Annotated in this window: 60 protein-coding genes and 2 pseudogenes (1 of these 62 running past the window's edge); 40 read left to right on the forward strand and 22 right to left on the reverse strand. The window is 49.7% G+C overall.

Going from position 1 to position 57,671, the window contains the following annotated elements; translation table 11 throughout:
* From INF29_RS01195 to INF29_RS01250, 12 genes and pseudogenes are all read right to left on the reverse strand, one after another.
* The coding region (locus tag INF29_RS01195; RefSeq protein ID WP_193484118.1) for a recombinase family protein at positions 1 to 302 on the reverse strand (302 nt) is incomplete at its 3' end.
* A gap of 3 nt (positions 303 to 305) precedes the next feature.
* Entirely contained in the window at positions 306 to 1,886 is a 1,581-nt protein-coding gene (locus tag INF29_RS01200; protein WP_193484119.1) for a recombinase family protein, read from the reverse strand.
* 57 nt (positions 1,887 to 1,943) lie between these two features.
* A complete protein-coding gene (locus INF29_RS01205; RefSeq protein ID WP_193484120.1) occupies positions 1,944 to 2,105 on the reverse strand; it encodes an SHOCT domain-containing protein in 162 nt (53 codons plus the stop codon).
* Positions 2,106 to 2,960: 855 nt separating this feature from the next.
* A complete protein-coding gene (locus INF29_RS01210) occupies positions 2,961 to 6,332 on the reverse strand; it encodes a DEAD/DEAH box helicase family protein (protein WP_193484121.1) in 3,372 nt (1,123 codons plus the stop codon).
* A complete protein-coding gene (locus INF29_RS01215) occupies positions 6,329 to 7,183 on the reverse strand; it encodes a hypothetical protein (protein ID WP_193484122.1) in 855 nt (284 codons plus the stop codon). The genes INF29_RS01210 and INF29_RS01215 overlap by 4 nt, the downstream gene beginning before the upstream one ends.
* Before the next feature lie 368 nt (positions 7,184 to 7,551).
* Positions 7,552 to 8,121, reverse strand: a complete 570-nt coding sequence (locus tag INF29_RS01220) for a hypothetical protein (protein ID WP_193484123.1) — start codon at positions 8,119 to 8,121, stop codon at positions 7,552 to 7,554.
* Positions 8,114 to 8,917, reverse strand: coding sequence for an exonuclease/endonuclease/phosphatase family protein (locus INF29_RS01225; protein WP_193484124.1), 804 nt, complete (start codon positions 8,915 to 8,917; stop codon positions 8,114 to 8,116). The genes INF29_RS01220 and INF29_RS01225 overlap by 8 nt, the downstream gene beginning before the upstream one ends.
* 371 nt (positions 8,918 to 9,288) lie before the next feature.
* On the reverse strand, positions 9,289 to 9,930 hold the full coding sequence (locus INF29_RS01230) for a hypothetical protein (protein ID WP_193484125.1): 642 nt from the start codon (positions 9,928 to 9,930) through the stop codon (positions 9,289 to 9,291).
* A gap of 666 nt (positions 9,931 to 10,596) precedes the next feature.
* Complete coding sequence (locus INF29_RS01235; protein ID WP_193484126.1) at positions 10,597 to 10,896, reverse strand: DUF4145 domain-containing protein; 300 nt, start codon at positions 10,894 to 10,896, stop codon at positions 10,597 to 10,599.
* Between the two features lie 23 nt (positions 10,897 to 10,919).
* Positions 10,920 to 11,756 (reverse strand): hypothetical protein, encoded by an 837-nt coding sequence (locus INF29_RS01240; protein ID WP_193484127.1) that lies wholly within the window; start codon positions 11,754 to 11,756, stop codon positions 10,920 to 10,922.
* A gap of 12 nt (positions 11,757 to 11,768) precedes the next feature.
* Entirely contained in the window at positions 11,769 to 12,920 is a 1,152-nt protein-coding gene (locus tag INF29_RS01245; protein WP_193484128.1) for a restriction endonuclease subunit S, read from the reverse strand.
* Positions 12,920 to 13,816 (reverse strand): annotated as a pseudogene (locus INF29_RS01250) (HsdM family class I SAM-dependent methyltransferase); the annotation flags it as partial. The gene INF29_RS01245 and the pseudogene INF29_RS01250, both read right to left, overlap by 1 nt.
* On the opposite strand from INF29_RS01250, the gene INF29_RS14890 reads away from it, so the two are divergent.
* Complete coding sequence (locus INF29_RS14890) at positions 13,757 to 13,891, forward strand: hypothetical protein (protein WP_272872619.1); 135 nt, start codon at positions 13,757 to 13,759, stop codon at positions 13,889 to 13,891. The pseudogene INF29_RS01250 and the gene INF29_RS14890 sit on opposite strands and share 60 nt — an antisense overlap.
* A gap of 219 nt (positions 13,892 to 14,110) precedes the next feature.
* Here INF29_RS14890 and INF29_RS01255 read toward each other — a convergent pair whose 3' ends face one another.
* The 10 genes from INF29_RS01255 to INF29_RS01300 all read right to left on the reverse strand — a co-directional run bounded on the left by INF29_RS01255 (position 14,111) and on the right by INF29_RS01300 (position 25,000).
* The gene (locus tag INF29_RS01255) at positions 14,111 to 14,611 is read right to left on the reverse strand and encodes a hypothetical protein (RefSeq protein ID WP_193484129.1); all 501 of its coding nucleotides are present in this window, start codon (positions 14,609 to 14,611) and stop codon (positions 14,111 to 14,113) included.
* A 110-nt stretch (positions 14,612 to 14,721) separates the two neighbouring features.
* Positions 14,722 to 16,197: an LlaJI family restriction endonuclease gene (locus INF29_RS01260; protein WP_193484130.1), complete on the reverse strand. Its 1,476-nt coding sequence runs from the start codon at positions 16,195 to 16,197 to the stop codon at positions 14,722 to 14,724.
* The gene (locus INF29_RS01265; protein ID WP_133145292.1) at positions 16,194 to 18,443 is read right to left on the reverse strand and encodes an AAA family ATPase; all 2,250 of its coding nucleotides are present in this window, start codon (positions 18,441 to 18,443) and stop codon (positions 16,194 to 16,196) included. The genes INF29_RS01260 and INF29_RS01265 overlap by 4 nt, the downstream gene beginning before the upstream one ends.
* A gap of 17 nt (positions 18,444 to 18,460) precedes the next feature.
* Positions 18,461 to 19,369: a hypothetical protein gene (locus tag INF29_RS01270; protein WP_193484131.1), complete on the reverse strand. Its 909-nt coding sequence runs from the start codon at positions 19,367 to 19,369 to the stop codon at positions 18,461 to 18,463.
* Complete coding sequence (locus tag INF29_RS01275; RefSeq protein ID WP_165483717.1) at positions 19,359 to 20,408, reverse strand: DNA cytosine methyltransferase; 1,050 nt, start codon at positions 20,406 to 20,408, stop codon at positions 19,359 to 19,361. The genes INF29_RS01270 and INF29_RS01275 overlap by 11 nt, the downstream gene beginning before the upstream one ends.
* A gap of 5 nt (positions 20,409 to 20,413) precedes the next feature.
* Entirely contained in the window at positions 20,414 to 21,439 is a 1,026-nt protein-coding gene (gene dcm, locus INF29_RS01280; RefSeq protein ID WP_193484132.1) for a DNA (cytosine-5-)-methyltransferase, read from the reverse strand.
* A gap of 17 nt (positions 21,440 to 21,456) precedes the next feature.
* Complete coding sequence (locus tag INF29_RS01285; RefSeq protein WP_133145286.1) at positions 21,457 to 21,708, reverse strand: helix-turn-helix domain-containing protein; 252 nt, start codon at positions 21,706 to 21,708, stop codon at positions 21,457 to 21,459.
* A gap of 44 nt (positions 21,709 to 21,752) precedes the next feature.
* Positions 21,753 to 23,579 (reverse strand): AAA family ATPase, encoded by a 1,827-nt coding sequence (locus tag INF29_RS01290; RefSeq protein ID WP_133145285.1) that lies wholly within the window; start codon positions 23,577 to 23,579, stop codon positions 21,753 to 21,755.
* A 4-nt stretch (positions 23,580 to 23,583) separates the two neighbouring features.
* Positions 23,584 to 24,030, reverse strand: coding sequence for an ABC-three component system middle component 2 (locus tag INF29_RS01295; protein WP_133145284.1), 447 nt, complete (start codon positions 24,028 to 24,030; stop codon positions 23,584 to 23,586).
* Entirely contained in the window at positions 24,023 to 25,000 is a 978-nt protein-coding gene (locus INF29_RS01300; RefSeq protein WP_193484134.1) for an ABC-three component system protein, read from the reverse strand. The genes INF29_RS01295 and INF29_RS01300 overlap by 8 nt, the downstream gene beginning before the upstream one ends.
* Positions 25,001 to 25,447: 447 nt before the next feature.
* Between INF29_RS01300 and INF29_RS01305 the strand changes: the two genes are divergently transcribed.
* From INF29_RS01305 to INF29_RS01495, 39 genes and pseudogenes are all read left to right on the forward strand, one after another.
* Positions 25,448 to 25,960, forward strand: a complete 513-nt coding sequence (locus INF29_RS01305) for a hypothetical protein (protein ID WP_193484136.1) — start codon at positions 25,448 to 25,450, stop codon at positions 25,958 to 25,960.
* A 234-nt stretch (positions 25,961 to 26,194) separates the two neighbouring features.
* On the forward strand, positions 26,195 to 26,515 hold the full coding sequence (locus INF29_RS01310; protein ID WP_193484137.1) for a DNA ligase: 321 nt from the start codon (positions 26,195 to 26,197) through the stop codon (positions 26,513 to 26,515).
* The gene (locus INF29_RS01315) at positions 26,505 to 27,632 is read left to right on the forward strand and encodes a DUF2800 domain-containing protein (RefSeq protein ID WP_193484139.1); all 1,128 of its coding nucleotides are present in this window, start codon (positions 26,505 to 26,507) and stop codon (positions 27,630 to 27,632) included. Before INF29_RS01310 ends, INF29_RS01315 begins: the two co-directional genes overlap by 11 nt.
* 1 nt (position 27,633) lies before the next feature.
* Complete coding sequence (locus INF29_RS01320) at positions 27,634 to 28,209, forward strand: DUF2815 family protein (RefSeq protein ID WP_193484140.1); 576 nt, start codon at positions 27,634 to 27,636, stop codon at positions 28,207 to 28,209.
* A gap of 20 nt (positions 28,210 to 28,229) precedes the next feature.
* Positions 28,230 to 28,415, forward strand: coding sequence for a hypothetical protein (locus INF29_RS01325; protein WP_002353013.1), 186 nt, complete (start codon positions 28,230 to 28,232; stop codon positions 28,413 to 28,415).
* Positions 28,416 to 28,480: 65 nt separating this feature from the next.
* A complete protein-coding gene (locus tag INF29_RS01330) occupies positions 28,481 to 30,421 on the forward strand; it encodes a DNA polymerase (protein ID WP_193484142.1) in 1,941 nt (646 codons plus the stop codon).
* A 13-nt stretch (positions 30,422 to 30,434) separates the two neighbouring features.
* Positions 30,435 to 30,848 (forward strand): annotated as a pseudogene (locus tag INF29_RS01335) (DUF7768 domain-containing protein); the annotation flags it as partial.
* Between the two features lie 112 nt (positions 30,849 to 30,960).
* The gene (locus tag INF29_RS01340; RefSeq protein ID WP_207728095.1) at positions 30,961 to 33,300 is read left to right on the forward strand and encodes a virulence-associated E family protein; all 2,340 of its coding nucleotides are present in this window, start codon (positions 30,961 to 30,963) and stop codon (positions 33,298 to 33,300) included.
* Positions 33,301 to 33,550: 250 nt separating this feature from the next.
* Positions 33,551 to 34,090, forward strand: coding sequence for a hypothetical protein (locus tag INF29_RS01345; RefSeq protein WP_207728096.1), 540 nt, complete (start codon positions 33,551 to 33,553; stop codon positions 34,088 to 34,090).
* The gene (locus tag INF29_RS01350) at positions 34,087 to 34,368 is read left to right on the forward strand and encodes a VRR-NUC domain-containing protein (RefSeq protein WP_087298912.1); all 282 of its coding nucleotides are present in this window, start codon (positions 34,087 to 34,089) and stop codon (positions 34,366 to 34,368) included. The genes INF29_RS01345 and INF29_RS01350 overlap by 4 nt, the downstream gene beginning before the upstream one ends.
* Positions 34,349 to 35,713, forward strand: a complete 1,365-nt coding sequence (locus INF29_RS01355) for a DEAD/DEAH box helicase (RefSeq protein ID WP_193484144.1) — start codon at positions 34,349 to 34,351, stop codon at positions 35,711 to 35,713. The genes INF29_RS01350 and INF29_RS01355 overlap by 20 nt, the downstream gene beginning before the upstream one ends.
* A gap of 55 nt (positions 35,714 to 35,768) precedes the next feature.
* On the forward strand, positions 35,769 to 35,996 hold the full coding sequence (locus tag INF29_RS01360) for a hypothetical protein (protein ID WP_193484146.1): 228 nt from the start codon (positions 35,769 to 35,771) through the stop codon (positions 35,994 to 35,996).
* Positions 35,993 to 36,403, forward strand: coding sequence for a sigma factor-like helix-turn-helix DNA-binding protein (locus tag INF29_RS01365; RefSeq protein ID WP_193484148.1), 411 nt, complete (start codon positions 35,993 to 35,995; stop codon positions 36,401 to 36,403). Before INF29_RS01360 ends, INF29_RS01365 begins: the two co-directional genes overlap by 4 nt.
* A gap of 132 nt (positions 36,404 to 36,535) precedes the next feature.
* Positions 36,536 to 36,883 carry an HNH endonuclease gene (locus tag INF29_RS01370; RefSeq protein WP_193484150.1) on the forward strand — a complete coding sequence of 116 codons (348 nt, stop codon included), beginning with the start codon at positions 36,536 to 36,538 and terminating at the stop codon, positions 36,881 to 36,883.
* A gap of 134 nt (positions 36,884 to 37,017) precedes the next feature.
* Positions 37,018 to 37,566, forward strand: coding sequence for a P27 family phage terminase small subunit (locus INF29_RS01375; RefSeq protein ID WP_002349532.1), 549 nt, complete (start codon positions 37,018 to 37,020; stop codon positions 37,564 to 37,566).
* A gap of 4 nt (positions 37,567 to 37,570) precedes the next feature.
* Positions 37,571 to 38,356 (forward strand): S-adenosylmethionine synthetase N-terminal domain-containing protein, encoded by a 786-nt coding sequence (locus INF29_RS01380; protein WP_087378230.1) that lies wholly within the window; start codon positions 37,571 to 37,573, stop codon positions 38,354 to 38,356.
* On the forward strand, positions 38,353 to 39,591 hold the full coding sequence (locus tag INF29_RS01385) for a site-specific DNA-methyltransferase (protein ID WP_193484152.1): 1,239 nt from the start codon (positions 38,353 to 38,355) through the stop codon (positions 39,589 to 39,591). The genes INF29_RS01380 and INF29_RS01385 overlap by 4 nt, the downstream gene beginning before the upstream one ends.
* Complete coding sequence (gene dcm, locus INF29_RS01390; protein WP_193484154.1) at positions 39,578 to 41,395, forward strand: DNA cytosine methyltransferase; 1,818 nt, start codon at positions 39,578 to 39,580, stop codon at positions 41,393 to 41,395. The genes INF29_RS01385 and dcm (INF29_RS01390) overlap by 14 nt, the downstream gene beginning before the upstream one ends.
* 100 nt (positions 41,396 to 41,495) lie before the next feature.
* Positions 41,496 to 42,320, forward strand: a complete 825-nt coding sequence (locus INF29_RS01395; protein ID WP_193484156.1) for a virulence protein — start codon at positions 41,496 to 41,498, stop codon at positions 42,318 to 42,320.
* The gene (locus INF29_RS01400; RefSeq protein WP_193484158.1) at positions 42,304 to 42,540 is read left to right on the forward strand and encodes a DUF4314 domain-containing protein; all 237 of its coding nucleotides are present in this window, start codon (positions 42,304 to 42,306) and stop codon (positions 42,538 to 42,540) included. Before INF29_RS01395 ends, INF29_RS01400 begins: the two co-directional genes overlap by 17 nt.
* Positions 42,530 to 42,847 (forward strand): DUF6809 family protein, encoded by a 318-nt coding sequence (locus tag INF29_RS01405; RefSeq protein WP_193484160.1) that lies wholly within the window; start codon positions 42,530 to 42,532, stop codon positions 42,845 to 42,847. Before INF29_RS01400 ends, INF29_RS01405 begins: the two co-directional genes overlap by 11 nt.
* 138 nt (positions 42,848 to 42,985) lie before the next feature.
* Positions 42,986 to 43,933: an amidoligase family protein gene (locus INF29_RS01410; RefSeq protein WP_193484162.1), complete on the forward strand. Its 948-nt coding sequence runs from the start codon at positions 42,986 to 42,988 to the stop codon at positions 43,931 to 43,933.
* 96 nt (positions 43,934 to 44,029) lie between these two features.
* Entirely contained in the window at positions 44,030 to 44,506 is a 477-nt protein-coding gene (locus INF29_RS01415) for a gamma-glutamylcyclotransferase family protein (RefSeq protein ID WP_022131538.1), read from the forward strand.
* Positions 44,496 to 44,696: a hypothetical protein gene (locus INF29_RS01420; protein WP_022131537.1), complete on the forward strand. Its 201-nt coding sequence runs from the start codon at positions 44,496 to 44,498 to the stop codon at positions 44,694 to 44,696. The genes INF29_RS01415 and INF29_RS01420 overlap by 11 nt, the downstream gene beginning before the upstream one ends.
* Before the next feature lie 123 nt (positions 44,697 to 44,819).
* The gene (locus INF29_RS01425; protein ID WP_022131536.1) at positions 44,820 to 45,137 is read left to right on the forward strand and encodes an Nmad4 family putative nucleotide modification protein; all 318 of its coding nucleotides are present in this window, start codon (positions 44,820 to 44,822) and stop codon (positions 45,135 to 45,137) included.
* 116 nt (positions 45,138 to 45,253) lie between these two features.
* Entirely contained in the window at positions 45,254 to 46,855 is a 1,602-nt protein-coding gene (locus tag INF29_RS01430) for a terminase large subunit (RefSeq protein ID WP_193484165.1), read from the forward strand.
* A 17-nt stretch (positions 46,856 to 46,872) separates the two neighbouring features.
* Positions 46,873 to 48,297 (forward strand): phage portal protein, encoded by a 1,425-nt coding sequence (locus INF29_RS01435; RefSeq protein ID WP_193484167.1) that lies wholly within the window; start codon positions 46,873 to 46,875, stop codon positions 48,295 to 48,297.
* Positions 48,194 to 48,934, forward strand: coding sequence for a head maturation protease, ClpP-related (locus INF29_RS01440; protein ID WP_193484169.1), 741 nt, complete (start codon positions 48,194 to 48,196; stop codon positions 48,932 to 48,934). The genes INF29_RS01435 and INF29_RS01440 overlap by 104 nt, the downstream gene beginning before the upstream one ends.
* Positions 48,935 to 48,947: 13 nt before the next feature.
* Positions 48,948 to 50,150, forward strand: a complete 1,203-nt coding sequence (locus INF29_RS01445; protein WP_193484171.1) for a phage major capsid protein — start codon at positions 48,948 to 48,950, stop codon at positions 50,148 to 50,150.
* Between the two features lie 70 nt (positions 50,151 to 50,220).
* Positions 50,221 to 50,493 (forward strand): head-tail connector protein, encoded by a 273-nt coding sequence (locus INF29_RS01450; protein WP_193484173.1) that lies wholly within the window; start codon positions 50,221 to 50,223, stop codon positions 50,491 to 50,493.
* The gene (locus tag INF29_RS01455; protein WP_193484175.1) at positions 50,493 to 50,825 is read left to right on the forward strand and encodes a phage head closure protein; all 333 of its coding nucleotides are present in this window, start codon (positions 50,493 to 50,495) and stop codon (positions 50,823 to 50,825) included. The genes INF29_RS01450 and INF29_RS01455 overlap by 1 nt, the downstream gene beginning before the upstream one ends.
* Before the next feature lies 1 nt (position 50,826).
* Positions 50,827 to 51,207: an HK97 gp10 family phage protein gene (locus INF29_RS01460; protein ID WP_193484177.1), complete on the forward strand. Its 381-nt coding sequence runs from the start codon at positions 50,827 to 50,829 to the stop codon at positions 51,205 to 51,207.
* A 1-nt stretch (position 51,208) separates the two neighbouring features.
* On the forward strand, positions 51,209 to 51,547 hold the full coding sequence (locus tag INF29_RS01465) for a hypothetical protein (protein ID WP_193484179.1): 339 nt from the start codon (positions 51,209 to 51,211) through the stop codon (positions 51,545 to 51,547).
* Positions 51,531 to 52,217 carry a major tail protein gene (locus INF29_RS01470; RefSeq protein WP_193484181.1) on the forward strand — a complete coding sequence of 229 codons (687 nt, stop codon included), beginning with the start codon at positions 51,531 to 51,533 and terminating at the stop codon, positions 52,215 to 52,217. The genes INF29_RS01465 and INF29_RS01470 overlap by 17 nt, the downstream gene beginning before the upstream one ends.
* Entirely contained in the window at positions 52,217 to 52,594 is a 378-nt protein-coding gene (locus tag INF29_RS01475) for a hypothetical protein (RefSeq protein WP_193484183.1), read from the forward strand. Before INF29_RS01470 ends, INF29_RS01475 begins: the two co-directional genes overlap by 1 nt.
* Positions 52,591 to 52,755 carry a hypothetical protein gene (locus INF29_RS01480; protein WP_193484185.1) on the forward strand — a complete coding sequence of 55 codons (165 nt, stop codon included), beginning with the start codon at positions 52,591 to 52,593 and terminating at the stop codon, positions 52,753 to 52,755. Before INF29_RS01475 ends, INF29_RS01480 begins: the two co-directional genes overlap by 4 nt.
* Before the next feature lie 27 nt (positions 52,756 to 52,782).
* Positions 52,783 to 55,575 carry a phage tail tape measure protein gene (locus INF29_RS01485; RefSeq protein WP_193484187.1) on the forward strand — a complete coding sequence of 931 codons (2,793 nt, stop codon included), beginning with the start codon at positions 52,783 to 52,785 and terminating at the stop codon, positions 55,573 to 55,575.
* Positions 55,576 to 55,590: 15 nt separating this feature from the next.
* A complete protein-coding gene (locus tag INF29_RS01490; RefSeq protein WP_193484188.1) occupies positions 55,591 to 57,243 on the forward strand; it encodes a phage tail protein in 1,653 nt (550 codons plus the stop codon).
* 19 nt (positions 57,244 to 57,262) lie between these two features.
* A protein-coding gene (locus INF29_RS01495; RefSeq protein ID WP_193484190.1) for a metallophosphoesterase family protein crosses the window boundary here: on the forward strand, positions 57,263 to 57,671 show its start. The gene runs 1,850 nt beyond the window's last position; the window shows 409 of its 2,259 coding nt (coding positions 1-409); the start codon lies at positions 57,263 to 57,265; its stop codon lies off the right edge, out of view.

A 57,671-nucleotide genomic window follows, 5' to 3' on the forward strand; every position in this document is an offset into this window, starting at 1 on the left:
TCCGCTCGTTCCTTTCTCCGGTTCTGGACTCGCTGAAACAATGCTTCCTCTATCATTTTGGGATAGAAACCATCCCCCAGATATTTTTTGTTTTCCAGTATCTTTCCCACCATACAGCAATGCCAGACTGCTTTTTGATTCGCCGTCCGTATGCCTTTTGCCGTCAAATCCTTAGCAATGGCATTGCAGGATGCCCCATTGTCATAAGCCTGATAAATAGCTTGCACCACCTGACTGGTTTCTGGGTCTATCTGCGCTTTTCCCTGCGCCACAGAATAGCCCAAGGGGATATGTCTTTGCATCCCTCAACGCTCCTTTCCATAAGTTTCTGTCAATATCAATCCATTTTTTAATTGAAACTCTAAACGATTTTCATATACCATCACCCGCTCCACGATCAGCGTGAAGGCTTCTTCCTGAAATATTTCCATAACTTTAGGACGCAACCGAAAGACCGCTATCAAGTATTCTGTCTGGGCGATTTCTTCCTCAAAGAGGCCTTTGTCCTGCAATTTTCTCAGGTTTCGTCGGGCTGTTTCCAGCTCCTGCTCCAGTGCATTTCGCTTCTCTATAAAAATGGCAGCGTCCATGCTCCCTTCCGAAAGAACTTTCTGAAGCATCTGACACTGCCATTGGATTTGCTGTATTCGGTTTTTCCATTGTTCCTGTTCTTTTTGCCCGTCCTCTGGCGCTGCTTTCAGGGCAGACAGAAGGGGGAGAAAAATTTCTTCATAAGCTCCTGCCAGACGGTTCCACAGATGCACAAAGGCTTCTTGGATGACCTCCTCCCGAACAGCTTTCTGATTGCACTTTGTCATATCCTGCAAATGCCCTTTACAGCACCACTGGACTGCTTCATAAGGCTTTCCCATATAAATTTTCTGTCTGCGAAAGACGTTTCCACATACGCCGCAGCGGATACAACCACTGAATACATATCGGTTTAGGGAAGACACCTTGTTTTTCGCTGACTGGCTGCGGTATTCATAAATCTGACGCACAGCTTCCGCTTCTTCCTTGGTGATGATAGGCGGATGGTTTTTCGTAATCAAGTATTTTGGATATGTACCATGATTGCGTTTTCGTGTAAAGGGCAGACAAGAGGTGCTGTATGTCTTTTGATAAATGAGATTTCCTTCGTAGACAGGATTTAAGAGAATTTCCTGCACCACGACTTCATGCCATTTTCCCTTATTCCGTATGGTAGGGATGCCTTCTTCCTGCAATTCTTTGGCAATGGTATAGCAGCCTTTCCCACCCAGATACGCCTCGAAAATCCTGCGTACCACTTTGGCTTCTTCCGATTTTATCACCAGTTCTCCATTCTCGTCTTTTTCATAGCCATAGGCAGGTGTTGAGATTTTATAAGTGCCGTTTTGAAACCGCCGCTGTACCGCCCATTTGCTGTTGGCAGAGATGTTTTCCGCCTCACTTTGGGCAATGGAACTGAGTATGGTCAGCAACTGTTCGCTTTTCTCCGAAAACGTACTGATTTTCTCTTTTTCAAAGTAGACTTCCACACCCATGTCTTTCAGCATACGAATGGTGCTGATACTGTCCACGGTGTTTCTGGCAAATCGAGTGATGGATTTTGTCAGGATCAAATCGATCTTCCCCTTTTCGCAGTCCTGTATCATTTGCAGGAACTGCTCCCGATGGGTCATTTTTGTACCGCTTTGGGCTTCGTCCGCATAAATCCCTGCCCATATCCAATGTTCTTTTTCCTGTATCAGCTTTGTGTAATATCGTATCTGGGCTTCCAGAGAATGCTTCTGTTCCCCTGACGCTGTACTGACACGACAGTATGCACAAACTCGCTTCATCATGGGTGCGTTCTGCTGCTCCTGTTTTCTGACCGGTTCGATTTTTGTGATCTTCTTTTCCATCAGGTTTCCTCCTTTCGCACAACACAATACCACACTTTTTTTGACACATCTATGGTTTTACGCATATACTTGGGCAAGTTCCGGAGAAAAAGTTTCTCGGTTCAGTGCGTCGATTTTTTCGTACTCCTCCCGATTCAGATAACCGCTTTGCAGCATCAGATCCAGTAGTTTTCTGGACAGAGCATAATATACTTCTCTCGTTTCTTTCTTTTCTATCATACAGTTCCCTCCTTTTGTTTTTATCTGTTTTCAGCAACGGTACCAACCATACCTCTGGTGAAAGCAGATAAAAATATGGCAATATAAACTGTGCCTGGCTGCACACATAGGCGTTTCACCTCCCCCGTCATGGAGGCTGCCGTCCTTGCGATGTCTGGGACTCGGCAGAAGTATCATTGCGGCTCTGTTTCGGTCATGGCATTTGATCCTGCCAAAAGATCATTCCCATACAGCAAAAATCGCTCGGATATTTCTTCACATCCTGTTCATCGTCATGGCGCACTGCATGGTGCTGCTTTTCCCTTTCGGGCAAAACAGAGTAACGTATTTATATTGCCTGTATGCAGTTTTCAAGGTACATCGAAGGGATGAAAAAACCTCTTACTGATAAGCCGAAAAATGAGGGTGTTTGCCCCGCTTTTTTCGAAAACTTTTGAAGAAAATTTTTAAATGAAAAAACCCCCTCACTTATAAGCCGAAAAAACGACCCCTTTTACAACCAATTTCAGAAAATTTTTTCAATTTTTTTATCAGAATGATTGTCCGAATAAAAATCCCTTCACTTATAAGCCGAACTGAGAGGTACTTTATGCAGGTTTTTGCAAAATTTCTGATAGTTTGTGAAAAATGCACGATCCTGAACCATCTGATTGCTTTAAAACATACTGCGCCAAGCCTGTTGTTTTTTCTTGGTAAATAACCCTTCATATATCAGGTCACTGCGAAGGGGTTTGATGCACATGATTTTCATTTTTTTCAGAGCAATAAAAAAACAGCTTCAAATCCCTATATTTCGGGTTGAAACTGTTTTTTTGATGTAAAAATTGTATACAATATGATAAAATGATCCGAATCTTACATGGACACCTTCACCGCATTTTCTCGTACCGTATTGATGGTATCCACCAATTCTTTTTGTGTCTTTGCGTCAAAGAGTTTGAGAAAACTGATGGGCTTATCAAAAGGCGGTTTTGTCAGCTCCGCAGGATTTTCCATGTATCCGTTCAATTCGATATGCTGGATCACCTTATGGACAAAAGCGATCTGTTTCTGATTCAGAGACTGGTCGTTGATAAACGCGGAAAATGCGTCCATCGCCGCTTCATGATCCAGCTTGGCAATCTTTCGGATCAACAGACCAAAGGGGGTATCTCCAAATTCCCGTACATAGTCCTCTCTGCTGCCCAATTCACTGGTCAGTATCCGCTCCAATTCCTGATAATCCCCTTGGGACAGCGGTATATTGTGGGTCAGTTTATGGATGGCTAAGGTATCCCCATGGTCATTGACATATCTGTTCACCTTCGCCCGATAATCCTCAAAATCATAGGCTGCCTCCATTTGTACCCCTTCCTGCTGCTCTGTGACAGGGTCTGTCAGTTTTGTGATGATCTGGTGCTTTTTCTCTCCTTCGTCCAGAAATTGAATCAGAGCCCGCAGTTCCTTCCGCACCTTTTCAAACAAAAGCAAATCCTTGGCTTCCCAGAAAGCATCGGTACCGATTTCCCGAATCAGCGGCAGTTTTTCTTTGATTTGCGGAATGGTGACCTTCTTTTCCAGCAGCGCCGCCATATCACAAAGCTGTTTCTTCGCATACTTGAAGGACGGCATCTGCTCCAGATGTGCCAGCATCAGTCCATACATGAAATTATCAAACCGCTTGGCAAATTCATCGGGATCATCCAGAAAAGCCAGCGGCGCAATCTCTCGTTCCAGTTCCCCTTTGTCCAGATCGCTGATATGGGCAAAAGCATCCTCTTTTTGATATTTCTCCACATACCGCAGCCGCATCTTGACGGCGATCAGTTCCCGTTTCAAATTCGCCACCTGTCCATGACAGGTTTCTGCCAACTTCTTCCGCCATGCCTGATAATCTGCATCCGCGAAGGTACTTTCCTGCAACGTCATCATGATTCTTACCTGTTTCCCAAAAATATTTTCTGACAGGGTTTTGGTTTCTCTGGTTTCATAGCCTTCCTTATGCTGACGGAAATATCCAAAATTGCCGCAGTAATCGAAAATCAAAAACCGCCGCTTATCCGTATATTCCCCGTCGATCTGATCAATACAGGACAGTCCCTTGCATAACCGTGTGCCCCGTCCAATCATCTGCCAGAACTTGGCTTTGGAACGGACTTTCTTGAAAAACACCAGATTCACGCATTCCGGCACGTCGATACCCGTATCCATCATATCCACCGATACAGCAATATGGGGTGCTTTTTCCGGTATCTTGAAATCCTCTATGACGGTCTGGGCATAGGAATCGTCACAGACTACCCGCTGGGCAAAATTCCCATGATACTGGGGATACAGAGCATTGAACCGATCCACGATAAACTGGGCATGACGCTTATTCTGGGCAAAAATAATGGTTTTCCCCAATCTGTCGCCGCCTGCCACATGGATGCCCCGTTCCATCAAATCCTGCAGCACCTGATCTACGGTTTTTTCATTGAATACAAACTGGTTCAATGCCGCAGAAGGGATAAATTTCGGCATGACACCGTCCTCTGTGAAATCATCTTCATAGCGTGCCTTATCTTCTTCGGATAAATCGTCGTAAGTAATGCCTTCCTCCAAAAACTTGGTTTTCACTTCATAATTATAATAAGGTACCAGCACTTTATCCTGATAAACCGCCGTTTCATAGTCGTAGGCATAGGTAGGCACACCATGCTCCATCTCAAAGAAATCGTATGTATTCCGGTCTACGTCTGTTTTTGGCGTTGCCGTCAGCCCCATCAAAATGGCGTCAAAGTACTGGAAAATGGCACGATACTTCTTGAAAATACTTCTATGGCTTTCATCAATGATGATGAGGTCAAAATGGGCAGGGGTAAAGAGCCGCTGTCCGTCTTTTGTTTTCGTATCATCAATGGCGTTGAGCATGGTGGGATAGGTGGAAAAGACGATTCTGGCGTTGCGGTCGTCCTTATTGGTGCAGAGATTGCACAGGGACATATCCGGCAGATAGTTTTTGAAATCGTCTTTTGCCTGCTTCACCAATGCGGTACGATCAGCCAGAAACAAGATATTTGTCACATACTTCCCACGGCTCAGCACATCTGTCAGACTGGATGCCGTTCTGGTTTTGCCTGTACCTGTTGCCATCACCAGCAGATGCTTACGAAAACCCTTTTCGATCTGTCCGCAGACGGCACGAATGGCTTCTTTCTGGTAATAGCGGTCGGTGATTTTGTCGCTGATAGGCACTGTTTCCAGTTTCAGCCGCTCTGTCCGGCGGTTCATGAGTTTTTGCAGGTCATTTTTGCTGAAAATGCCGCTGACCTGCCGTTTCGGGCTGGTCTGATCGTCCCAGTAATAAGTTTCAAAGCCGTTTGTAATGAAAATCATAGGGCGTCTGCCAAACTTCCGTTCCAGACAGTCCGCATACAAAACCGCCTGTTTACATCCATTATTAGGGTCTTTGCTGGCACGTTTGGCTTCCACCACAGCCAAAGGCAGACCATCCTTACCAAAAAGCACATAATCCGCATAGCCTTTCTGCCCCACATTACCTGCCATACCGTCCACTTCGTATTCCACCTGCACATCGGCGTCCACGCCTTCCAAATGCCAGCCCGCATCTCTCAGATCCACATCAATAAACCGCTTGCGGGTGGCAAATTCCGAAAGATCCTCCGACTGGAAGGTACGCTCTTTCTTATGCTGGTCTTTTTCCGCCGTGAAACGAGCAGACATTTCCTCGATCTGCTTGCGGAGTTTTTCAATCTCCGCTTGTTTTTCATCCAGCAGGCTTTCCTGTTCCTTGATCTTCTTCACATCCACAGCGATTTTCTCGGCAGGGATACGGGCAGAGTCAAACTTCCGTTCTTGATAGGCGGTGCCATAGCAATAGTCGATCCACTGGACGAATTCAAAAAGGGATTGGAGGCACAAAAGGGCGTCACCCTTCTGGATGTTATGCCCCGTATGTACAGCTTCATTGCCCAGCTTGGCGATAAAGGGCAGCTTGCCCCAAGTATTCCGGTCTACGGCAAAACGGAAAGAAGGCTCATGGAGGAGGGACTGGAGGTTGTCCCGATAAGGCATCTCCATAGAGGTATCGGCGGCATATACCCACTTCACTGCCAGTTCCAAGGCTTTCCGACAGCCCACGGCACACATGGCAGGAGAAGCCGCAAAGATGCGCTCCGCTTCTATGCAGGCAGGGGCAAACAGGGCGTAGGTGGTTTTTTCTTTTAGGAAAGAAAAGTTGGTCATGGGGTCACCTCCTCACATTCTTGCAATACAATTGGATTCATAAGAACATGAATATATGTTTCTTCCTTCCCCATACATTCGATTTTCTCCATATAAACAGAATAAAAATTTGAATGTTCTGTATAATTTAAAATTGCCTCATCTAGAATTATCCTTGTTTCTTCTTCCTGATGAAATTGTTTACCATCTTTATAGACCAATCCTAAAACTGAAATAACTTCCCGTATAATAATTTTAGAAAGACTTCTTTTTTCATCGTCCTGATCTCTTAGTTGATACATTTTCAAGAGAAATGCTTGCATATATGCTATAACTTCTTCGTCGTTATATTCGACCTCAAACATTTCTGGATATGGAAAATTATCTTTATCTCCTTCGATTTCATCATCATGCAAAAACTCGCCTAATTGAAATACATCAAAAGATATTTTTACACCTTTCGAGTTATTGGCACAGGCATAATTATTTTTCAGATATTCTGAATTTCCATTCTTGCTAAAACAAAAAACATATTTACTTCTTAATTCTCTAACTATTTCTTTCACATCTTGACCTATATCCAGATATTCTTTCATGACTTGAAAATATGCTTTATCAATTTTATTTTGATTGAATAAAGAAGATAAAGCCTTTTTCATTAGTTCGACAGAGTGTAAAACTTCCTTTGTATCTCGAAAGCGATCCGCTCTTGTAAAACGAAGATCTATTTTTTCTTTCATTATAATTTTATTTTTGTTTTCTAAAGGTGTATAATGAAATAAAACTGGGTATTTTTCCTTTGATGGATTGATTTCTTTGATTGCTTCCCAAATAAGGTCTTGTAAAGATTGAGAAACAAAATTATTTTTCAAATCCTCACCTCCTTTTTACATTTTTCTGAAATTAGTATTTGTTCTTCTGTAAGCTATTTTATATTTGTCACCTTCATCTAAATTTGCCATTGTAATCAGATAATTTCAAAATCAAAAATCTATTGTTCACCTTTTGTTCTAAATATCTTCAAAAATGGAAAAAAGTTATTAAACAAGAATTCAATTCTATCAATATTTTACATTGGAAGATTATCATCACTATAGTTTCAACCAATGGTTTCTTTGTAATCTATGCTGCACATTAACAAAACTCTACTTTCATACAGAAATGGTAAAGATGACATATTCAAACTTTGCATTAAAAAAAGAAATGTTCATTTTCGTACATCGTACCTTACATTATTATTTTACTCTCCATCATCAGAATCCTCTGTTTCTAAACTAGCTTTTTCAATCCTTTTAGCCTGATTGATTCTAATTAATTCTTGCATAACCGTTACCATTCGCTTTGAATTAAAAATATTATATATTAAATTTTCAAGCTCTTCACGAGTATTGCATGTATAAACATCTCTTACTAAGGTGTCCGAAATGCTACGAGCTATACTCTCATCCAATATTACATCCACAGGATAATTAGCAATACCATACTTTATAAAAAAAACTCTGTATTTATACGCATCATATTCCGGAGTAAAAAGAAAACACTCAAACTTACTTACATTTTGACCGATCCCTCCCAAATCATTCTGAATACTAACAGTTTTCTCTACACTACCTAAGGCTTGCGCTATTCCTGAAAAGCTAGTCTTTGTGTAAGAATAAACACGCCCGCCATAAGGCTGAATCTCCCCCCTAATAATTCCCCGTGTTTCCTCAGGCAATTGTAGTAAAATTTCTTCTATAACTTTATCAGGTGCGGTCAAATCAATATCACTAAAATCCAATTTTTCACCAAAGCTAAGTTTTTTATCCATGAGATACTTCCTCCGTTATTTCAAATATTATTGGTAAATGATCACTGATGTTTTGGTCTGGATGTCCGTTGCTATCTAGCAAATACTTTGTTTCCGTTTCGGTCAATATCTTTAGACTATCCTTTAAAAAACGTTTTTTCAAAATTGGTCTGAAAAGAACTTGATCAAATATATTCCAATATGTGTTTTTTGCACCGCCCCCATTATAATAATAAGTTCCATAAGGTTTCTGGAAATCTCCCAAAAAATTCCACATTGGATTATAGAACATATGATATTCATTTCCAGCTATGATTCTCGAACCTCTCTCTGCCTCACTACATACCGGAATACCATGAAAGTACCGAGCATCAATACAACTTGCTTCATACGGATTAATATTGAAATCTCCAACCACAATAGAATTTTTTGTTCCAATTTCTTCTTCTATGGTCCGTAAATCATGGATAATCCGCTCAATAAGAATTTCACGATAACTTTCGTGCTCCGTATGTAATTTACTGTTTAGATGGACACAACACAATATATCTTTGCCATTAATTATTTGTATTGTATAATGACTCTCATCAAGTTTTAATTCTACACAATCTAATGTCCCTAATAAACATATGCGTTCGCAACAAGTGGCATACTGTTTCATTGTTATGCCGTATAATGCCAACATTGCAATGAGTTCTTCTATCTTTGCAGAATATTCAGCCAATATAATAATAGAAGCATTATTTTCAATGATGAGTTGCCTCAGAACATCATTAATATTTTCGTTTTTATGTGTATTCCAAAATAAAATTCTCAATCCTTATCAAACCATCCTTCACTCAAAATGTTCCTTCATCAAAGCCTTTTTCAATGTTTTCAACTATGCAAGGCTCTCATACATAATTATTTTTGTCTGCTTAACAAACACCAAAAATTGATTTTATAATTCTATTAGTGCAAAAGGAAAGAGCATTTCTGCTAGTTGCCCCTTGTTTAGTATCCCTTTTAATGCCATATTTAAGTACCATATATTGTAGACTTTGATAGCAACATAAACCAGTGTAAATCTAGCACATCATCTTTCTTTGGAATAATTACATTAATTTGTTGATTAAATATTCCCCTAGTATCTATTTGTTTACTATAAATAAAATATAACCTATACTTCAAATTGCCAGAAATAAAACTTTACATTTTTTTCTTTAAATACGCATATCCATTTGAATTAATAGGATTAATTTTTAGACACCTTTCATGTACTTTTATGAAACTAAGCATTGCTTGCTGCGGAACATAGTCTGCCTTTGTTCCTGTATAATCTAATATTTTTTGTAATACCTCCTGTTTATATTTTAATTGGAGTATAATAGATTCAGCTGATTTTTGTTCACTTAGTTGTTTAGATAAATATGCTTGTTCTACTCCGGCAATAATATTTTTCATCTGAAAAAATGTGTTTTCAATCAGATCCTGGATAATACCTCTTTGTATATCCATTTCCCAAATATACTTATAAAAATTATTTATTTCCTGATAATCATCTACATCCATTTTTCTAACAAAGAGATGTTTATATTGATTCCAATAATCAGTCAGAATCAATGCCTTATGCTCATAAAAATATAGTAAGTTTATATTGGTTTCAAATTCTTTAAAATTATTTATTCGATTTATTTCACTCCACAACTCCTTAATTTGTAATACAATCATTGTTGCAGCTTCTTTTTTCTTATGATATTCCTGTAGCCAGTACACCCATAATGCGATTGTACCTACAATCACTAAAGCAATATTCATAAATAGTCGAATTGTTTCTAGACCTATTTCCATTATATTTATCCCCTTTTTAAATTTACTTTTTGTACTTACCTATTATCTATCAAATTACTCCTGCATCAAAACTTTTTCAACATTTTCAGCTTTTTAATACTTGTTTCTGTTTTTTCAGCTTATTCCACAAAATTGTAATTCAATAAATGGAACAATTTCTAGACATTTTTGAAGCTCTTTAAAGTCAATATTATTAGCAGCAACATCTCTAACTCCACTTAGAGCATCCATTTCAATTGCTTTGAAGTATAAAATTACCCTGCTATAAATACTTTCATATCTTGATTAACCGTTAATTCGACTGCTGTAATATCAACAAGAAATATATAGTTTAGAATCTCACTACAAATCATTATCCATATATGGTATTTCAAAACTATTTTTTACCATTGTTTCGAATTACTCACTGGATCCACAAAAATCCCCATGAATCTTGCTCTAGTAGCAAATCTATCTTTTCCAATTACTATGGCATTTAATAATGCAGATGTTGATCTTGTCCAACGCCATGGCATTTTAATCTTTCTCCCATCAAAGAAAAAATCCATTTTTTCAAGTAACTCACTGAAATATTCGGCTATATTCCCCCACTACCTTATTTAATAAACATATTTTTACTTTATGAAAAAACAAATATTCTGGTGGCACATCATCCTTTTTTCATATTCAATCCTGTATGTAGGCTTCATTGCCCAGCTTGGCGATAAAGGGCAGCTTGCCCCAAGTATTCCGGTCTACGGCAAAACGGAAAGAAGGCTCATAGAGGAGGGACTGGAGGTTGTCCCGATAAGGCATCTCCATGGTGGTATCGGCGGCATAGACCCACTTCACCGCCAGTTCCAAGGCTTTCCGACATCCCACGGCACACATGGCAGGAGAAGCGGCAAAGATGCGCTCCGCTTCGATGCAGGCAGAGGCAAAGAGGGCGTAGGTGGATTTTTCTTTTAGGAAAGAAAAGTTGGTCATGGGGTCACCTCCTGAAACAATAATTATGATATAGGTTCTAAATTAATCTTAGGGTTAATCTCAAGTTGTCTAATACCATCCCTAATCGCTTCTATTGGTAACGGATGGATTCTTTCTTTTTCATTTTCAATGCTTATGGTTGTTGGATATGCTAAATTATATTTTTTTTGAAAATCCGCAAAATTTGTACTAGCATTACAATAATCGTGTGCATAATGATAATATACAGTTAAATTAATTATATTTAGATACTTAACTAATCCTTCTATATATTGTCTTATATCAATGCAATTTGGCATAGTTAAAAAATCTTGTTTCAAAATTGCTCCCCAACCATCATATTTCAGTAAATGCTCTTTTTTACAAACCAAATTTACCTTATCTGGCATTGCTACTTCTAGTGTGGTAAAAGGATACGAATAATGAATAATATAATTTCTCAGCTTGTAAAAAAACCTATATTCGATTGATTCGTCAAAAATTCTTTTTAATAAATTATCGAAACTCTTAAATTTATTCTCCCCCTTTCTTTTTACTGATATCGTAGCATAATCTACAAATGTTTTTATAGAAGCGCAAAAATTATAAGTTAATCTATTTGCATTGGTAACAAAATTTGATGGTGAGTTTTGTTCTATAAAAATATTTCTTTTCATTTCCGAATCTGATAGAAAAATTTCCAATTCTTTTCCGTTCTGAACTGCAATTTTATATGCTTCTTTTGTTGCTCCTATATTATCTAAAAAACGAGTTGAATCAAATAATTTATCAAATTCTTCCTTACTTATTTCATCTTTAATCGTAATAATATTTTCTTTTCCCTCAACGGAAAACTCAACACTTGCTGCATAATATTTCATATCACTAAAACCTCACTCAAAATATTTCTGCATCAAAGCCTTTTTCAATGTTTCCAGTTTTTCAAGGCTTTCATTTACTTTTGTTTTTGTTTGCCCTGTTTGATTTACAAAATTGGCAAATTTTCTTTGGAGTTCTATTGATGGTTTATATATGTTTATTTGGGCTATTGCACTTAAAACCAAATCTCTATTTGCAATTCCTTTTGTTAATTTTTGTGATTGTATATAGCAATAATTAGAATTAAGCATATTTTCAAAAAAAATACCATTCAAAGAATTATTAAATTTTAAAACTGCTACATGCACCCAATTTGCAAACTTAATATCAACATCAATAAGTTTTGCAATTCCTGTAGTTCCACCTTTGCTATATAATATATCACCTTTTTGAGGGTTACATTTTCTTATAGATTCTTGATAATCCTTTTCAGAAATATATTTTGCAGTTGAGAAATCAATCTTTCCATTTACAATATTTCGAACAGATATAAATGGATATCCACTTTCTTTACCAACATCTACTAGTGACTTGTGTGGACCATCTTTAATATAATAACACGCTTTTCCAATAGTTGTTTCTTCCCACCCCATAGGGTTGCTTACTGGGTCTCCAAACATCTCCACAAACCTTGCCTTTACCAGCAAATCCAGCTTTTCCAGTTGCTGGCGGCGTTTGGCTATGAGGTCGCTGACCTTGTCCAGCACCGCCGCAATTTTTCGCTGTTCTTCCAATGGCGGAAGAGGAATAGAACATTCCTTTACAATAGAAGATGTTACTGCCGGATAACTTGCTCCAGTCGCTTGAGCAACCATATTTTCAATAAACGCAGGTGATTGACAAAAGTAAAATACATATTTGTTATCAGTATTAGACAGACATCGTAATACACAATATCCAGTTGATGCAACTGTGATGCTATCAAAACCTTCAGTTACCAAAGCAACAGCATTCAAGTTTGGACGAACCGTCGAAACAAGAATATCTCCCGGAAATACCAGTTGTTTTGCTCTACTTGGTGCGTCCTCAAATGACATGATTTGCGTTTGTATGATTTCTTTCCGTTGATTATCAACAGAAGATATGTCAATGTAGTTTATATCACCCTTATATGTTGACTTAATTGTATCAATTTTCTTCTGACATACATCTCCTAACTTTGCCATCACAACATTCCCTCCAATTCTGCCAGTCCTTTGGTAATCTCCATTTCCAGCTCATTGAGATCTGCCAGAATCTCCGTTGTAGAAGGGTATTCCACTGGCACATATTCCACCTTTTTATACTTATTGATGGACAAGTCATAGTCGTTTTGGGCGATTTCCTCTTTTGGCACAAAGAAGCTCTGTTCTGTCCGCTCCCGTTCTCCTTCCTGCTCCAGATGACAGAAGCGGTGGATAATGTCGGGAATGTCGTTGTCGGCGATTTCGCTGCGTTTGTCGTCCAGACTGAAGCCGTCGGCTTTCATATCGTAGAACCACACATTTTCTGTACCGCCTGCCCCTGTTTTGGTGAACACCAGCACCGCCGTAGACACGCCGGCGTAGGGCTTAAACACGCCGGAGGGCATGGAGATCACCGCTTTGAGCTGATGGTTTTCCACCAGTTCTTTCCGAATGCTTTTATGGGCTTTGGACGAACCAAAAAGCACCCCGTCCGGAACGATGCAGGCGCATCTGCCCCCTTTTTTCAGCATCCGCAAGAACAGTGCCAGAAAAAGCAGCTCTGTTTTCTTGGTATTGGTCACGGCTTTCAGATCGTCGTTGATGCTTTCGGCATCCACTGTCCCTTTGAATGGCGGATTTGCCAGACAGACCGTATAAGCTTCTTTGATCTGGTTCTGTTTGGATACGCTGTCCTGATAGTCGATTTCCGGGTTAGTGATGGAATGGAGCATCAGGTTCATGGCGGAGATCCGCAGCATGGTTCTGTCCGTATCAAAGCCAGTGAAGGCTTCCCCTGCGAAATGTTCCCACTGCTCGCTGGTCATGGTGTCCTCGTAATGCTTGCGGATATATTCCGAAGCGGATACCAGAAAGCCAGCAGTACCACAGGCAGGGTCTATGTTCCTACTGATTTTGATACAAAAGAAAAAGCCCTCTCCGGGGCAAAAGCCGCCGAAAAAGGCTTGAAATAAGGGCTTCCGAGGTCATGCTCTGACTTTGGAAGCCCTTGTTTTATGTGTTCATTTGTCCTGCTGCCGCTCGGTAATGTGGCGGAGTGACAGCCTTGCGGTGTAGTGATTTTGGAATAATTAAAAGGTGTGGAAAAATTAAAAGGTTTCCGCAACAGCCCATCTGTCATTCCACATAAGAGACCGTACATTCCTTAGTTACAACTGTTCCTCAGATTTGTTTCAGTCCATAACCATGTTGCCGAACATCCATGCGATACCGTGTACGATGTTTCCCACATTAACTGTTCCATCATATCGGAGATATAGATTAAATGTAAAGCCAAGCGTCTCTACCACAATATCACAGTTCGGCTCATCTGATTTGGCTGATGGATTCCACTCCACATCAAGAACTCTGCCAGAAAACAGGATATGTGGACTCTGCTCAAAATGCTCCCAATCGTTATTCGCTGGGAATGTCCCCATTGGAATCATAGAGATGGATGCCATTTTATTTTTCTCGTCTTTGCAGTAGTCTTCCTCGGAATTAAAAATCCGTATATCGCTCCCCACACCACAAATATCGATGGCACACGAGCCTTCTTTCGCATCCGTGTATTCATCCGCATTGTCAATAAAGATGTTGAATGGTATCTCCAGGCCCTCATCATCACTGGTTTCTACCCTGGCAATTTCCCCATCTTCGTAATCCATAAAATACAGGAATTTCAATTTGGCCATGAGACACCGCCATCCTTCCTTCGAACCGTTTCTGGTAGTCCATGACAGCCGTCATATAGCGGATGTCATTCGAAAAACAGTTTTTATGTTTTGCCGATAGTATTTCCTCGTCATCGAAGATTCAAGTCTTGTATGTCCAACTTAGTGTTTTTGAGGTAGTGTGTAAACACTGTTTTCGCCGGCAAAAGACGCACTTGTATGTCCTCCAATCCCAGCCTTTTCATCATGGCAAGGGAGACAGAGCCCTTTTCGATAATTTCCGACATTTCTGTCGGCATAAGGAAACAGTTTTTTACCGTACCTATCTGGTGAGCATCCACAAAAGGCTGATAGACCAACTGGTACAGATACTGCTTGGTGATGGACTCAATACCAGGCTGACCGCGCAGCTTTTTATTATGTTCCAGTTGAATATTGTAGTATTTTGCATCAAAAATGATAAACTGACAGTGCCCATCGACATTAACGATTGAAATGAGGTCTGGGATGAGCGTGTCCTCGGCCTGCTTAACAAACGGTTCCCCGTTCGGTGCAGTTCCAGACCACTGCGGTTTATCAATCAAATCGATGAGTTTCTTATACCTCATATCGTGATATTGCTCAGCCAATGGTACAGGTAGTCGCAATCCACCAATCGGCTTCTGTAACTGATTGTCCAACACCTCTGCACATACTTTTTCCCACACCATATTAAAACTGTTCGTTCCGAACATGCTGAAGCAGTCCAGATCATCCAGGGCACTGCTGTTGGCAATGTAGGCATACAGCGTTTTCAGCAGAAGCTGTTTGCGAGTATTAAACTGGACATTGAGTTCCTTAATGATACGCTCCAGAACATACTCTTTGTCTCCAAAGTCCTCGATCTGCTCATCGGAAATATCTACACCCATGATGTCAAACAGATCTAACAGGTCGGCATCTCTCAATTCCTCCGTGCAACGGGTGAGGATAGACTCATGTAGGCGCTTGAAGAAATCGAAATCGTCATTCACACGCTTCATGGTCAACAATTCCGGGTAGTACGGCCGGTTGTTGCTTAAGAGGGTGAAAGTTTCGTTGATGGTCTTATCCCAAAGAATGTCACCGGCTCCGTTGGATTCGATGATGTCCTGCGTGTTGGTGTAGGCACCGTACTCGAAATAATCCTGGAGGAGGAACAGCATAACAGCCAGCATATTGAATGCGCTGCTGTCACTCGTATCGTTGTACATACGAATAATTTGTTCCTTGGAATTGTACTTTTCCAGAACCTTCAACACCTGTTTCAGTTCTGTTTTGGGAGCCGTGGTATCGAGCAGATATTTTGGATAGCATTTTAGCACACGACCCTCAATGGTAATAACGCCCACAAAGGTGAACACATAAAGATACTCATTTTCGCCGACCTCAACATCGGCGATTTCGATGTCCTCATCTACCAGATCGGTAAGATCCTTTTGGATGTCGTTTGCTTTTACTGCCTTCAACACGCCATATTCTTTCAGACGTTTCAGAATGTGAACAGTCTTTTCCTCAGAGCAATGGAACTCTTTAACCAGGTCTTCCTGGGTATAGCGTTTTTGTTCTCGTAAAAATACTGAAATCATTCTCCATCATCCTCTGGGACACTATCAATAAACTGGCTACTGATTCCCTCGCAGAAAATATATACACCCTTGATGTCAAATTCTCTGCAAATCTTGGAATACTGAGTCTTTGCCTTTTCGTCGCAGCCACCAAACAGCGTAATACGCTTCTGTTTTGCGGCATCATCAAACAGGTACATAATGACTTTGTTCTTAAAGACACGAGTGAAAACAGTGGGATCGATTATTTCACCTTCCGGCAGATTCTTTTTGGAAATGAAATATGGGCCCAGCAACTTATCCTCGTTCACTTTGTAGGTAAGTAGTTCGTTATTGATAGCTTTGCGGAGCGCATTCCATTCCACAATGCGGCGATAATCACCCTGACCGAGAATGACCTTTTTTCCAACGATTCCGGCTTCACTATCATCAATACCCAAGTAGGTAAAATCCCATCTGCGCTTGAAAGCAGTATCCATCGGAAATACACCCTGGTCAGCACTGTTCATGGTAGCCCAGATGAACATATTGTCAGGGATACGGATTTCGGAATAATCGTTGGGATTGCCACCGAGTTCTCCCGCCAGATACTTTTTGATGTCCTCAGATGCCTGGATTGGATATTCACTGACCTCATCACCACCACGGTCAAGCAACTGAAATACATCACCGAACACAGCAGCAACATTGGCACGGTTAATCTCCTCAATTACAAGCAGGAACGGCTTAGGAGCATCAGTCCTACTGTTCTGGAGGGCTTTTACATAAATGCGCATGAATGGCCCCGGTACATAGGAATAAGTAATGGCATCTTTGCCCTCGCTGTCTTTGCAAGGTACCGGCTTATATGTACCGACAAAATTGGCGTAGGAGTAATCCGGGTGGAAAGTTACACGCTCGCATTCGCCGCCATCTGCAAGTAGCTGCTCCTTTTCGTAGTTCAGAGTGAAACTTTTACCAGTACCAGGAGCACCGAAGAGGATGCGGTTCCGTTCAAAAGAGGATAGGTATCCCGTATTGAACTTAATCGGGATATAATCATCAACCAAAATTGGAGACTTCTCCGTTCCTCGCGACCAATAATACTTTTTATACAAGAATAGAAGATTTTCAGGTTTTTTTATCTCATAACATGTAGTTAAGTATCCCTCGTCTTCCGGAAGTCTATCGGATTCGTCAAACGAAGAATGCCACACACCAGATTTTTGATGTGCCATATCTTCATTCTCTTCATAAAAATATGGGGAGAGCGAATCTACAAAAGCTATTAATTGTGAACCATCCATCACAGTAATAACAGAAGTCGATGATGTTTCATAGAAAGCTTTTATTTCTCCAGCTTTTCTTGAGGCTGTTTTTCTATCGTTCTGATAGTAATGCTCTAACAGAGCTTCTGTCACCTTGTCTCTGTCAAGAGAGCCATTTTTGATGTAGTTGAGCAGGTTGCCTGTCTCTTTCCATCCGATGGCTATAATTCCCTTACTCATCCATTTCTCAGCATAGTGTTCAGACTCATCAGAAGAACCAAGCCTGAAGAAATGGCGGATTTCTCCAAACATTGCATAACAGACATCTTGAAAGTTAGGAGACATATAGTTTGTTCTCTTTTTAATAAGTGCAAGCTGCCCGTTCATACCATAGTATTTTTCACTTGGTTTTATTCCAAATCCGAACAAAATATGCTTAAGCCAATCAGTTACATACCAACCGATAAACTGGTCGGGAAAAATCATGTGCAAATATTTCTGCACCCATGCGTAGGTGGCAAATTTACCCATTAATGCGTTCAAATCATCATCCAATTTCTCATAAGCTTCGACAGAGTCGAGTGTTCTGGATTGAATCATCTCACAAGCACTCACAAGGTTGTCGCGGATTGTTTTACCAAATTGCAACGCATCTGACTCTGAAAGAACTTGAGGTGTCTTTGGAGCGCCAGTAGTCCATGACCCATCTTCCTGACGTTGAAAAAGACCGAACTTGAATGATGAGCCGCCTGAAATACTTCCAAAAGTGCGCTTCAACTTCTGATTAAACTCCAAATGGTAGCAAAGACTATCATTAGTTCCATCTGCCGTTAGGAAGAGGTAGCTTAGCAATTCATCGTCACTTAATTTTTTCAAAACGTCAGGGCCGAATTTTTCTTTGAAATCATTAAGCAGACTTGTTATTTCGTCTACAGGAGTATCAAACCTAACGGTGTGAGTCTTGGGATACTCCATAACCAAATTTCCTGCTCGTTCATATATCATAGCTTCGTCTTGCATGACTTAGTCCTCCTCTTTTAGTCCGCCTTAAGGATATATTCAATGCTATTATCATAATCGCCGTAATAATCGAACCAATCCTGTTTGAAATTTTCTTCCTTATATATCCAAAAAGAGGACGAGTCCGAAAGCCGCTTACACACACAATCTACTGATTTTCGTTCTTTTATCGAATATGCGGATAGGGCGATATTATTTCCATCCGAGCTGACATTAAAAAGTAGCGTCTGTGAAAGAAGTTTCATCCAATCCGACATATTTCTTCTTGCTCTCGTTAGTGGCTGAAGTTGTTGACCGCCATGCCGTGATGCTATGATGCTCTCAGTACAAAGTGAATAATCCAGCATAGTCGTACATCGTACTGCATATGCCTGCATTTCGTCCAATGATAATATGGGCTGTTCACCGCTTTCCCACAACTTATATAAAATCTTCCATATTAATGCCGCTGGTCTTATTTGGATATTGTAATGCGCCTGCAGTTCCGTAAAAGATTCATAATTAAAGTTTTCACCATAGCTTTGCATTAAGGATGGACTTAATTGAGACTTATGCCCGTTCGGGTACTGATACCTTAGTAATTGTAAGGTAATCAATTCTGGATAAGAAAGGTTTTTGTTCAAATAAGCCATCGCTATAGGCGTAAGCGTTAGTACCTTGGTTATTCTCGTAGAGTATATGAGTCCAAATTCGCTCAATATCTGCTGATAATCTCTCCAGGCATCAACCTGATTGCTATCTGCTCGAACATTGGCTGTAAGGATTCCGTTATTGACGAGATATCCGTTTATTTTCTTCGCATCTATAGTTTCTCTTTTGCATAGGAGACAAGCATTCAGCAGACCATCAAACACCTCGGCTTTTAAGACTCCGGCGTGTTGAGTAATTGGCCACGATAAGCCTTCATATGGAATATTAGGATACATTTTGCGCCTCCAACACTCTTTTTATTGCCGACAGTATTTCATATGCTAATAAAGGCGGCACGGCATTTCCTACCTGTCGATATTGCTCGGTTCTTGAGCCTGAAAACTCATACCAATCGGGGAAACTTTGTAAACGCGCAGTTTCTCTAACTGTCAAAGCCCTTGGCTCATATGGATGAATAAACGGTCTTGCGCCTCCTGCAGAAGAACCAATCATCACTGTACCCGATGGCATATCCGGTTTTAGTCTGTCCGAATAAGATCCGCGATCCCTTCCACCTTGGGGGACTGCTTCAAAACGCTTTCTTACAGCATCCGTATGAACTCTGATCACTTGATTTGGCAATCCCTCTACACTTTCCAGAGCATACTTGCTCGGCATCTTATCGGGGAGCTGATCGTGAAAAGGACCTGTTGCATTTGTTGGGAAAGAAAAGGATTCACACGATATATCAGGTCTAAATCCAACAATAAAAATCCGTTCTCTTTCTTGCGGAATGCCAAAGTCAGATGCATTTAATTTGGTTCTATACAATTGATAGCCCGTTTTGTTTTCAATGAATTCCAAGAGATTAGTAAAATCCTCTCCATGATTTACTGTCATCAAACCAGGAACATTTTCAAACATAAACACCTTCGGTCTCAACCCAGATACAAGCTCAAAATACTTTATAGTCAATTTGCCTCTTGGATCATCCAAAGACTGCCTTTTGCCCATAATGCTAAATGCTTGGCAGGGCGGACCGGCTATAATCAAATCTATATCTCCTTTAATATTAGCCAGGCTCCTGATTTTTTCAGCGGTCAGATCCATTGCATCATCGTTATATACAGAAACATGGGGCAGGTTGGCTTTTATTGTTTCTGTATATGTCGGAATGATATCACTCACCAAAAGCGTCTTGAAACCAGCAAAATGAGCCCCAAGATCAAGACCGCCGCCACCGCTGAACAGACTGATACAGTTATATTTATAATCAACTTCTTTGCTGAATGAGTTCAGCCTCTGAAGATATATGTTCGTTTTCTTTTCACTCAAAATAGTCACTCCTCCTGATAGCCAATTGCCTCCACAATATCCCTAAAAACAGACTCAATTACAGGGGGACAGACCGCATTGGCCAATTGTTTAGCTGCATCCGTTCGAGAAACTGCCGTAAAATCATAATTATCCGGAAATCCCATAACTCTTTTCATTTCGTTAACGCTCAAGTGCCTACGCTCTTTTGAAAGAATCGGAATATGTGCTCCACCGCCCGAGTTCAAAACTGTAAGGGTAGGTAAAGGATTATCAATTGACAATGCTCTTACGCCACTCGACCTCACCTGAAAAACACAATCACTGAGGTCACAATTTGCCGCGACACGCTCCAATGACTTTCTTGTCCGAGGAACATCAAACGACATTTCATCTATGGTCTTAATGCCCAGATAATAATCAATGTACTCATCCCATCTTTTGGTTATTGGGATAGAGCGATCGCCGTGAATGACGAAAGGTCGAAAAGCTGTTTTTTCTGTCCTCTTCTTTGTAAATTCAACTATACACTCTCCGTAAATATCCTTACGAAGGCCCACAATATAGATGCGTGAACGGCTTTGAGGGATTCCAAAATATGCACTATCCAATATAGCGGAAGATACGCAGTATCCAGCATCCGTCAGCTTTTCAGTAATAACTCGAAATGTCCTTCCTTTATCATGCCTTACCAGATTCGGAACATTTTCCAAAAATACTATTTGGGGCTTCTTTGCCTCAATTACGGACATCAGTCTAAAAAAAACCGTTCCTCTCGAATCCTTAAATCCAAGCTCTTTTCCTGCAGCAGAGAATGGCTGACAAGGAAATCCTGCGCACAGCATATCAAAATCAGGAAGATTAAATGGATTAATCTCAAAAATATCTTTTGAGTCAAAACCAATCCCGAAGTTCTGCTTATAGGTCTTTTCGCAACTGTCATCAATTTCGTTTGTATAAACGGGCTCAGCCCTTATTCCTGACGCCTCAATTCCAAGTCGGAAACCGCCGACTCCCGTACAGAATTCTGCATATCGAATTGGTCCCAACATGGTTCTACTTCCTCTCATTAATTCCTCACTCTATCTTTTGATGATGGGGATAAAGCATCGCTCTCTTCATCGTCAATAAATTCCATAATATCACCAACATCGCATTTTAGCGCACCGCATATACGTAGCAGAACATCAGTATTCACATTTCCGCCTTTTCCGAGCTTGGCAACGGATGTGGCGCTAATACCGCTCATCTCCCGCAAAGTTTTTTTATTAATCCCGCGGTCAATAAGAAGTTTAAAGAGTTTGTTATAGCTAAAACGCATCTGCATTACCTCCGTGATTTCTCTCTTTCTACATTCTACATAAATTACTTCACATCATTTAGGAATCCATATCGTGTTCCCGGAATCAATCCTTTGCCGAAGGTTTCAACGACCGCGCCATGCTTCTCGTATTCAAGGGAAGGGATATGGTCAAGGTTCTCTATAATAATAAGCTGTCCCTCGTCTTGATGATTCATGAAGTAGCGGTAAAGCCCAGCTCTCATACTATCCGGCATCCTGTCATCCACCCCATCATCGAAGCCGTGAAGCGGAGTATCAATGATAAAAATGTGAGGATCGAATTTAGCATTTAGCGCCAGATATTTCCGCAACATCATTATCATCACTGTATTAAGGTAAGAGCGGTAGCCTTTGCCGTGGCTCGTTCCTTTATCCTCGCCATTTACCTCAATATCAAACGTTGTGAAATTGAAGTGCGCTTGAAGCAAACCGTAATAATTGCATTCCTTAAGAATGGAGTGGGCATATTCAGACATCGTGGTGGCAAAATCATCCCCAAAGTAGTCCTTGGGATGATACTCTAAAGTCCTATCATTTTTCTGCTCGTTTTCTAAAGCAGTCAGATCGTTTCCAAAGTCCGTGGCATAGGCTTCAATCAATGCGATCTCACTGGCAATTCGGAGATATGCCTTATAAGCATCGACTGTGTTTTGCTGCTCACTTTCCTTGGGGCGTAGTTCTGTTTTAATTTTAGATTCGAGAGCATCACGCTGCCGCTTAAACTTATCAAGTTCGGCCTTGATTTCTTTCTTCCGTTCCTCGACATCTTTCTCCGTATCTTCAAGACCGGAAAGTTGAGCCATCGTCCGCTCCATTTCTACTTTGGATGCGGCAATATAGGATATCCGCTTACGAGGAGTAATCGTTCCTTCGCAGTATGGACATTTGGTGACTTGTGGAACTTCATGATAGGCTTCTTCTCCCTCGACAATGAGAGAAAGCCGTTGAATATCAGCTTTATACTGCGCGGCAAGCCTGTGGTATCTCGTCAAAAGAACATCGCACTCCGCAGCTCGTTCCTCTGCTTCCAGAATGGAAGAGAGAATTATTTGGCTTTCTGCAAGCGCACGGTCAATTTTTTCCCGTGTATCCTGCAATGCAGCGGTCGCTTGGGCTATTTGTGCTTCGACATCCGCGCCATCAAAAATGTGCAGATCTTGTTCAAGCTGCTCCTTGCGCTCCGCAGCATCCCGGATTTTCCGATTAACATACTCGGCTACAGCTTTTCGGCGCGCTTTCTTTATTTCCTTTTTCTCTTGGGCATCTGTCTCTGTAAAAGTCCTGCCGGTTATTAGATACAAAAGTGCCGAAAGGAATAGAGTGTTCTCCATATAGCGATGTTTTGGCTCTACAATAGAGTCAATATCATCAATTCGGTTTTCGTCTAAATAAAATACACGCAGCAAATTGCGCCAGGTAAGCCGCTTCTTTTCGAACCTTGCGTTCGTTACAATCATGGTTTCTTGCTCGATTCCAATGAGCTTCAGCCATACTTCGTTCAGAGGTGGATTCTTTGCTCCCTTACGGTAATTGACATCATAGGTGCCGCTATCTATACCGTCTATGGTGCTGGTCACCTCTACCTGATTCTTTCCCACATTCCTATGAAGAGTGACTTCGCCATCACGGTCATTTGATCCGACAATCATGGTCACGCCGTCATATTTTGCCGTTTCCTTAAACGGCTTGTCCACGGATCCACCGAAGATAAAGTCAATACAATTTGCCACGCAGGTCTTTCCACTGTCAGAGCGTCCCTGTATGATGGTCAGTCCTTTACCGAAGGAAACGCTGGCATCGCCCTTGGCGGTGCTTTTCGCTATAACTTTTTTAATGTAAAATCCCGCCATCGCGTTACCTCCTTAAGGATTTCGTTGATTGCCGACTAATTTCGTTGAACAGCTGGACATCGCTATAGTTCCCATACTTCGCAACCACAAGCCGCATCAGTTCTTTGTACCGCTTGGCATATTCTGATTGGAAACTCTTGCTCATGTTTCTTCCACTTTCTGAAGCGGAATAAAGGATGCCTGCTTCATCATCCGTGGCTATAACCAGCCCATCAACTACCAGATTCTTTATTGCAGTTTTTATAAGGTTCCGCCTTGCTGATAGTTCACTGAATGCAAAACCGTTTTCCCCATTTAGAGATTTATCTGCAACGCCGAAGTCCTCACAGTAAATCGCCATGAAGTCATAAGCGGCAATTCTGTCGAGTGTAATTCCGGCATTCGCCACATCAAGAAGTAGCACCACGTGGAGAGACAACTCAAAGGGCGTATTGAAAAGTCTGTTACTCATCAATGTTCACCCACGACTCAATCACACCGTCATTCACCAATATATGGCAGATGCCTTTCTTCTCCAAATTACCAATCAGATTCCGCATCTGGCTGAGTACGGAACTGTCGAGCGTGGTACTTGTTATTTTTTCAAGGACGGCATTCAGCCTTGCGTAACCATCCTCGTAATCCCTCCAGTATGTGGTATTAATGCCGTGCCACGCATCATCCTTCAGTCTGCCGAACTCATCCTCTCCGTCATCGAAGATATCCCGGACAGACCGTTCGATACTTACTGCGCTATAATATGCCATACGCTGTTCCTTATAGTTCTCTGCATATCGCTTCGGAAGGGAAGGAACATCGTCAGCAGTAAAAGTCTCCTTGTTTAATTTCTGAGCATATGCCTCATACAAAGCACGAATGTAATCAAGTTCATGCTTGCCTACATCATCAGGGACAAGTGCCTGATGAATCGTTATGACCTCACCGGATATATGTAACTTATCGCCTCTGCGCTCTATTGTCGCAGGGGCTATATTTTTTAGACTTCTTCCTGTCTCCATGCGCTGATAGTTCAACGCAGTCACATCATCGGATAATCCCTCCGAACGGCGTCTGATGATTTGAGCCAGGATATTAGCGCAGGCCTGCCCAACTTCGGAAGGTTCGACATCGAATCCGAACTCAGCCAGCTTGTCCTTCATGTGGTTCAATGCATCGAAGGAATATGTATTTACGAAATCAGCAAACTTTGCCTCATCCAGTCGAGGCGTAAGTGCAGATGCCTTTTTCTGCGAAATTGGCAGCCTGCCACTGTAATATGCCTCCAGTGTGGATTTTCCAAGCCCATAAAGTGGATTCGGAGAATCCTTTTCCAATGCCTCATCATCCAGGATGGCATCCGTCAGAATCTTCACAAATTCTGCGGCGTTCATTTTTGTTTCGTAATTATGATGCATGAACTGTACAAGGTCGCAGAACTTCAAGTTGACACCATCCTTTCCAATGTAGGCATTTATGTAGGCAGATGTAGGCAAACCTACGAGTTTTGGAAGTCCTATTTTCTATAATGAAATCGTGATAAGGCAGAAGGAGCGCACAGTCTGTGCGAAATCCAAAACGCCTCATATCACATTATACCACGAGCAAACGCGATAATCAATATAAATTTGTGAACGCAAAACTTGTTTTCAGAATAAAGCTATTGATTTGCGTTTGCGAGTGGTGCGATCCCGCCCGACACCGCATCAGCTGATCACTGATGGCTCAACGGTATCCGGCGGCACAACTCAATATCACAGCTGCCTTTTGAGCGGGTTAGCTGCAATCCGAAACGGAGAACTCCGTTAGGACTGCGGTTAGGTTTTTACACCCTTTTTGCGGCAGCGCCCAGAGTCCTCCGTTTCGAGAAATCGAAAATCGGAGGACTTTTTATGAAAACCAATGCAAATCAGAACACATCAACCATCTACTACCGCCCACTCAAGCAGTGGATCGATGTCACCCCGGAACAGAAGCACGACTGGGAGCGGTTCGTAGGGACTACCCGCAAGGCAAAGCAGAGAGCCGGAGCCTGCTGCATCCCGTACAAAAAGAGCTACAAGTGCGACGGTATTTGCGACACCTGCGAGTTCCGCTGTATCCCGAAGGACGCTCCCCAGCATCTCTCCATCGACACTGAAATGGAGAACGCTTACGAAAACGGCGTCTCCCGCACCAGCTTTCTTGCGGACAGCAGGCTTACCACGGAGATCGATATCGACTCCCTGATCCTGAACGGCCTGCTCACAGAGCTTCAGTCATCCGACCCGGAAAGCTACGAGATCCTCATGGCTATTGCGGACGGGCTTTCCGAACGCGCCGGCGCAGAGCGGCTGCAGATGCCCCGAAACACATTTGTGTATAAACGCAACCAGCTGCTGAAGCGGCTCAAGGAAAAATTCTAAAATCTTTCGGCCAGCCCCTCCTTTCCTGTCCAGATGGGTCTGTGAAAGGCAACACAAGACGCCTTGGGAAAGGAGGGACCGCCGATATGAGTTACAACGCAAACCATTATGACGCCCGTGCCGACGAGGACATTGTTGATGTCCTGACCGCAATCAGCGTGGTGTCAAGGAGACTGGCAAGCAACCTGACCATCGCACGCCAGCAGAGCAAATCCAGGGAAGGAGGAAAATCACATGAGCAGAATGAGCGATATGGCGCAGACCATCGAAGAACTTCGCAGTGCTGCCGCTGCTATTTCGGATGCCGCTGACTGGCTGACGAAGATGTTCAGCGGAGAGCCGCAGGCAGAGGATGCTCCTGCTGCTTCTCCTCCTGAACCGGAACTGACGCTGGAGCAGGTCAGAGCCGTACTTGCGGACAAATCCCGCCAGGGACACACCGCCGAGATTCGCGCCCTGCTTCAAAAGTACGGCGCATCCAAGCTGTCACAGATCGACCCCGCACATTACAAGGCATTGCTCGCCGAAGCGGAGGTGCTGACTAATGGCAGTTAAGCACGCAGTCTTATCCGCTTCTTCTTCCGAACGGTGGCTCAACTGTCCGCCCTCCGCAAGGCTGTGCGAAGCCTACGAGGACAAGGGCAGCGATTACGCCGCCGAAGGGACGGACGCCCATGCGCTCTGTGAGTTTCGGCTGAAGCAGGCTCTGGGGATTCCGGCGGATGATCCCATCGAAAACCTCTCCTGGTACAACGAGGAGATGGAGGACTGCGCCGCCGGGTATGCCGCCTATGTATCGGAGCTTCTGGAGCCCGCAAAGCAGACCTGCGCCGACCCGGTCATCCTGATCGAGCAGCGAGTGGATTTCTCCCGCTGGGTACAGGACGGCTTCGGCACCGCCGACTGCATCGTCATCGCTGACGGTGAACTGAACATCGTGGACTATAAGCACGGCAAAGGCGTGGAAGTCAGCGCCGTGGATAATCCGCAGATGATGCTGTATGCCCTCGGCGCTCTGGAGATCTTTGACGGCATCTACGACATCGATTCCGTCCGCATGACCATCTACCAGCCCCGGAAATCCAATATCAGCGTGTATGAGATGGACAAGGCCGACCTGTACGAATGGGCAAACAGTGAACTGACTCAGAAGGCGCAGCTTGCTTATGAAGGTCAAGGCTCCTTCAGCTGTGGTGAGTGGTGCCGGTTCTGCAAGGCGAAAGCCGAGTGCAGAGAGCGCGCCGAAGCGAACCTGGCTCTTGCCCGGTACGAATTCCAGACCCCTGCGCTCCTCGCTGATGAGGAGATCGCCGGCATCCTGGACAAGGTGGACGCGCTTACCGCCTGGGCTGCGGATGTGAAGGAATACGCTCTCCGGCAGGCAGTCAGCGGCACGGCGTTCCCCGGATGGAAACTGGTCGAGGGGCGCTCCAACCGTAAATACACCAGCGAAGCCGCCGTTGCCGCCGCTGTGGAAGGCGCAGGCTTCGATCCCTATGAGCGAAAAGTCCTCGGCGTCACCGCCATGCAGAAGATGCTCGGCAAGACCCGCTTCGAGGAACTTCTCGCCCCCTACATTGAAAAGCCGCAAGGCAAACCCACGCTCGTGCGGTCGAGCGATAAACGGTCCGAATGGAATACCGCGAAAAATGATTTTATGGAGGAAATGTAATATGTCTACCAACACAAACAGAGTCAACAACCCTATGAAGGTCATCACCGGCCCCGACACCCGCTGGTCCTACGCCAACGTCTGGGAGCCCAAGTCCATCAACGGCGGCACGCCCAAGTACTCGGTGTCGCTGATCATCCCGAAGTCCGATACCCGGACGGTGGCAAAAATCAAGGCCGCCATTGAAGCCGCCTATCAGGAGGGACAGGCCAAGCTGAAGGGCAACGGCCGCAGCGTGCCTCCTCTCTCCGCGATCAAGACTCCGCTGAGAGACGGCGACATTGAAAGGCCCGACGATCCTGCCTATGCGAACGCCTACTTCATCAACGCCAACTCCGCAACCGCTCCCGGCATCGTGGACGCGGACCGCAATCCTGTGCTGACCCGCTCCGAGGTGTATTCCGGCGTGTACGGCAGAGCGTCCATCAACCTGTACGCTTTCAACAGCAACGGCAACAAGGGCATCGCCTGCGGGCTGAATAATCTGCAGCTCATCCGTCCCGGCGAACCCCTGGGCGGCAAGGCCAGTGCTGAAGCTGACTTCGCAACTGAAGACGACGAGGATTTCCTCGGTTAAGACAAGGGAGGTAAACGGCCATGACAATGTTTCAGACAATTCTGCTTTTTGCTGTTCTCGCCATCTGGCTGTGCATCAGCGCAGTCATTCTGATCAGCAGCATCCAGTCCTTCCTCTATGACCGCAAGCGCGAAAAGCGTGAGCGTGAACAGGCGGCCCGTGACGCAGAGTATCACGAAAACCGCATGAAGCTGCTGGAGAAATAAAGTACCAAGCCCCAGGGCGGCGGAGCGATCTGCCGCCCTATTGGGGTATGGAAGGAAGTGACGAAATGCAAACCTTATCAATCGACTTGGAAACTTACAGCGACCAGCCCCTTGCTAAAACTGGTGTGTATCGCTATGTGGAGTCTCCCGATTTTGAAATACTGCTCTTTGCCTACAGCGTGGATGGCGGTCCAGTGCGGCAGATAGACCTTGCCTGCGGGGAGAAAATCCCACCAACGATCCTTGCCGCACTGGAGGACGACAAGGTGACCAAGTGGGCCTTCAACGCCAATTTTGAACGCATCTGCCTGTCACGCTTTCTGGGCTATCCGACCGGCGACTATCTGGAGCCGGACTCCTGGAAATGCTCGATGGTCTGGGCTGCGTACATGGGTCTGCCCTTATCCCTGGAGGGAGCCGGCGCCGTTCTTGGGCTGGAAAAACAAAAGCTGGCCGAAGGCAAAGACCTCATCAAATATTTCTGCCAGCCCTGTGCACCAACGAAGTCCAACGGTCAGCGCACCCGCAATCTTCCAAAACACTCCCCGGACAAATGGCTGGCATTTAAAAAATACAACATCCGCGATGTGGAGACGGAGATGTCCATCCAGGCACGGCTCTTAAAGTACCCTGTGCCGGACAGCGTCTGGGAGGAATACCATCTCGACCAGGAGATCAACGACCGCGGCGTGGGACTGGATATGGAGCTGGTGCGGCAGGCCATTCAGATGGACGGGCGCTCCCGCTCGGAGCTGACCCAGGCGATGAAGGAATTGACCTCACTGGATAATCCCAATTCGGTACAGCAGATGAAGCAGTGGCTTGCAGATAACGGCGTGGAGACCGATACCTTGGGCAAAAAGGCTGTAGCGGAGCTTTTGAAAACTGCGCCGCAGCAGCTGCAAAAGGTACTGACCCTGCGCCAGCAGCTTGCGAAATCCAGCGTTAAAAAATATCAGGCGATGGAGACTGCCGTCTGCGCCGATGGCCGGGCAAGAGGTATGTTTCAGTTTTACGGAGCCAACCGCACCGGGCGGTGGGCAGGCCGCATCATTCAGATGCAGAATCTCCCTCAGAACCATCTGGACGATCTGACCGAAGCCAGAGGGCTTGTCCGGGCAGGCGGCTTTGACGCTCTGGAAATGCTCTATGAGGACGTGCCGGATACCCTTTCTCAGCTGATCCGCACGGCATTCGTGCCGCAGGGAAACAGAAAATTCATTGTGGCGGACTTCTCCGCGATTGAAGCCAGGGTGATCGCATGGCTTGCCGGCGAGAAGTGGCGGCAGGATGTATTCGCCGAGGGCAAGGACATCTACTGCGCCAGCGCATCCCAGATGTTCGGCGTCCCCGTAGAAAAGCACGGCGTCAACGGCCACCTTCGGCAGAAAGGAAAGATCGCCGAATTGGCTCTCGGCTACGGCGGCTCCGTGGGCGCACTTAAGGCTATGGGCGCACTGGAGATGGGGCTGTCCGAGGACGAGCTTCCCGCTCTGGTTTCCGCATGGCGTCAGGCGAATCCGAAAATCGTGCAGTTCTGGTGGGCGGTTGATCGCGCTGTGATGGACGCCGTTATCCGTAAGACTACCACGAAAACACACGGCATCATATTCTCCGCCAGAAACGGAATGCTGTTTATCACCCTGCCGTCCGGCAGGAGCCTTGCCTATGTGAAGCCAAAGATCGGAGAGAACCGTTTCGGCGGCGAATGTATCACCTATGAAGGCGTCGGCAGCACGAAGAAATGGGAGCGCATTGACAGCTACGGTCCGAAATTTGTGGAAAACATTGTACAGGCAACCTCGCGGGATATCCTTTGTTACGCCATGAAGACCCTTCGCTGCTGCTCCATCGTCATGCATATCCACGATGAGGTGGTCATTGAAGCTGACCGCCGGATATCCCTACAGACCGTCTGTGACCAGATGAGCAGGACTCCACCCTGGGCAAACGGACTGCAGCTTCGTGCAGATGGCTACGAGACTGATTTTTACAAGAAAGATTAACGAGGTAACGCCTATGAGCATCAATAAATTCAACAGCGAGGGCTACTACGACCCCACTACCTATGAAGCCCTCACCAATATAGAAAAAGAAGAACGCGCCCTCCGCGCTTTCCGCCCTATCGTCTACATCTGCTCACCCTATGCCGGAGATGTGGTCGCCAATGTGGAGAACGCCCGGAGGTACAGCCGCTTTGCCGTGGACGCCGGATACATTCCCATTGCGCCGCATCTGCTGTTTCCGCAGTTTCTCAGTGACGACAATCCAAAGGAGCGCCAGCTGGGACTGTTCTTTGGAAACGCCCTCATGAGCAAATGCTCCGAGGTGTGGGTGTTCGGAGAATACATCTCTTCCGGCATGGAAGCGGAGATCCGCAGAGCCAAATGGAAGAACTACCGTTTGAGATATTTTACTAAAGGGACCCCAGAAAAGGCTTTAGACTTTTCTGGGAGAGGAGAAATAACGGAATGTGCGAGCTTTCACAGTTTTGTGGAAGTGAGCGAAATGGAGTTTATTTCGACGAGCGAGGAGGTAACCGACTATGCGTGAACTGAACATCGCCTACGGCAATAACCGGCAGGCAAAGAGATGGGTCAACAAGACCATACGATTTGACGATCTGAAGGAACGGCTCAAAGTGACCATTCGCACCACCGAGTCCGCCGAGGAATATGCGAAGATGAGCCGCGCCCAGCGTGACGCTGCCAAAGACCACGGCGGCTTTGTGGCGGGCGTGCTGAAGGGCGGCAGACGCAAGGTCGATACCGTGGAAAGCCGCTCGATGGTGGCGCTTGACGGCGACCGCATCGACACCGCTTTTCTGGATAGCTATGAGTCCCTCTGCCCCTATACCTCCGCACTGTACACCACTCACAGCAGCACGGAAGAAAATCCCCGCGTCCGGCTGGTGTTCCCGCTGACCAGGGATGTGACCCCGGAGGAATTTGTGGCGGTGTCCCGCTATCTGGCTCAGATGCTGGGCATCGACTATTTCGACGAATGCTCCTACCAGCCCAATCAGCTGATGTACTGGCCGTCCACCCCGGCTAACGGCTCCTTTGTGTATAAGGAGACAGACGGTGGCTGGCTCGACCCCGATGCGATTCTCACAAAGCACCCGGAATGGACCGACCCTACAAGACTGCCCACATCTTCCAGGGAAAGCAAGGCGAATACCACCGCACAGCAGAAGGTGCAGGACCCGCTGACCAAAGAGGGCGTGGTGGGTCTGTTCAACCGCACTTATTATCCCATCAGCAAGGCGCTGGAGACATTTCTCTCCGATGTCTATGAGCCGACCGACAATGAGAACCGCTGGCACCTGATCGTATCCTCCAGTATGGCGGGCGTGGAGATTAAGGAAGATAAATTCGTCTACAGCCACCACGCCAAAGACCCGGCTTACCTCAAGCTGTGCAACGCCTTTGACATCGTCCGTATCCACCGCTTTGGAGATCTGGACGAAAAAGCATCGTACAAGGCGATGTGCGAGTTCGCCATGCAGCAAGATGAGGTAAAGCTGCTGGCGGCAAGCGAACGGATGGCGGATGTCGAGACGGATTTCTCCGGCAGCGAGGATACCGACTGGCAGAAGCGTTTCCAGTACGAACCCCGCTCTACAGTGCTGAAAAACAACCTCCACAACATCACGCTGATCCTCCAGAACGATCCGCAGCTCCAGAATATCGTATTCAACCAGCAGCTGGACGGCATGGAGATCAAGGGCGATGTGCCCTGGAAGCACCCGTCCAAGTACTGGAGGGACGCTGACGATGCCCAGCTGATCAGCTATGTGGATTCCCACTACGGCACATTCTCCCAGCGCAATTATCAGATCGCTGTAACCAAGGTGGCGGACGACCGCTCCTACCATCCCATCCGTGAGTATCTGGCGGCTCTGCCGGAGTGGGACGGCGTTCCCCGTGTGGACGCGCTCCTCATCGACTATCTGGGTGCGGAGGATAATTCCTATGTCCGCGCTGTGACCAGAAAGACCCTCTGCGCCGCCGTGCGCCGGGTGCAAGAGCCGGGCGTGAAGTTCGATACCATGCTGGTCTTGAACGGTCCCCAGGGCATCGGCAAGTCTACCCTCATCTCCCGCCTTGCCGGGGAATGGTTCTCTGACAGTTTGAATCTGAGCGATACCAAGGACAAGACCGCCGCCGAAAAGCTGCAGGGCTATTGGATTCTGGAGATCGGTGAGCTGGCGGGACTTCGCAAAGCCGAGGTGGAGACGCTGCGCTCCTTCCTCTCCCGTCAGAACGATATCTACCGCGCCGCATTCGGCAGACGGGCAACGCCGCATCCAAGGCAGTGCATCTTCTTTGGCACCACCAACGCCGAGTCCGGCTATTTGCGGGATACCACGGGCAACCGCCGGTTCTGGCCGGTCAAAACGCCGGGCGGCGGCACAAGGCACTCCTGGGAGCTCACCCATGAAGATATCAGCCAGATCTGGGCGGAGGTGCTGGTGCTTGTGGAGAACGGCGAGAAGCTGCATCTGGCTCCCGATCTGGAGACACTCGCCAAGAGCGAACAGCGGGAAGCGCTGGAGTCCGATGAGCGCGAAGGGCTGGTGCGCGAGTATCTGGAAACTCTGCTCCCGGAGGATTGGGACGGCATGGATCTGTTCGACCGCCGCTCCTTCCTCGCCGGAGTGAATAATATCGGCTGTGTTGGTACGGTCGCCAGAACACGGGTCTGCAACATGGAGATCTGGTGTGAGCTTTTCGGCAAGGACCAAGGCAGCCTTGGCCGCGCCGAATCCAACAACCTCACGGCCATGCTCACGAAACTCGGCTGGGTGCGCAAGGAGAAAAAGGAGCGTGTCAAGCCCTACGGACCGCAGTTTGTTTTTGTTCCCGGCGATGTTCCTGACTGATTTTTCGGGAACAGTGCGGATAAGGAACAGTTCCCAACACCAGGCGGTGTTCCCGGAGAAAGCTCTGGGAACACCGTCAGGAACACACCGAATGTGCCGCCGCAAGGCAACTTTACAGGCTTCGTTCCTGTGTTCCTAAAAAAGCATACAAATTGAAAATGTATAAAAAAGACTGTACAGAACCCGTAAATCACGCATATGCACGCGCGTAAGGATTTTCAGGTTTTTAAGAACACGGAGGTAAATCAAAATGTCAATGTATGAAATAGACAGCGCATATGTCCGCAGGTGTCAGAAACGACTTCAGGAATGGGGAGCGCCTCTCTCCGGCTGGTATTGTGACTACATTTACGATGTGGCCGATGAAGAGGAAGATCCCGATTACATCGACTTGTTCACTTGTGAACTCTGCGATTGTTCACAGGTACGATTTGTCCATGTGATGCGGCATGACGAGTATTTTGAAACTGTTTCAGTCGGCTGTATTTGCGCAGGGATCATGGAGGGCGATATCCTCGCCGCCAGAGAGCGTGAGCGGCTTATGAAAAACCGCGCCAACCGGAAACGTAACTTTCCCCACCGTCAATGGCGAAAGAACTGGTATGGAAACTATCAGCTGACTTATCGGGGCAGAAAGGTGTTCATCAACAACAAGGGCGGCAATCGCTACAGCGTATATGTGGATGGCAGGACCGCCTGGAGCTACAAGGGCAAGCCCCTCGACAATTTTGTCTTGGCCGCCTATGCCGCTTTTGAATTAGCCGACCCCATAGAAAGGATACAGCCATGAGAGAAAAAGAAATTGAAAAGAAGCTGACCCTGGCGGTCAAACAAGCCGGCGGCATCTGCCCCAAGCTCGTATCTCCCGGTTTTGACGGTATGCCGGACCGCATGGTGCTGCTGCCGAATGGACGGATAGGCTTTGTTGAAGTCAAGGCTCTGGGAGAAAAGCCGCGACCTCTGCAGCTTTCCCGCCACAGGCTTTTGCGGCGGCTGGGATTTCCGGTGTATGTGCTGGACGATACGGAGCAGATTGGAGGGATACTGGATGAGATACGAACCTCATGAATATCAGAAATATGCGGTGGATTACATTGAGACACACCCCGCAGCCGCTATCTTCTTAGACTGCGGCCTGGGAAAAACCAGCATCACGCTGACAGCCATAGCCGACCTGCTGTTTGACAGCTTCGAGGTCCATAAAGTGCTGGTCATCGCACCCTTAAGAGTGGCGCGGGACACATGGACGGCTGAAGCGGATAAGTGGGATCACCTTCAGAATCTCATCTGCTCCGTGACTGTCGGGACAGAAGCCCAGCGCCGGTCTGCATTGATGAGACGCGCTGACATCTACATCATCAACCGGGAAAACGTCCAGTGGCTCATTGATGAGAGCGGCATTCCCTTTGACTTCGATATGGTGGTGATCGATGAGCTATCCTCGTTCAAGAATCACCAGACAAAACGGTTCAAGTCACTGTTAAAGGTCAGACCCAAGGTAAACCGCATCGTCGGACTGACCGGCACTCCCGCTTCTAACGGCCTGATGGATCTGTGGGCGGAGTTTCGCATCCTGGACATGGGGCAGCGGCTGGGACGGTTCATCACCAAGTACCGCACCGATTACTTCACGCCGGACAAGCGAAACGGCCAGGTCATCTACTCCTACAAACCCCTGCCCTATGCGGAGGACACCATCTACCGGCAGATTTCGGATATCACCATCTCTATGAAGTCCGCCGACCACCTGCAGATGCCAAAGCTGGTCAGCAGTGAATACACGGTTCGGCTATCCGAGGATGAACAGGAAAAATACACGGGCTTGAAACAGGAACTGGTGCTGTCGCTGGGCGACGCGGAGATCACCGCCGCCAACGTCGCCTCCCTCTCCGGGAAACTCTCCCAGATGGCGAACGGTGCAATTTACGATGACAGCGGCGAGACCATTCGCATCCACGACCGCAAGCTGGACGCTTTGGAGGATATCATCGAAGCGGCAAATGGCAAGCCTATTCTGGTAGCCTACTGGTTCAAGCATGACCTGACCCGTATTTCGGAAAGGCTGCAAAAGCTGCATATCCCGTTCTCCCGTCTGGATGACGCCGCCAGTATCCGCAGATGGAACAACGGCGAGTTTTCGGTGGCACTGATCCATCCCGCTTCTGCCGGGCATGGGCTGAATCTCCAGAGCGGCGGCTCTGCCATCGTGTGGTTCGGACTGACCTGGAGCCTGGAGCTTTATCAGCAGACCATAGCACGACTCTGGCGGCAGGGGCAGACTTCTGAAACTGTGGTGGTACAGCACATTGTCACAAAGGGCACCATTGACGAACGCATCATGAAAGCCCTCTCCAAAAAGGAGCATACCCAGACGGCCCTGATTGACGCCGTGAAAGCGGACTTGAAAATCTGAGTCAATCTAAGAAAATCCGTGCCAATCCGAGGATCAAAATTTCGGAGGTGCGAATATGAGCAATATCACGACTTACGAGAACCTTGCGAACGCCATCATCCTGCAAGCTGTGAAGGATTACCGCATGGCGCTGAAAAGCCTGAAAGCTAACTCCCGTAATCGGACGGCACAGGCGGATAAAGCCGAAATTGAGCGGTTCTTCCGTTCGCAGTGGTATTCGGCACTCACAGATGTGAATGGTGAGATGCTGATCCGCTCCCTGCAGAAGGAGGTGGACGCATGACCGCAAAAGAATATCTGAACCAGGCGCGGCACCTGGATGCCCTTATAAACTGCCGCCTGCGTGAGATTGACTACTGGAGGGATTTATCGAGCAGCGTCTCAGGCAGTAATTTCGAACCGCACTACAATCCAAACAAGCCGACAGAAGCCCCTTTTGTCCGATGCCTTGAGAAAATCGACGCCATCCAGAGGGATGTGGCGAAAAAGGTGGCGTATCTGGTGTGTCTCAAGGAAACCATCAATGCGGCAATCGACAGGCTTGCCAGCCGCGAGGAGCAGCTGGTACTCCGTTACCGTTACCTGGACAACTGCTCCTGGGAGGAGATATCCCGGATGCTGAACGTGTCGCTTCGCACGGTACACCGCATACACGGGTCGGCTCTCCAGAACTTTTCTGTCCCGGATTGAAAGTTGGCACGGTTTGGCACAGTATGGCACACCCGTCCTGTGATATCATTACAATAGCGAAGTAGAATACAAAAACAGCCTTCATGGGAGCGTCCTGTGGAGGCTTTTCTTATGCCCCAAGGAGGTGAAGCGATGCCAAGAAAACCCAAGCGCCCCTGTTCCTACCCCGGCTGTCCCAACCTCACGGAGGGCCAGTACTGCAAGGAGCATGAAGCAGCCGCCCGCAGGCAGTACAACAAATACGAACGCAGTGCGGACGTAAATAAGAAATACGGCAGAGCATGGAAACGCATCCGTGACCGCTACGCTGCGGCGCATCCTCTCTGTGAGATGTGTCTGAAGGAAGGACGGCTGACTCCTGTGGATGAGGTACACCACATCGTTCCCATCTCTCAGGGCGGCACTCATGCCAGGGACAACCTGATGAGCCTTTGCCGTTCCTGCCATACCAAGATTCACCACGACCTTGGCGACCGGTAGGGCGGTCAAAATCTCTGCGGGTCCTGTACGCGGGCAGCGGCCCGGGGCTTCGTGCGCGAAAAAGGCGAAATCAAAAGGGTAATTGACGGCGGCCGATAGCGGTCGCTCTATTTTTGCGGAAAAGAGGTGAGAAAATGCCGACAAAATCCAATAACACAGGTGGGCGCGGTGGTGCGAGACCCGGTGCGGGAAGAAAAAAGTCTGCCGTCAAGGAGAAAGCCGAGAACGGCAATCCGGGCGGACGAAGATTAGAAGTGCTGGACATTCCCGAAGTCGAGGGTGTCGATATGCCAAAACCCCATGAATTTCTCTCTGCCGAGCAGCGTGACGGAAGTACGCTCCAGGCAGAGGAGATCTACAAAGAAACCTGGGAGTGGCTGAAGAAGATCGGCTGTGCCGCAAAGGTGTCACCACAGCTTCTGGAGCGGTACGCCATGTGCAGCGCCCGCTGGATTCAGTGCGAGGAGATGACCAACCGAATGGGCTTCCTCTCCAAGCACCCCACTACCCAGAAGCCGATCCCGTCGCCGTTTATCAACATCGGCATCAACTACATGAACCAGGCGGTGCGGCTGTGGAACGAGATCTTCCAGATCGTAAAGGAAAACTGCAGCACCGATTACGGGGAGGTATCTCCCCAGGATGATTTGATGGAGCGTCTGCTGCGGGCGCGGAAAGGATAAAGCTATGTTTGAAAAAGTAAATCCGTGCCACCCGGACAAGGTGGCTGACCGTATTGCCGGCGCTCTGGTGGATGCGGCGTACAGAAAAGAAGAAAATCCAAGGATCGCCGTGGAGGTTCTCATCGGTCACGGCGTCTGCCATATCATTGCGGAAACATCGGTACACATCTCTTTGGATGAGGTGACCGGGATCGTCCATCGCATCGCAGGAAATCTGCACACGGACTATGTGGAAGTTCCGCAGGACGGACACCTCGCCAATAACCAGGCAGACGGAATCCGCTGCGGCGACAACGGCATCTTCAAAGGGATGCCTGTGACCGAGGAGCAGAAAGCACTCTGCGAGATCGCCAAAAGTGTGTATCACACTTATCCCTATGACGGGAAATACATTCTGGACGGCGCAAGGCTCATTCTCTGCCAGAGCAACGCCAAGATCTATCACCTCAAGGAAGTGTATCCTCACGCCGAGATCAACCCTCTGGGAGACTGGACGGGCGGCACGGATGTGGACACAGGTGCAACCAACCGCAAGCTGGGTAGCGATATGGCAGATTCTGTCACGGGCGGCGGTCTGCATGGTAAAGACCTGTCCAAAGCGGATGTGTCGGTCAATATCTACGCCTGGCTGAAAGCCCAGGAAACGGGAAAGCCCGTGGAGCTTGCCTGCGCCATTGGGGACGATACCGTGGACGGCATTCCCTATGCGGAGATCGTGGAGACTGCCCGGAAATACATCCAGTCCCTTGGCGGCTTTGAGAAATTTGCGGAATGGGGGCTGGTGCGATGAAAACAACAACGGAAATGCAGCTGGTGCCAATCAGCAAACTGGTGCCCTATGTGAACAACGCCCGCACCCACTCCCCGGAGCAGATTACGAAGCTCCGCTCCTCCCTCCGGGAGTTCGGCTTTATCAACCCTGTCATCATTGACCGCGACTATGGCGTGATTGCAGGCCACGGCAGAATAATGGCGGCAAAGGAGGAAGGCATCAAGGAAGTTCCGTGTGTGTTTGCCGACCACCTTACCGAGGCGCAGAAGAAAGCATACATCATTGCCGACAACCGCATGGCGATGGACGCCGGATGGGATGAGGAGCTTCTGCGAGTAGAGATCGAGTCTTTGCAGGGCATGGACTTTGATCCCCTGCTCACCGGCTTTGATGAAAAGGAGCTGGCGGCTCTGTTTGATGACGGCATCGAAGCCGAAGAGGATGACTTCGATGTGGATGCGGAGCTGCAAAAGCCGGTGTTCAGTAAAAGCTGTGACGTATGGACGCTTGGCAGGCACCGGCTGGTATGCGGAGACTCCACGAAGGCTGAAACATACACCACGCTCATGGATGGCGTCAAAGCAAACCTGGTGATCACCGATCCGCCTTACAACGTCAACTATGAGGGTTCGGCGGGCAAGATCAAAAACGACAACATGGCAGGCGAGAAATTCTATGAGTTTCTGCTTGCCGCTTTTCAGAATATGGAGTCGGTCATGGCGGCGGACGCATCCATCTATGTGTTCCACGCCGACACCGAGGGCTTAAACTTCCGCAGGGCATTTGCCGATGCGGGATTTTATTTATCCGGCTGCTGTATCTGGAAGAAGCAGTCCCTTGTCCTCGGCCGCTCTCCCTACCAGTGGCAGCATGAGCCTGTGCTGTACGGCTGGAAGAAAAACGGCAAGCACCAATGGTACACGGGCAGGAAGGAAACCACTATCTGGGAGTTCGACAAACCCAAGAAGAACGGCGAGCATCCCACCATGAAGCCGATCCCGCTGCTGGCTTATCCCATCGGCAACTCCAGTATGGCAAACTCGGTGGTGCTGGACCCCTTCGGCGGCTCCGGTTCTACCCTCATTGCCTGTGAGCAGACCGACCGCATCTGCCGAACCATTGAGTTGGACGAGAAGTTCTGCGATGTCATCGTGAACCGCTACATCGAGCAGGTCGGCTCTGCGGATGGCGTAAGCGTCCTGAGAGACGGTAAGACATACAGCTATGAGGAGGTCGCGGATGGAACAGAATAAACTGACCCTCGGCAGCCTGTTTGACGGCTCCGGCGGTTTTCCTTTAGGCGGCTTGATCTCCGGCATTACCCCTGTATGGGCTTCGGAGATTGAGCCGTTTCCTATCCGGGTGACCACCAAACGGCTGCCGTTTATGAAGCATTACGGCGATGTCTCGAAAATGAACGGCGCAGATATTGAGCCGGTGGATATCATCACCTTCGGCTCACCCTGCCAGGATATGAGCATCGCGGGTCGGCGGGAAGGTTTGGGCGGCTCCCGCTCCAGCCTTTTCTATGAAGCCATCCGAATCGTAAAGGAAATGAGGTGCAAAACCAATGGCAGATATCCAAGATACATCATATGGGAGAACGTCCCCGGCGCATTTAGTTCCAACAAGGGTGCGGACTTCCAGTCCGTCCTCGAAGAGATCTGCTCGGTCAAAGGATACAAGATTGATCCTGCTCGACCTGCGAAGTGGTCAGCCGCCGGGGAGATCGTGGCAGACGATTTCAGTCTCGCATGGCGGGTATTTGATGCGCAGTACTGGGGAGTTCCCCAGCGCAGAAAACGCATCTACCTTGTCGCAGATTTTGCAGGCGGGAGTGCCGGAAAAATACTATTTGAGTCCGAAGGCGTGTCTGGGTATACTCCGCAGGGCTTCCGCCCGTGGAAAGGAACTGCCGGAACTTTTGAGGAAGGCGCTGGAGCGTCAGGCTGCGTCTGCCTAAACGACCAGGGAGGCAGCCGCATAGATGTGACGGAGGATGTCGCGGCAACTCTCCGGGCGGAAAACCACGGGCACCCGCCTTGCGTGATGGGTGCCGCCGGCTTCTGTACCGAGCATTCCGCACAAGCCAGGGGCATCGGGTATGGGGAGGAAACCTCGCCCACCCTCCGTGCCGGTACGGTGCCGGCGGCGGTCTATGAGAACCATAGCCAGGACACCAGATACATCGGCCCTCTGGAGACAGCGCCCACGGTCAATGCCACTTATGGTATGGGCGGGAACAACCAGCCCTTTGTAGTGGAGACGCCTAAGACGCTGAAGATCCGCTCCGGCTGTGAGGGCGGCGGCAAGGGCGCGCTGATCCAGGATAATAAATCCGCCACTCTGGGCTGCAACAATGACCAGACACTGTTCGTGCCGAAGGTCTATGGTATCTGCTCCAAGGACAGCAACGCCATGAAATCGGAGAATCCCAAGAGCGGATTCTACGAAGCGGAAACTTCCAGATGCCTGGATGCGAACGGTGGCAATCCTACCTGCAACCAGGGCGGCATGGCTGTAGTGGCCCTGCAGGGTTCCATGATCGGCAGGGCGGATAAGAACGGCCCCCAGGGCAGCGGCGTGAATGAGGATGTGTCCTTTACGCTGGACGTTGTCGACCGCCATGCGGTGGCTTACTGTATGACCACCGGCACTTACACCCAGACGCTTGAGGAACAGTCTCCGACCCTGATGGCAAGGGACTATAAGGACCCGCCTGTGGTGAACGAGACCGAGCCGGAGTACATCGTCCGCAGACTGACGCCTACCGAGTGCGCCAGACTGCAAGGATTCCCGGACTGGTGGTGCGCCGGGCTTGGGACAGACGAGCCGACCGAGGATGAGATCGAGTTCTGGACAGAGGTGTTTGAGATACACCGCTCCGTCATGGGGACGTCCTCCAAGCCAAAGAGCCGGAACCAGATCGTCAAGTGGCTGAAGAATCCCCATTCCGACAGCGCGGAATATAAAATGTGGGGCAACGGCGTGGCGCTCCCCAACGTCTATTTTGTGCTTTCCGGGATCGTGTACTATGCACAGTTTTCGGAAGGATAAATTGGTTTCTATTCTACAGAGAAATGTGCGAAAATCGCTTGCTATTTCAGGGGTTCAGAGTGATATATGTACCTACCAAAAACAAAGGAGGTTTTCGCACATGGAAATCAGATACAATGTGACGGGCGCCAAGCGCAAGGAACTGGTAAAAGTTATCGCCAATGCCACAGGCGCCAGGGCGGAATACAAGTTCATGCCCACCTGCAATTATGAGATTGATTATTTCACGGTCACCAAGTATGGGACGCTCCTATTTGACGACCGTGCCGACAGCGAGGAAGTCGAGCGGGTGCTGGAAGCCATCTCCGCCGCTGGCTTTGAATGTGAGCCGCAGGACGGCGGTGAGCAGCCCTTCGGGGAGGAAACCAAGGAAGCGGCAGAAGCCGCCGACACTGCGCCACAGGAGACGAATTTAGGGGGTCCCCGGCAAACCAATCGGTTTGTTGGGGAAAGGACGAGCAGCGAAGTGAATGAGCTTTCGGCTTCAGACGGAAGCGAACGATACGGAGCTTGCGAGGACGCGCTTACGGTGGAAATCCCGCTCGACAAGGTGGCGGTGGGCAACCTTGCCAAGCTGCTGGACGCCAAGGGGAATCTGATACGGAAGGCCCTGGGCATCACCGACCTTCGCATCGAGGTTTTGGAAGACCGGGTGGCATTTCCCTGGTTCTCCCAGGTGGACACAGATTCCGCAGCCGCCTATACCCACTTCATTTCCGCGCTTTGCGAGATGAGCAGGAATGCCAAGCGGGTAACAGCGACTGAGAAACCGGTGGATAACGAGAAATACGCCTTCCGCTGCTTTCTCCTGCGGCTGGGATTCATCGGCAGCGAATATAAAGCGGAGCGCAAGATCCTGCTGAAGAATCTGACCGGTTCCTCGGCTTTCAAGGATGGAGGTGTGAACCATGAAGTTTCCGAGTAGAGAGATTGTGGAGCGCATCCGCCGGGAATATCCTGCCGGCACCCGTGTGGAACTGGTGCGGATGGATGATGTCCAGGCCCCGCCTGTTGGCACGAAAGGCACCGTCAAAGGCGTGGATGATACTGGTTCCCTTCTCATGCGCTGGGACAATGGCAGCGGCCTGAACGTGGTCTATGGGGAGGACGTTGTGAAAAAGGTGGGTGACCGCCATGCCGAATAACATTCTGAAGGACTTCTTCTATGGGAACATCAATCCGAATGAAAAGCAGTTTGATCGCAATTCGGAGTATGGAAAGGCTGCTGCCGGTCTCGCCGATGAAGAAGAAAAGCTCCGATCCATGCTGGATCAGAAGGGAGCCACAGTCCTCGATAAGATGATTTGCCTGCAAGCCGCCATTGCGGGCATGACCGCCGAGGAGTACTTCATCGATGGGCTGCGGACGGGATTCCGCCTGGCTCTCGCTATCTTTGATGACGGAGAAAATGACCTTCTCAAGCCAATATCGGATGGCGGCAAACAGCCATAAACTACACAATATCCTGCGGTCATCTTTGTGTAATATATAACGCGGAATGAACTTGCTATTATCCTCTTTTAGAGCGAATATGTGTACACCGAAAGGGAAAACACACAGCCGCGAGGCAGAAAAACGGAGGATTTCAGAATGAACGAGAAAACAGCAAGGCAGATTGCAGAGATGAAGAACCAGACCATCGGTGTCGAGGTCGAGATGAACAGCATCACCCGCCAGAAGGCAGCGAAGGTTGCCGCTACCTACTTCGGCACAGGCAGATACGAGAACACTGCCAGCCGCAACGGGTACAGCACCTGGTCGGCTTGGGATGCGGATGGGCGCGAGTGGAAATTCCAGAAGGATGTTTCCATCGCAGGGCCGGACGAGCAGAAATGCGAACTGGTCACCCCGATCCTGACCTACGGCGACATCGAAACCCTGCAGGAGCTTTGCAGGCAGCTCAGACACGCAGGCGCCAAGAGCGACGCCTCCAGAGGATGCGGCGTCCACATCCACATCGGGGCGCAGGGACACACGCCGCAGAGCCTGCGCAACCTTGCCAACATCATGGCAAGCCATGAGAGCCTGATCGCCGAGGCACTGAAACTCGACCGGGGCCGCATGAGCCGCTACTGCCGCACGGTAGACCCACGGTTTTTGGAACAGGTCAACCGCAGGAAGCCTCGCTCAATGGCGCACCTTGCGGACATCTGGTACACCAGCAACGGCGCAAGCTACGGCAGGAGCCACCACTACAACGACAGCCGCTACCATATGCTCAACCTCCATGCCACCTTTACCAAGGGGACGGTCGAATTCCGGCTTTTCCAATTCGATGAGCCGACCGCAGAGCGCAGCGGCGGCATCCACGCAGGGCAGCTTAAGAGCTACATCCAGCTTTGCCTGGCCTTAAGCCAGATGGCAAAGGATGTGCGGACGGCAAGCCCCAAGCCCCAGCAGAACGAGAACCCCAAATACGCCATGCGCACCTGGCTCCTCCGCCTGGGCTTCATTGGCGAGGAGTTCGCAACGGCCAGAGATTTCCTGACCCGCAACCTGACCGGGGACACCGCCTTCCGGCACGGCAGAGCCGCTTGAAGGATTTAGGTTAAATGCCCTGCCCTTGACCGCTTCGGCGGTCTTAGGGTGGTAGAAGGACAAGTAACCTAAGTCCTTCAGGAAAGGATGGATACCATGAAAGAAAAAAGATACTACATTGCTTATGGAAGCAACCTCAATGTCGGGCAGATGCGGATGCGCTGCCCCCACGCCACGATCCTCGGCACGGCCAACCTGAAGGGCTGGGAACTGCTTTTTAAGGGGAGTAAGACCGGCTCCTACCTGACCATCGAGGAAAGCGAAGGCGGCACAGTCCCTGTGGTGATCTGGGAGGTAACGGCAACCGATGAAGCCGCTCTCGACCGCTACGAAGGATTTCCCAACTTTTACTACAAAAGGGACATCCGGCTTCAGTACAAAGGCATCCGCACCGGGAAGCGCAGGACGGTGACGGCCTTTGCCTACATCATGCATGAGGACAGGCCGGTTGGGATTCCGAGCAATTTCTATATGAGGACTTGCCTGGAAGGGTACGATACCTTCCGTTTTGATAAAAACGTCCTGGTTGACGCCTACGATAAATGCAGGGAGGTATGCGGATATGAAGGATAATGTGATCCGAATGGCGGTCTGCCCACTGTGCGGCAGGACCTACCACGGCGCTCCGGCACTTTCACGGGAGGACAACGAAACGCTTATCTGCCCGGACTGCGGCACCAGGCAGGCGCTCCAGTCCATTGGCGTGGGGCCGTCCGAGCAGGAGCAGATCATTGAGACGATCCACCGCCATACGCAGGAGTGATATACACAATTTATTCCTCCGATCTTTGTGCAGATTATGATCAGAATTAACTTGATAATATGTGCTTTTAGAGCGAATATGTACACACCGAAAGGGAAAACGAAGAAAACGGAGGATACGAAGATGAAAGAAACAGGGATTAAGAGATACGAGGACTACACCGAGAACTGCGTAAACCGCTACCGGCTGCCGAACACCAGCACGATGGAGAACCTTTCGATGAAGGTCACCGCCGGCGAGGGCGCGGTGCTGAAGATGGGCGACAAGGTACTGGTCACCGACCATGCCTGGAAGGGATTCATCGCCGGGGTATACGAGTTCATCGAGACACCGGAAGAAACCGGGTACAGCTACATTGAGTGCCGCCTGAACCTCATCGCCATGAGCGCAGAACTTTTCGAGGATGGTGGCCACGCCATCGCCTGGGCGATGCAGCAGTAAATAACCGCGAAAACAATAACCTGAGATCGAGCCGCATGGCTCTTTCTCTCGTACAGAACCATTTTGGAGGTCGCAGTGATGCGGCTTATTTTTATGCCATTTTGGAGGTGGTGTCCATGCGAAAACTGAAGAAATACAAGCCCACCAGGTTTATGGCGAAGACCTCGCACTACGATAAGGACGCCGCCGACTATGCGGTGATGTTCATCGAGTCCCTCTGCCATACCAAAGGCACCTGGGCGGGAAAGCCCTTTGAACTGATCGACTGGCAGGAGCAGATCATCCGTGACCTGTTCGGCGTGTTGAAGCCCAACGGCTACCGCCAGTTCAATACGGCGTATATCGAAATTCCTAAGAAACAGGGTAAGTCCGAGCTTGCTGCCGCTGTGGCGCTTTTGCTCCTGTGCGGGGACGGCGAGGAACGGGCCGAGGTGTATGGCTGCGCCGCCGACCGTAACCAGGCAAAGATTGTGTTTGATGTGGCGGTGGATATGGTGCGGTTCTGCCCAGCACTCTCCAAAAGAGTGAAGATACTGGAGTCCCAGAAGAAAATCACCTATCTTCCTACTAACAGCTCCTACCAGGTGCTATCGGCGGATGTGGCGAACAAGCATGGCTTTAACACCCACGGCGTTATCTTTGATGAACTGCATACCCAGCCCAACCGGAAACTCTTTGACGTTATGCTCCAGGGCTCCGGCGACGCCCGGATGCAGCCGCTGTATTTCCTGATCACCACAGCAGGTAACGACACCAATTCTATCTGTTACGAGGTACACCAGAAAGCCATTGATATTGCAGAAGGTAGGAAGGTCGATCCTACTTTCTATTCAGTCATTTACGGCGCTGCCGAGGATGAGGATTGGACAGACCCCAAGGTCTGGAAGAAAGCAAACCCCTCCCTCGGTATCACGGTGGGTATTGATAAGGTCAAAGCCGCCTGTGAATCCGCCCAACAGAATCCTGGCGAGGAGAACGCTTTCCGGCAGCTTAGGCTGAACCAGTGGGTGAAGCAGTCCGTCCGCTGGATGCCGATGGACAAGTGGGATGCCTGTGCCTTCCCGGTTTCCGAGGACGATCTGGAGGGGCGTATCTGCTACGGCGGGCTGGATCTTTCCTCCACCACGGACATCACGGCTTTCGTGCTGGTGTTCCCGCCGCTGGATGAAGAGGATAAATACTATATCCTGCCATATTTTTGGATACCGGAGGAAACACTTGACCTCCGTGTCCGCCGAGATCATGTCCCCTATGACCTGTGGGAGCGCCAGGGGACGCTGATGACCACCGAGGGAAATGTGGTCCATTACGGCTACATTGAGAAATTCATCGAAAGGCTCGGTGAGAAGTTTAACATCCGGGAGATCGCCTTTGACCGTTGGGGCGCTGTGCAGATGGTGCAGAACCTGGAGGGCATGGGCTTTACGGTAGTCCCCTTCGGGCAGGGCTTTAAGGATATGTCCCCGCCGACCAAGGAACTGATGAAGCTGGTGCTGGAGGAGAAAATCGCCCACGGAGGCCACCCGGTGCTGCGGTGGATGATGGACAACATCTTCATCCGCACCGATCCGGCGGGCAACATCAAGGCGGACAAAGAAAAATCCACAGAGAAGATTGACGGCGCGATTGCCACCATTATGGGGCTTGACCGGGCGATCCGCTGTGGGAACGATACAGGCGCTTCGGTTTATGACAGCCGGGGCCTTTTGTTTATCTGAAAGGACGGTGATTCGATATGGGTATTTTTTCCGGGCTTTTCCGTTCCAGGGATAAGCCCCAGAACCGCACTGCAGGCAGCGCCTACAGCTTTTTCTTTGGAGGAAGTGCTGCGGGCAAACGGGTCAATGAACGGTCTGCCATGCAGATGACGGCGGTGTATTCCTGCGTCCGTATCCTGGCGGAAGCGGTGGCAGGTCTGCCGCTGCACCTCTACCGTTACAAGGAGGACGGTGGCAAGGAGAAAGCCATCGACCATCCGTTGTATCTGCTCCTGCATGACGAGCCGAACCCGGAGATGAGTTCTTTTGTGTTCCGGGAAACGCTCATGACGCACCTTTTGCTGTGGGGAAATGCTTACGCACAGATTATCCGCAACGGAAAAGGTGAAGTGATTGCCCTCTATCCGCTGATGCCGGATCGGATGACAGTCAATCGTGACAGCGAGGGACAGCTTTATTACGAATACACCGTCAGCATGGATGACGCGCCTACGGTCAAAGGCAGTCTTGTCCGGCTGAATCCGTCCGATGTGCTGCACATCCCAGGGCTTGGCTTTGACGGGCTGGTGGGCTATTCCCCTATCGCTATGGCGAAGAACGCCATCGGCATGGCGATTGCCTGTGAGGAATACGGGGCGAAGTTCTTTGCCAACGGTGCGGCCCCCGGCGGCGTGCTGGAGCATCCTGGGACGATCAAAGACCCGCAGCGTGTCCGGGAAAGCTGGCAGTCCACCTTTGGCGGTTCGGCGAACAGCAATAAGATCGCCGTGCTGGAGGAGGGCATGAAATACACGCCCATCGGCATCTCCCCGGAACAGGCGCAGTTTCTGGAGACAAGGAAGTTCCAGATCAATGAGATTGCCCGCATCTTCCGGGTGCCGCCCCACATGGTGGGCGACCTGGAAAAATCCAGCTTTTCCAACATTGAGCAGCAGTCTTTAGAGTTTGTGAAATACACGCTGGAGCCTTGGCTGGTGCGCTGGGAGCAGTCCATCCAGCGGACGCTTTTTTCCCCGGAGGAAAAGAAGCGGTATTTTGCCAAGTTCAACGTGGAAGGGCTGCTCCGGGGCGATTATGCCAGCAGAATGTCCGGCTACGCTACGGCAAGGCAGAACGGCTGGATGAGCGCCAACGACATCCGGGAACTGGAGAACATGGACCGCATCCCCGCCGAGGAAGGCGGAGACCTGTACCTGATCAACGGCAATATGCTCCCGCTTAGAAACGCCGGGGCTTTTGCAGATACACAAACGGGAAAGGAGGAAAACCGGTCCAATTATTTTGCGACCACAAGGGAAGCTTTTGCAGATACACAAACGGGAAAGGAGGAAAACCCCGATGAAGAAGTTCTGGAAGTGGAAGAACCAGGCGGCGACGGAGACAGCTCCGGCGGAACGGACGCTGTTCCTGAACGGCACTATCGCCGAGGAAAGCTGGTTTGACGATGATGTCACACCCCAGCTTTTCAAAGAGGAACTGATGGCTGGGGACGGCGATATTACCGTCTGGATCAACAGCCCCGGCGGGGACTGTGTGGCGGCTGCCCAGATCTACAATATGCTCATGGACTATCCGCACAATGTCACGGTCAAGATTGACGGCATCGCAGCATCCGCTGCCAGCGTGATTGCGATGGCTGGTACAAAAGTACTGGTCAGCCCGGTGTCCATGATGATGATCCACAATCCCATGACCGTAGCGATGGGCGATACCGCAGAGATGCAGAAAGCCATCGAGATGCTTGGCAGCGTGAAGGATTCCATCATCAACGCCTATGAGATCAAGACCGGGCTGTCCCGCGCCAAGTTGTCCCATCTGATGGACGCGGAGACCTGGATGGACGCAAACAAGGCGGTGGAGCTTGGCTTTGCCGATGATATTCTCAAACGCTCCGATGTACCGGAGGACATGGAGCCGCCTGCGGTGTCCATGCTGTATTCCAAAGCCGCTGTGAGGGGCTCCCTGATGGATAAGATCGCGGCAAAGTGTAAAACCAACCCTAAGAAAACCGAAGATTCCAAACCTAAGGGCCGCTCTGTAGACAGTCTCTACGAGCGGCTCAATCTTTTGAAACATTAAGGAGGATACCACTATGACGATTCTTGAACTGCGCGAGAAGCGCGCCAAAGCCTGGGAAGCTGCGAAAGCCTTTCTGGATTCCCACAGAAACGATAAGGGCGTCCTGTCCGCCGAGGATGACGCCGCCTATACCCGCATGGAGCAGGAGATCACCGACCTGGGCAAGGAGATCGCCCGCCTGGAACGTCAGGAGGCGCTGGAGGCGGAACTGAACCGCCCGGTGAACAAGCCCCTGACGGGTAAGCCCATGAGCGGCAAGGAGGAGACTAAGACCGGCCGCGCCACCGATGAGTACCGTTCTAACTTCTGGAACATGATGCGCTCCAAAGCACCGATGCCCTCTGTGGTAAATGCCCTGCAGATCGGGACGGACTCCGAGGGCGGCTATCTGGTACCGGACGAATATGAGCGCACCCTGGTGGAGGCACTGGAGGAAGAAAACGTATTCCGCCAAATTGCCAAGGTCATCCAGACCTCCAGCGGCGACCGCAAGATCCCCGTGGTGGCGACCAAGGGCACCGCGTCCTGGATCGATGAGGAAGGTGCCTACACCGAGAGCGACGATTCCTTTGGCCAGGTATCCATCGGGGCGTACAAGCTGGGGACGATGATCAAGGTTTCCGAAGAACTCTTGAACGACAGCGTCTTTGACCTGGAAAGCTATATCTCCCGTGAGTTTGCCCGCCGTATCGGCGCCAAGGAGGAGGAAGCCTTCTTTACCGGGGACGGCTCCGGCAAGCCCCTGGGCATCCTGGCTGCCAGCGGCGGCGCGGAGACCGGCATCACCGCTGCGTCTGCCACCGCGATCACGGCTGATGAACTGATCGACCTGTTCTACTCCCTGAAAGCGCCTTACCGCCGCAATGCTGTGTGGGTGCTGAACGACTCCACCATCAAGGCCATCCGCAAGCTGAAGGACAGCCAGGGACAGTACCTGTGGCAGCCTTCCCTGACCGCAGGCGCACCGGACCTGCTGCTGGGCAAGCCGGTACGCACTTCCGCCTATATGCCGACCATCGCTGCGGATGCCAAGACCATTGCGTTCGGCGACTTCAGCTATTACTGGATCGCAGACCGCCAGGGACGTTCCTTTAAGCGCCTGAACGAGCTGTACGCGGCAAACGGCCAGGTGGGCTTCCTTGCCTCCCAGAGGGTGGACGGCAAGCTGATCCTGTCCGAAGCCATCAAGGTGCTGGCGCAGAAGGCGGCTGGCTGATTTTGGATCATGAGGATCGGAGGGGTATGGCTTCGCGCCATGCCCCTCTTATGGATTGGAGGTGAGGACGATGGTCAGCCTGGAAGAAATGAAGAATTACCTCCGTGTGGACCACGAGGATGACGATGCGCTGATCTCCCATCTGATCGCCGCATCGGAAAAACAGTGCAAGGATATCCTGCGCACGGAGGAGGATGCGGAACTGGAGAACGCGGAAAACGGGAAGATCGCCGTGATGTACGCGGCGGCGTACCTGTATGAACACCGGGAGGAGGCGGACCATCACGCCCTGAACCTGACGCTCCGCGCCCTCCTGTTCGGTAGCCGGAAGGAGGGATTCTGATGGATATCTCCCTTTTGAACCAGAAGATCACGGTGCAGAAAAACACCGTCACGGTGGATGAGATCGGGAACCACTTAAACACCTGGGAGGACTTCTATTCCTGCCACGCCACCGTCAGCGGCGAGTCGCCAAGCGAAAGCACTGCTGCCGGGATGGTGGTGGACAACACCAAGGCAGACTTCACGGTCCGCTGGTGCAAAGCGGTGTCGGAGATTACGGCTGACGGATTCCGCATCGTATATGACGGAGAACTGTATAACATCCTCGGCATTGACCACATGAATTTCAAGAAGAAATCCGTGAAGTTCAAATGCCAGAAAGTGAGGCGGTGACATGGCGAGAAGTGTATCTGTCGGCTCCCTCGCGGATGCCATTATGGACTCCCTGCGGGAATACAGCGGCCTGGCCGCCGATGAGATAAAGGAAGCGGTGCGGGCTGCCGGGAATACCGTCCGGGACGAGATATGGGAAAATGCCCCGAAGGACACGGGGACATACGCAAAGAGCTGGACGGTGAAAAAGCAGAGGGAAACATCTTCCTCCCTGTCCCTTACCGTCCATTCCCGGAATCGCTACCAGCTTGCCCACCTTCTGGAGTTCGGCCACGCCAAGCGGGGCGGCGGGCGCGTATCCGCCAAGCCCCATATCGCAGACGCGGAAGCGGCCGGTATCCGGCAGCTCGAAGAGGATATCCGAAAGGCACTGGAGGGATAAGATGGAAAGGTTGATAACTCTATTACAGGAAATGGGTATCCCCTTCGCCTATGACCACTTCGCGGAAGGGGAATCCCCGGCCCCGCCCTTTCTCTGTTACCTACTGCCGGACAGCGGACACTTCCCGGCGGACGGCAGGGTGTATTTCAAGATAGAGGAAGTGCGGATCGAGCTTTACACCGACCGAAAGGACCCGGCGGCGGAAAACAGGGTGGAAGCTGTGCTGGATCAGCACGGCATTTTTTATGCCCGTTCCGAGGTGTGGATTGAGAGCGAGAAGCTGTACGAGGTCCTGTATTCATTTGAAATGGAGGGAAACAACGATGCCCAAGAAGAATAAAGTCAAGTTCAATATCTGCAACGTCCACTACGCCCTGCTTACGGTCAGCGATGACGGCGAGGTTACGTTTGGCACGCCGGTGGCGATCCCCGGCGCGGTCTCCCTGTCCCTGGACCCCAATGGGGAGCCGTCCATCTTTTACGCGGACGGTTATGCCTACTACACCATCTCCAACAACCAGGGCTATGAGGGCGACCTGGAGGTGGCGATGGTGCCGGAGTCTTTCCGCACCGATGTGCTGAAGGAGACGCTGGATGATAACAGCGTACTGGTGGAGGATGCCACAGTGGAGACGGCGAAATTCGCCCTGCTCTTTGAGTTCGATGGGGATGTGAAGAAGATCCGCCATGTCCTCTATAACTGCACGGCCACCCGCCCGTCCATTGAGTCCGCCACCAATGAGGACGAGATCGAGGTGCAGACAGAAACGCTCACCATCACGGCGGCGCCGCTGGAGGGCGGTTTTGTCAAGGCGAGGACTTCCGACACTACCACGGAGGAAGCCTACAACAACTGGTACCAGGAGGTCTATCTGCCGGTTACTACGGAGAGCGGCGGTGGGACGGATACGGAGGTTACCCAGACAGGCCCCGGCACTGGTTCAGACAACACACAAACCACTTTCGGCAGTGAGCTGGATCTGGAGGATGACTTGGGAGGTGGGATCTGATGAGCTTAAAACGGACCATTGAGATCGACGGCAGGCAGGTGCCTTTTAAGGCATCCGCCGCCATCCCCCGCATCTACCGGATGAAGTTCCAGAGGGACATCTTCCGCGACCTGCGGGCTTTGGAAAAAGCCGTAGATAAGGAGAACCCAGAGGAGTCCAGCCTCGACCTGTTCTCCCTGGAGATGTTCGAGAACATCTCCTATGTGATGGCGAAGCACGCCGACCCATCCGTGCCGGACACACCGGAGGAATGGCTGGACGGCTTTAACACCTTCTCCATCTATCAGATCCTGCCGCAGATCATCGACCTGTGGGGGCTGAACGTGAAGACCGATGTGGAATCTAAAAAAAACTTCGCCCGACTGAGCGGCAGATGACAACGCCGCTCTTCCTCCTGCGCTGTGTGCAGCTTGGCATCTCCATCCGCGACCTGGGGCTGCTCACCATCGGCCTGGTCAACGATATGTACGCCGAGAGCAGCAATGACGGATGCACTTACGCCACGCTGGCCACGCAGGAGGATTTTGACCGGTTTTAACGCCGCTTAAGGAGGGAGGTGTATCCAGTGGCAAACCGAATCAAGGGCATCACCGTGGAAATCGGCGGCGATACCACAGGGCTGGAAAATTCGCTGAAAAGTGTCAACAACAGCCTGAAAAAGACCCAGAGCCAGCTAAAAGATGTGGAGACGCTCCTCAAGCTGGACCCGTCCAATGTCACCCTCCTTGCCCAGAAGCAGGAGCTGTTAACAGACGCCATCGAGGAGACGGAACAGAAGCTGGAGGCCCTGGAGGACGCCCAGGAAAGTGTAACGCGGGCGTTTGAGCGCGGCGACATCGGCCGGGACCAGTACCTCGCCTTCCAGCGGGAGGTGGAGGACACCAGGGGGACGCTGAACCGCTACCGGACAGACCTCTCCGGGCTGCAAAGCGAGCAGGAGCGGCTCTGCACCAACACTGACCGCCTGATGAAGCTCTTTGACGCCACCGGGAAGACGGTGGACGATTACGCCGATGTGCTGGGGAGCCGTCTGGTGGCCGCCATCAAAAACGGCACGGCAAACTCCGACCAGCTCAAAACAGCTATTGAAAAGATCGGCAAGTCCGCCACAGGCGGCAGGGCGGACCTCCGCCAGCTCACCGATGCCATTGACACGGTGGATGACGGGCAGGCCATCCGCAATCTCATCAATGAACTGAACGAGGCCGGGGACGCCGCGCAGAATGCGGCGGATGATGTGGGTGAGATCGCAGAAGCCACGAAAGGCGCCGCGGTCATGGAAGCGGCAGACCAGCTCTCTGTGGTTGGCAACAAGATTCAGCAGGTAGGCGGCGCGGCGGTGGAGGCATACTCCGAAGCGGAAAGCGCCGTCACCAAGGTCAACGCCTATTTCGGGGAGACCGGGACGGCTGCGGAAGCGTCCGCCCAGGTGGTTCGGGATGTGTATGCGGCGGGCGTGGGCGACAGCATGGAGTCTGTGGCGGACGCGGTCATCATGGTAAAGAAGAACCTTGGCGACCTCTCCGATACCGAGCTTACAAATCTGACCCAGCAGGCGCTCACCTTAGACCAGCTCTACGGTATCGATATGAACGAGACCCTGCGCGGCGTCAACGCCCTGATGAAGCAGTACGGCCTGACGGCGCAGGAGACGATGGACTACATCGTCAAGGGGACGCAGAACGGGCTGGACAAGACCAATGAGTTGGGTGACAACCTCTCTGAATACTCCGGCAAGTTCGCCCAGGCGGGCTATTCCGCGTCCGAGTATTTCCAGCTCTTGGAGAACGGGCTTGCGGGCGGCGCATATAACCTGGACAAGGTCAACGACGCCATCAACGAGGTGACCACCCGCCTTGCGGACGGGACGATTGCGGATTCCATCGGGCTGTACTCCGCCAAGACCCAGGAGCTTTTCCTTGCCTGGCAGAACGGCAGCGCCACCCAGAAGCAGGTCATTGACTCCATCGTGGCGGATATCGCGAACTGCACCAGCGAGCAGGACGCCCTCAACATGGCGGCGCAGGCCTTCGGCACGATGGCTGAGGACGGGAACCTGAAATTTATTACCTCCCTGACCTCGGTGGGCAGCACCTATGACAGCGTCAAAGGCTCCGCCCAGGGGATGTTTGACGCCACCCTGACGCCCATGCAGCAGATGGAGGCCAACACGCGCCAGCTCCAGCAGTCCCTCGCGCCGCTGGGGGAAAAGATCATGGAACTGGCTAACACCATCCTGCCGCCCCTTGTGGCGGCAATCACGACAGTCAGCGAGTGGTTTTCGAGCCTGCCGGGGCCGATACAGAACTTCATTATCATCCTCGGCGCGCTGATGGTGGCATTTACAGCCCTCGCGCCGGTCATCGCCGCCCTTGCGGTGTCCTTTGGGGCGCTCAACATCTCGCTCCTTCCTATCATCGCGGTCATTGCGGCGGTAGCGGCCGCCATCGCGGGAATCATCGCCATTGTGCAGAATTGGGGCGCGATCACCGAGTGGTTCGGGAACCTGTGGCAGACGGTATCCCAGGCGTGCATGGCGATCTGGCAGGGGCTGGTTTCCTTTTTTACAGAGACGATCCCGGCAGCCTTCCAGTCCTTTTTGGATTTCTTCTCCCAGATACCCCAGTGGTGGAGCAACCTGTGGCAGAATGTCGCTTCGTTCTTCACAAATATCTGGACCAATATCCAGAACGCGGCTTCGTCCATCTGGTCGGCCATCTCCAACCTGGCTTCGTCTGTATGGAACGGCATCAAAAACACTGTCGTTTCCATTGCAACAGGCCTGAAAGACGCGGCGGTGAACGCTTTCCACAATCTCGTCTCCGGTATCGGCTCGGCGCTTTCCGGGCTGTTTTCCGTGGTGTCAAACGGATTTTCGTCCGCCATTTCGTTCATCACGGGCCTGCCGGGGAAGGCGCTCCAGTGGGGCAAGGATTTCATCGGGGGCCTGATCAACGGCATCAAGAGTATGATCGGCGCGGTGGTCGATACGGTATCGGGCATCGCTTCGAAGATCGCGTCCTTCCTCCACTTTTCCAAGCCGGATGAGGGGCCGCTGTCTGACTACGAGGCATGGATGCCGGACTTCATGCAGGGGCTGGCAAAAGGCATCGAAAGAAGCCGGGGGCTGGTAAGCGATGAAATCAGCAGACTTACAAAAGAGATGGACCTGGAGCATGCCATCCCAGGGATGGAGGCAAGCATCCGCGCCACGTCCGCAGGGAACGGCGGCAGCCTTGGCGGGACAGTAAACTTAAGCCAGCCCATCTACCTTGATGGCAAAGCGATCACCACGCTGGTCTCCCAGATCCAGTATTCCCAGGGGCAGGCGGCGATCCGCAACCTTGGCACAGCATAAGGAAGGAGGAATCCCATGTCCTATGTGCTTGACGGCGTGACCTATTACACCGTCCGGTTTTTAAATTACGATGAGGATGACCTCCTCGGCACTGTGGACGTGCCGGAGGGCGGGGACGCCACGCCTTATGCCCCCGAACCGGAAGAGTTTGAGGATATGGTGTTCATTGGCTGGAGCAGCGACATCACGAACATCACCTATGACAAAACAGTCCGCCCCCGCTACCACAGCCTGTACAAGGTCACATTTATGAATTATGCGGGGACAGAGGCGCTCTCTGTCCAGACGGTGGAAGAGACCTATGACGCGGTGCCGCCGGAACCCGAAGTGATATCCGGCATGACGTTTGTGGAGTGGGACGCTGATTATACAAACGTGCAGTCGGACCTGACCATTCATCCGGTTTATGAAGTCAGCGGTTTCACCGTGCGTTTTTTAAATTATGCCGGGGATGACCTACTTTCCGAGCAGTATGTGGACAAGGGCGGCGATGCCGTCCCGCCCGCACCGGAGAAAATCACCGGGATGATTTTTATTGGCTGGAGCGCACCGTTCCGGGAGATAGATTCTGACCGCACCATCCGGCCCAGGTACCGCGCGGTGCCGCCAAACCCTGCGCTGAACTTCTATGCGGCAAACGCAGACGGCTCTTCCGGGGACCTGCTCAAGACCTACAAGGCGGTCAACGCCTGCAGCATCGTGCAGAAGCTGAGCGGGGAATGCACGGTGGACGTGCGGCTCCTTACCCGCCAGAGCGAAGGCTATGTGGATGTGGACAGCCGCCTGGAGGTAGAAGGGCTGATATTTAACATCACACAGGTCAAAAAGAACATTTCCGGCGGCATGTGCTACACCCAGTTTACCGGGGAGCATGTATCCTACATCCTTAATAATGAGGAGTACAAGGTGGAAGCCTTTGATATGTCCGGGACGGCAAAAGACATCCTTGCCACGCTTCTTTTAGGGACGCCCTTTAACGTGGGTACCGTGGATATTGAAACAATGCTGACGCTGCGGATCAATAAGCAGTGTACCAGACGTGCCGCCATCATGCAGCTCATCGCCCTGGCGGAAGGGGAAATCGAATACTATGGCTACACCATCGGCATCCGCTCCCACGTAGGGAATACGGAGCCTGTGGATGTGATGACAACCTCCTCTGTGCAGGACATCAGCTATTCCTACAACGCGTCGGACGGGACGGTCAACTATGACCTTTCCCTTTACCAGAAGGGCAGCCTGGAACTTGGGGATGAACTGTCCCTTTCCTTCAAGCCTCTGGCGATTTCGTCTGAAAGCCGCATTGTGGGCATAGAGTGGAACCCGTTTAATTACAGGGAGGTCAGGATAACAGTAGGTGCGTATCTCCCAACCATGAACGAATCGCTGTATGGATATGTAAACTCCGTGCAGGATATCACGGAGCCGGATGCGAAATACACGGTGGAGTTTGGGGAGATGATCGGAAACGGCGTCTTCTATTTCACCCGCCCTTACCGTGACCGGCCGTATTTCCATATCCACACCAGTGACGGAAGTGAGGGAACCGTTACACTGAACCGCAAAGAAGGCAGCGAATTTGAAGAATATATCGGAGCAAGCCTGTCCGGGGTAAATTCCAACACCACAACGCTGCTGGTATTCTACTGCACCCTCCCTTCCGACTGATCAGGAGAAAGGTGATGCTATGCATGAGATATTTGACAGTGAAAAATACCGCGAGGCAGCGCAAAAGGCCTATGAGTTCATCAAGAGGATGCTTGACCCCTCTGCCTGGGAGGTGCAGCCCTACTATGGGGAGTATTATCCGCAGGATTATGCGTACAAGCTCATGTGGGGCGGTGCGGAAAATATCCCGGACGATGCCGAGCGCATTGACCCTGTGTACACCCGTCCGGAGCAGTATTATTATCCGGGATACACAGGCGTTATAAAGGGCATATGCAGGCTGCCTGACGGGGAAGATCCGAGCCTTTATGCGGTGGCAGTTTACCACGTCAGCAGCGACTCAAGGAAACTGGAATGTTACTGCCCTCTGGTGGCTGCGACAGATGAAAACGGGAAACGATACTACACATGGTCAACCGGGCGTGTCC

Source organism: Anaerotignum lactatifermentans, from assembly GCF_014982935.1.
GTDB lineage: Bacteria > Bacillota > Clostridia > Lachnospirales > Anaerotignaceae > Anaerotignum > Anaerotignum lactatifermentans.

Bases quoted from the DNA above. Each gene is read 5' to 3' on its own strand.
- INF29_RS01360 (WP_193484146.1), top strand. From the start codon at position 35,769: ATGAGCAATATCACGACTTACGAGAACCTTGCGAACGCCATCATCCTG.
- INF29_RS01440 (WP_193484169.1), top strand. From the start codon at position 48,194: ATGAAGAAGTTCTGGAAGTGGAAGAACCAGGCGGCGACGGAGACAGCT.
- INF29_RS01340 (WP_207728095.1), top strand. From the start codon at position 30,961: ATGCGTGAACTGAACATCGCCTACGGCAATAACCGGCAGGCAAAGAGA.
- INF29_RS01345 (WP_207728096.1), top strand. From the start codon at position 33,551: ATGTCAATGTATGAAATAGACAGCGCATATGTCCGCAGGTGTCAGAAA.
- INF29_RS01435 (WP_193484167.1), top strand. From the start codon at position 46,873: ATGGGTATTTTTTCCGGGCTTTTCCGTTCCAGGGATAAGCCCCAGAAC.
- INF29_RS01365 (WP_193484148.1), top strand. From the start codon at position 35,993: ATGACCGCAAAAGAATATCTGAACCAGGCGCGGCACCTGGATGCCCTT.
- INF29_RS01420 (WP_022131537.1), top strand. From the start codon at position 44,496: ATGAAGGATAATGTGATCCGAATGGCGGTCTGCCCACTGTGCGGCAGG.
- INF29_RS01270 (WP_193484131.1), bottom strand. From the start codon at position 19,369: ATGTATCCTAATATTCCATATGAAGGCTTATCGTGGCCAATTACTCAA.
- INF29_RS01240 (WP_193484127.1), bottom strand. From the start codon at position 11,756: ATGAAATATTATGCAGCAAGTGTTGAGTTTTCCGTTGAGGGAAAAGAA.
- INF29_RS01480 (WP_193484185.1), top strand. From the start codon at position 52,591: ATGACAACGCCGCTCTTCCTCCTGCGCTGTGTGCAGCTTGGCATCTCC.
- dcm (WP_193484132.1), bottom strand. From the start codon at position 21,439: ATGTTGGGACCAATTCGATATGCAGAATTCTGTACGGGAGTCGGCGGT.
- INF29_RS01205 (WP_193484120.1), bottom strand. From the start codon at position 2,105: ATGATAGAAAAGAAAGAAACGAGAGAAGTATATTATGCTCTGTCCAGA.
- INF29_RS01455 (WP_193484175.1), top strand. From the start codon at position 50,493: ATGGATATCTCCCTTTTGAACCAGAAGATCACGGTGCAGAAAAACACC.
- INF29_RS01230 (WP_193484125.1), bottom strand. From the start codon at position 9,930: ATGGAAATAGGTCTAGAAACAATTCGACTATTTATGAATATTGCTTTA.
- INF29_RS01325 (WP_002353013.1), top strand. From the start codon at position 28,230: ATGACAATGTTTCAGACAATTCTGCTTTTTGCTGTTCTCGCCATCTGG.
- INF29_RS01255 (WP_193484129.1), bottom strand. From the start codon at position 14,611: ATGGCCAAATTGAAATTCCTGTATTTTATGGATTACGAAGATGGGGAA.
- INF29_RS01400 (WP_193484158.1), top strand. From the start codon at position 42,304: ATGAAGTTTCCGAGTAGAGAGATTGTGGAGCGCATCCGCCGGGAATAT.
- INF29_RS01315 (WP_193484139.1), top strand. From the start codon at position 26,505: ATGGCAGTTAAGCACGCAGTCTTATCCGCTTCTTCTTCCGAACGGTGG.
- INF29_RS01235 (WP_193484126.1), bottom strand. From the start codon at position 10,896: ATGACCAACTTTTCTTTCCTAAAAGAAAAATCCACCTACGCCCTCTTT.
- INF29_RS01470 (WP_193484181.1), top strand. From the start codon at position 51,531: ATGCCCAAGAAGAATAAAGTCAAGTTCAATATCTGCAACGTCCACTAC.
- INF29_RS01320 (WP_193484140.1), top strand. From the start codon at position 27,634: ATGTCTACCAACACAAACAGAGTCAACAACCCTATGAAGGTCATCACC.
- INF29_RS01475 (WP_193484183.1), top strand. From the start codon at position 52,217: ATGAGCTTAAAACGGACCATTGAGATCGACGGCAGGCAGGTGCCTTTT.
- dcm (WP_193484154.1), top strand. From the start codon at position 39,578: ATGGAACAGAATAAACTGACCCTCGGCAGCCTGTTTGACGGCTCCGGC.
- INF29_RS01295 (WP_133145284.1), bottom strand. From the start codon at position 24,030: ATGAGTAACAGACTTTTCAATACGCCCTTTGAGTTGTCTCTCCACGTG.
- INF29_RS01285 (WP_133145286.1), bottom strand. From the start codon at position 21,708: ATGCGTTTTAGCTATAACAAACTCTTTAAACTTCTTATTGACCGCGGG.
- INF29_RS01490 (WP_193484188.1), top strand. From the start codon at position 55,591: ATGTCCTATGTGCTTGACGGCGTGACCTATTACACCGTCCGGTTTTTA.
- INF29_RS01260 (WP_193484130.1), bottom strand. From the start codon at position 16,197: ATGATTTCAGTATTTTTACGAGAACAAAAACGCTATACCCAGGAAGAC.
- INF29_RS01425 (WP_022131536.1), top strand. From the start codon at position 44,820: ATGAAAGAAACAGGGATTAAGAGATACGAGGACTACACCGAGAACTGC.
- INF29_RS01460 (WP_193484177.1), top strand. From the start codon at position 50,827: ATGGCGAGAAGTGTATCTGTCGGCTCCCTCGCGGATGCCATTATGGAC.
- INF29_RS01465 (WP_193484179.1), top strand. From the start codon at position 51,209: ATGGAAAGGTTGATAACTCTATTACAGGAAATGGGTATCCCCTTCGCC.
- INF29_RS01395 (WP_193484156.1), top strand. From the start codon at position 41,496: ATGGAAATCAGATACAATGTGACGGGCGCCAAGCGCAAGGAACTGGTA.
- INF29_RS01445 (WP_193484171.1), top strand. From the start codon at position 48,948: ATGACGATTCTTGAACTGCGCGAGAAGCGCGCCAAAGCCTGGGAAGCT.
- INF29_RS01370 (WP_193484150.1), top strand. From the start codon at position 36,536: ATGCCAAGAAAACCCAAGCGCCCCTGTTCCTACCCCGGCTGTCCCAAC.
- INF29_RS01380 (WP_087378230.1), top strand. From the start codon at position 37,571: ATGTTTGAAAAAGTAAATCCGTGCCACCCGGACAAGGTGGCTGACCGT.
- INF29_RS01290 (WP_133145285.1), bottom strand. From the start codon at position 23,579: ATGGCGGGATTTTACATTAAAAAAGTTATAGCGAAAAGCACCGCCAAG.
- INF29_RS01385 (WP_193484152.1), top strand. From the start codon at position 38,353: ATGAAAACAACAACGGAAATGCAGCTGGTGCCAATCAGCAAACTGGTG.
- INF29_RS01375 (WP_002349532.1), top strand. From the start codon at position 37,018: ATGCCGACAAAATCCAATAACACAGGTGGGCGCGGTGGTGCGAGACCC.
- INF29_RS01350 (WP_087298912.1), top strand. From the start codon at position 34,087: ATGAGAGAAAAAGAAATTGAAAAGAAGCTGACCCTGGCGGTCAAACAA.
- INF29_RS01430 (WP_193484165.1), top strand. From the start codon at position 45,254: ATGCGAAAACTGAAGAAATACAAGCCCACCAGGTTTATGGCGAAGACC.
- INF29_RS01200 (WP_193484119.1), bottom strand. From the start codon at position 1,886: ATGGAAAAGAAGATCACAAAAATCGAACCGGTCAGAAAACAGGAGCAG.
- INF29_RS01405 (WP_193484160.1), top strand. From the start codon at position 42,530: ATGCCGAATAACATTCTGAAGGACTTCTTCTATGGGAACATCAATCCG.
- INF29_RS01310 (WP_193484137.1), top strand. From the start codon at position 26,195: ATGAGCAGAATGAGCGATATGGCGCAGACCATCGAAGAACTTCGCAGT.
- INF29_RS01265 (WP_133145292.1), bottom strand. From the start codon at position 18,443: ATGCAAGACGAAGCTATGATATATGAACGAGCAGGAAATTTGGTTATG.
- INF29_RS14890 (WP_272872619.1), top strand. From the start codon at position 13,757: ATGCTTGCGGATATATTCCGAAGCGGATACCAGAAAGCCAGCAGTACC.
- INF29_RS01450 (WP_193484173.1), top strand. From the start codon at position 50,221: ATGGTCAGCCTGGAAGAAATGAAGAATTACCTCCGTGTGGACCACGAG.
- INF29_RS01330 (WP_193484142.1), top strand. From the start codon at position 28,481: ATGCAAACCTTATCAATCGACTTGGAAACTTACAGCGACCAGCCCCTT.
- INF29_RS01210 (WP_193484121.1), bottom strand. From the start codon at position 6,332: ATGACCAACTTTTCTTTCCTAAAAGAAAAAACCACCTACGCCCTGTTT.
- INF29_RS01245 (WP_193484128.1), bottom strand. From the start codon at position 12,920: ATGGCAAAGTTAGGAGATGTATGTCAGAAGAAAATTGATACAATTAAG.
- INF29_RS01415 (WP_022131538.1), top strand. From the start codon at position 44,030: ATGAAAGAAAAAAGATACTACATTGCTTATGGAAGCAACCTCAATGTC.
- INF29_RS01355 (WP_193484144.1), top strand. From the start codon at position 34,349: ATGAGATACGAACCTCATGAATATCAGAAATATGCGGTGGATTACATT.
- INF29_RS01410 (WP_193484162.1), top strand. From the start codon at position 42,986: ATGAACGAGAAAACAGCAAGGCAGATTGCAGAGATGAAGAACCAGACC.
- INF29_RS01220 (WP_193484123.1), bottom strand. From the start codon at position 8,121: ATGGATAAAAAACTTAGCTTTGGTGAAAAATTGGATTTTAGTGATATT.
- INF29_RS01305 (WP_193484136.1), top strand. From the start codon at position 25,448: ATGAAAACCAATGCAAATCAGAACACATCAACCATCTACTACCGCCCA.